Here is a 57,671-nt window from a genome sequence, read left to right as displayed (position 1 = left end):
CTGGCCGCCCATCCCGAGGTGGATGTCCTGATTACCGACGACGGACTGCAGCATTACGCGCTGGCGCGCGACATCGAGATCGTCCTGTTCGATGGCCGCGGCGTCGGCAACGGCTGGCTGCTGCCGGCCGGCCCGCTGCGCGAGCCGCCTTCGCGCCGCCGCGATTTCACGGTGATCAACGCCCCCGCGATCGCGCCGGCGCTGGCGGCAGCGGTCGGCGGCCAGCCCTTCCAGATGCAGCTTGCGGGCGAGTTCGCCGAGCCGCTGGCCCGGCCTGGCGAGCGCCTGCCATTGGCGCAGCTGGCCGGAAAGCGCATCGTCGCCGCCGCCGGGATCGGCAACCCGGGCCGCTTCTTCGCCATGCTGCGCGGCGCCGGGTTGACGGTTGGCGAGCTGCCGCTGCCCGACCACCATGACTTCCTCGACCGTCCCTTCGACACCGTGGACGCCGATGTCATCCTGATCACGGAGAAGGATGCAGTAAAATGTCGGCAACTTGATAACCTGAAGGACGACCCGCGCTTGTGGGTCGTACCCGTGACGGCGCGGATCGATCCTGCGCTGGCCGAACAAATCGTGGAGAAATGTCGTGGACGCTCGACTGCTTGATATCCTGGTCTGCCCGCTGTGCAAGGGCCCCCTTGAGTACGACAAGAAGGCGCAGGAACTGACCTGCCGCCCGGACCGCCTGGCTTACCCGATCCGCGACGGTATCCCGATCATGTGGGCCGACCAGGCGCGCAAGATCGAGCCGGTGTAAAAGCAGCGGCATGAGCTTTACCGTCATCATCCCGGCCCGGCTGGCCTCGACCCGCCTGCCGAACAAGCCGCTGGCCGACCTCGGCGGCAAGCCGATGATCGTGCGCGTCGCCGAACGCGCGCGCGAATCCGGCGCTGCCCGCATCATCGTCGCCACCGACCACCCCGACATCCTGGCGGCCTGCGCCGCGCACGGCATCGAAGCCTGCATGACGCGCGCCGACCACCCGTCCGGCACCGACCGCATCGCCGAAGTCGCCCAGGCTCTTGGCCTGGCTGCGGACGAGGTCGTGGTCAACCTGCAGGGCGACGAGCCGCTGATCGACCCGGCCCTGCTGGCGGCCTGCGCCGCCCGCATTCGCGACGGCGTGCCGATGGCCACCTGCGCCCATCCGATCCACGATGTGGCCGACGTGTTCAACCCGAATGTGGTGAAGGTCGTGCTCGACAAGGCGGGACGCGCGCTGTATTTCTCGCGCGCCACGATTCCCTGGGACCGCGATGCGTTCGCGGCTACGCAGGACGCGCTGCCCTTGGGCTACGCACCCCTGCGCCACATCGGCCTGTACGCCTATAGCAATGCCTTCCTCCAGGCCTATCCGGCGCTGGAGAGCGCGCCGCTCGAAACCATCGAGGCGCTGGAGCAATTGCGCGTGCTGTGGCACGGTTATCCGATCGCCGTACACGTTACCGACAGCGCGCCGCCAGGCGGTGTCGACACCCTTGACGACCTGGCGCGCGTGCGCCGCCACTACCCAAACTGACAAGGCCTCAAGGCTAAATCCGGGCCGTCTGCGCTATATCAAAAGTTGCTTGCAGGTGGCCTTTGGATTGGCGTTAAAGCTGACTTTTGTGGTAACTTTCGTGTCAAGGTAGCCAGATATGCATCAAGCCTGATCGTCAGCAAACATAATAATCATCAACATCCTCTAGGAATCTAGGAAACTCATGCGTCTCATTCTGCTAGGAGCACCGGGAGCCGGTAAGGGCACCCAGGCTAACTTCATCAAGGAAAAGTTCAACATCCCCCAGATCTCCACCGGCGACATGCTGCGTGCAGCGATCAAGGCAGGGACCGAACTGGGCCTGGCTGCCAAGAAGGTGATGGATGCGGGCCAGCTGGTCTCGGACGACATCATCATCGGCCTGGTGAAAGAGCGCCTGAAAGAAACCGACTGCGCCAACGGCTACCTGTTCGACGGCTTTCCACGCACCATCGCGCAGGCCGACGCCATGAAAGACAGCGGCGTGACCATCGACTACGTGCTGGAAATCGACGTGCCAGACGACCTGATCGTCGAGCGCATGTCGGGCCGCCGCACCCACCCGGGCTCGGGCCGCGTCTACCACACCAAGTTCAACCCGCCAAAAGTGGCCGACACCGACGACGTGACGGGCGAAGCGCTGGTGCAGCGCGACGACGACAAGGAAGAAACCGTCGTCAAGCGCCTGACCGTGTACCACAACCAGACCGAAGTGCTGCTCGGCTACTACAACAAGTGGGCCCAGTCCGGCCTGCCCGGCGCGCCGAAATACCGCAAGATCACCGGCGTCGGCCCGGTCGAGCAGGTACGCGACGCAGCGTTTGCGGCGCTGGCGGAATAAGCTTCCAGCTCCAAGTGAAACGGCCCTTCGGGGCCGTTTTTCGTTAACCGTAGGGTGGGCGGGTTCCCCGCCCGCGCGTTCAAGCGACCGATGAACAACCTCGTCGCATCAACTCACCGTGTATTTGAACGCGCGGGCGGCAAAGCCGCCCACCCTACAAAAGCGCTCCAACATCAACGATCACAAATACCTTTCAACGGCAGCCATCAACGACTCCCGATCCGAATCCCCTTCATACCGCTCGCCATCGATGAAAAAGCTCGGCGTCCCCTTGGCCCCCAGCGATTTCCCTTCGGCCGCCTGCGCCTCGATCCGTTCGCGATAGCGCCGCTGCGCCAGCTCCTCCTCGAGCCGTGCCCCATCCACCCCCAATTCGCGCGCCAGCAGCGGCAACTGCCCCGGCGTCGCCTGCGCCTGTTGCTCGAACAGCGCATCGTGCATCTCCCAGAACTTGCCCTGGGCCCCGGCAGCTTCAGCTGCCTCGGCAGCTGGCTCGGCGTTCGGGTGCATCCCGAGCGGCAGATGGCGGTAAACCAAGGCAATCCGGTCGCCATGCCGCTGCTGAAGTTCGGCAAGGGTGAAACGGGCCCGCGCGCAATACGGGCACTGGAAATCGCCGTATTCGATAATCACGACATCGGCATCGCGCTTTCCACGCACATGGTCGTCTTCCCGGATCTGCACCTGGCTCATCCGTGCTCCTCGTCTGGTCGATGCACCGATCTTCGCAAGTGCCCGGGGCCGCCTGCCGCGCGTTACCGGCTGGAACGATGTGAACATCCGTCGTGTGCGCCCCGGTCAGCCGGGCAGGCAGATAATGGATCGCCTGACCAATCGATATGCCCGAGGTGCGCCATGAGTCCCATCAAGTCCACCATTGCCGTGCTGTTCGCCCTGGGTTCCGCAAGCGCGCTGGCCCAGAACCAGGCGACGCTGACACCGACGCCGAGCAAGCCGGCCGACAGCGCCACCTACGGCCCGGTACTCAATCCGCAAGCGACACCTGCACCGGCCCCGACGCCGCCGGCTGCCCCGCAGCCATCCGGCGAAGCCCGCCCGCAGGCGCAGGAAGAGCGCGCCGGCCAGCCTCCGACCAGCAAGCACCTTGAGGTCGATCCATCGGCCCGTCCCGCACCGCAAGCTGTGCAGCCACAGCAGGGCCAGCAAAGCCAGGATGCGCAGAAACGCAAGCCGCCCAGCAAGAAGGGCAAGCAGGCCGTGCGCCGTTCGGTGGACCAGCGTATCGAGAGGACCCCGCGCATTGCCGCGCCCCTTCCGCCGCCATCGCCGCGCGCCGAGGTCCAGCCGGCGCCGCGCCCGGCCGGTCCATCGTCCACCCAGGTGGTCGGCTGCGTCGGCGGCAATTGCACCGACACGAGCGGCACGGGCTACAACGCCGCCGGCCCCGGCAATGCGGCGGTCAGCAGCAGTGGCCAGCTATGCACCCGCAGCGGCGCCACCATGCAATGCTTTTGACGGCGGCGTAGTCCGCAGCATGGTTTTTCTGGTGAAAAGTTCGCTACAATGCCGCTGTTTGACGTTTGCTTAACGTTTACGTAAACGTCACGAACAACGGTTACTAGAACTTCTATAAGGGAAAACCATGCAAATTCAGAACAATGTGTTCATCGTGACCGGTGGCGCGTCGGGGCTTGGAGCAGCCACGGCACGCATGCTGACCGAAGCGGGCGGCAAGGTCGTCATCGCCGACGTGCAGGTCGACGCCGGCACCGCGCTGGCAGCCGAGCTGGGCGGCCAGTTCGTCAAGTGCGACGTCACCTCCGAGGCGGACGGCCTGGCGGCCGTGGCGGCGGCAGGCAAGCTGGGCACACTGCGCGGCCTGGTCAACTGCGCCGGCGTGGCGCCGGCCATCAAGACCGTCGGCAAGGACGGCCCGCACCCGCTGGACGCCTTCCAGCGCGCGGTGAACATCAACCTGGTCGGTACCTTCAACATGTGCCGCCTGGCGGCCGACGCCATGGGCAAGCTTGATGGCGCCGAATACGGCGAGCGCGGCATCATCATCAATACCGCCTCGGTCGCGGCCTTCGACGGCCAGATCGGCCAGGCCGCCTATGGTTCCTCGAAAGCCGCCGTCGCCGGCATGACCCTGCCGATGGCGCGCGACCTGGCGCGCAGCGGCATCCGCGTCATGACCATCGCCCCGGGCATCTTCGAGACCCCGATGCTGATGGGCATGCCGGAAGAAGTGCGCGAGTCGCTGGGCAAGATGGTCCCGTTTCCACCGCGCCTCGGCATGCCGAAGGAATACGCGCACCTGGCCAAGGCCATCATCGAAAACGTCATGCTCAATGGCGAAACGATTCGACTCGACGGCGCGATCCGCATGCAGCCGAAATAAGCATTCCGGTAAGCGCTGGCCAGTTGTTGTAGGATAGCCAGATGTCGGGCGCGCGGCGCAAGCTGCGCGCCCGTTTTGCTTTCTGGAGACGTGAATTGAACAAGATGAAGATCCGCGAGGCCGTGCTGGCGCTCGCGCTGGCGTTTGTTGCCACCCAGCCCCTCCACGCGCAGGACACGCGCCAGGCCGCGCCCGAAGCTGCCACCGGCTATGCCGAGAAATCCGGCTGGCCAGCGAAGAACTACATGGTGGCCGCGGCCAACCCGCTGGCGGTGGAAGCCGGCTACCAGATATTGAAGCAGGGCGGCAGCGCCATCGACGCGGCGATTGCCACCCAGCTGGTGCTGACCCTGGTCGAGCCGCAATCGTCCGGCATCGGCGGCGGCGCCTTCCTGGTCCATTACGACGGCAAGCAGACCCAGGCCTTCGATGGCCGCGAGACCGCGCCATCGAAAGCCGACGAGCACCTGTTCCAGCGTCCGGACGGCAGCCCGGTGTCGCGCACCGAGGGAGTGGTCGGCGGCCGCTCGACCGGCGCGCCGGGCGTACTGCGCATGCTGGCGCTGGCGCACGGCCAGCACGGCAAGCTGCCCTGGAAGGCGCTGTTTGCTCCCGCCATCCGCCTGTCGGAGCAGGGCTTCAAGGTCAGCCCGCGCCTGCATGCGCTGTTGTCTGGCGACGTCCACCTGCGCAAGGATGCGGAAGCGGCGCGCTATTTCTACGGCAACGGCGGCCAGCCCTGGCCCGTCGGCCACGTGCTGAAGAATCCCGCGCTGGCCAAAACCCTGCGCGAGATCGCCGATGGCGGCGCGGAAGTCTTCTACACCGGCCGCATCGCGCGCGACATCGCGGCGAAGGTAGCCGGCCACCCGACCAATCCGGGCCTGCTCAGCGCCCTTGATATCGCCGCCTACCAGCCGAAGGTTCGCGTGCCGGTCTGCAGCGACTACCGCACGTACACGGTGTGCGGCATGCCGCCGCCTTCGTCCGGCGGCATCGCCGTGGCCCAGATGCTGGGCATGTTCGAGACCATCGACATGCGCGCGCTGGCGCCGAGGAACGGGGTCCCGGGACCGGACGCCCTGCACGTATTCAGCGAAGTCGGGCGCCTGGCCTACGCCGACCGCAACCGCTATGCGGCCGACACCGATTTCGTGCCGCTGCCGGGCCGTGGCATCCCGAGCCTGATTGACAAGGGCTACCTCGCGCAGCGCGCCAAACTCATTAGCCAGCGCTCGATGGGCGAGGCGCCGGCCGGCAAGCCGCCGGGCATGGAGCTCGCCTGGACCTGGGGCCGCGACAACGCCATCGAAACCCCGTCCACCTCGCACGTCGCGGTGGTGGACAGTTACGGCATGGGCCTGGCCATGACCACCACCGTCGAAGACGCTTTTGGGTCGCGCCAGATGGTCGACGGCTTCATCCTGAACAACCAGCTGACGGACTTCTCGTTCGCTTCGCGTGACGCCGACGGCCCGGTCGCCAACCGCGTCGAAGCCAATAAACGTCCGCGTAGCGCGATGTCGCCGACCGTGGTGTTCGATAAAAAGACCGGCAAGCTGGTGCTGACGGTCGGCTCGCCCGGCGGCCCGGCCATCATCAATTATGTCGCCAAGGTGCTGGTCGGGACGCTCGACTGGGGCCTGAACGTGCAGCAGGCGGTCAACCTGCCAAACTTCGGCAGCCGCAATGGCCCGACCGAACTGGAAGCAGGGCGCTTCCCGTCCACCACGATCGAGGCGCTGAACGCGCGCGGGCACAAGGTGCGCCTGGGCGAGCAGACCTCGGGGCTGCATGGCATCCAGCGCATCGAGGTGCATGGAGTGCCGCTATGGTATGGCGGGGCGGATCCGCGACGCGAGGGTGCGGCCAAAGGAGACTAGCTCAGGCCTTGAAGATCTTCAGCAGGGTGACGGCGGGCGAGGCGCTGCCGATCTTGCGGTTGCCCCGGGCGGCGTCGATCACTTCGACCAGTTCGTCGTACTTGTCGGCCTGGCGATCGTCCAGGTTGGTCATGTTCATGTTCCAGCGCGGGAAGGTCCGGAAGCTGGCCGGCTCGTTGTAGAGGATCCGCGAATTCTTGTGGCGCGGATCCAGTTCGATTTTCTTGTACAGCGCGGCAAGGGTCGGGGCCGGCCCCTCGAGCACCTGCAGGAACCAGCCACCGTTGTAGAACAGGCTGCCGGTCACGTCGATGGGCTCATTATTCGAACGGGCAGTGGCATGGATGGCGCGCAGGTCTTCTTCCGACATTTTTCGGCTTGCCTGGCTGACATAAACTAGTTGATTGATCGACATGGGGTATTCCTGAAAGTAGTTATGGGCAAGCGTGCCCGGGTGGAGTTCATGCTACGGTTGATAGTTATAGCAGGAGTTATTTTTCCTTGAAAGTAACTTCTTTCTGTTCGGAAATATTGGCGGGACAATTCTGCACAGTTGGCCGGAATCGCTTGTCGGTAGAAACGCAACTCCAGCGTATTTATTTCCCTAGAGAACCTCGATTTTTGCTAAGCTTGGCAGGTGGACAGTAAAGAAAAAACAGGCCTGGTCCTCACAGGCGGTGGAGCACGCGCCGCCTACCAGGCTGGCGTGATGCATGCGATCGCGCGCATCCTCGCCGACGCCGGCAGGCCAAGCCTGCGTTCCCCCTTCGACATCATCTGCGGCACTTCCGCCGGCGCCCTGAATGCAACCGCGCTGGCCTGCCGCGCCGACGACTTTTCCAGCGCCGTGCGCGGCCTGCTGGGCGTGTGGGAAGGGGTGGCCGCGCACCAGGTCTACCGCGCCGATTCGCTGTCCGTGCTGCGCTCGGGCGCGCGCTGGATGTCGCTCCTGTCCTTCGGCTGGTTGCTGCGCAAATGGCATGCCGCGCCGCCCCAGTCGCTGCTCGACAACACCCCGCTGGCTGGCCTGCTGCACCGCGTGCTCGACCTGCCGCGCCTCGATGCCGCGCTGGCCGACGGCGTGCTGCATGCGCTGGCGATCACCGCCTCGTCCTACAGCAGCGGGCACCACATCACCTTCTACCAGGCCGCGCGCGAGATCACGCCCTGGACCCGGCACCAGCGCCTCGCGCTGTCGACCCAGATCAGCGTCGAGCACCTGCTGGCCTCGAGCGCGATCCCCTTCATCTTCCCGGCCGTGCCGCTCTACCTGGGCGGACGCCGCGAATACTGCGGCGACGGCTCGATGCGCCAGCTGGCGCCGATCGCGCCGGCCATCCACCTCGGTGCCACGCGGGTGCTGGTGGTGGGGGGAGGGCGCATGTCCGAGGCGGCGTCCGGTACGGCGTCCGACCCGGCGCCGGAGTCCGGCTATCCGAGCCTGGCGCAGATCGCCGGCCATGCGCTGTCCTCGATCTTCCTCGACAGCCTGGCGGCCGACATCGAGCGCCTGCAGCGCGTCAACCAGACCCTCGAGCGCGTGCCGCCAGAGGCGCGCGCGGCGCTGCCGCTGCGGCGCATGGAGCTGCTGGTGATCGCGCCGTCCGAGCGGCTCGACGACATCGCCAGCCGCCATGTCCACAACCTGCCGGCGCCGGTGCGCACGCTGCTGGCCGGGATCGGCGCGCTCGAGTCGCGCGGCTCGGCGCTGGCGTCCTACCTGCTGTTCGAAGGCAGCTATACGCGCGAGCTGATACGGCTCGGCGAACACGATACCCTGGCCCGGCGCGACGACGTGCTGGCCTTCTTCCCCGAATGAGCGCGCTGCTAAGAATGTTGGCGGCAGCGCTGCTGCTGGTCCTGTGCGCGAACGTCTTTGCCGCCGCGCCGCGCCTGACGCTGCGCTTCGAGCACCTGTCGGTGGCCGAGGGCCTGACCCAGGAATCGGTGCTGGCCGTGGTCCAGGACCGCGACGGTTTCATGTGGTTCGGCACCCAGAATGGACTGTCGCGCTTCGACGGCTACCGCTTCATCAATTACCGCAACGTGCCGGGCAAGGCGGGCTCGCTGTCGAACAACTGGGTGCGGGTGTTGCATCTCGACCGCCACGGCCGCCTGTGGCTGGGCACCGACGGCGGCCTCAACCTGTACGACCCGATCACCCGGACCTTCACCGTGTTCGTCCCGAACGAAACCACAAGGCGCGGCAATGGCAACCGCCATATCACGGCGATTGTCGGAGATGGCCACGACGGCCTGTGGATCGGCACCAGCGACGGCCTGCAGCATTTCGACACCGTGCTGCGCCGGTTCAGCATCTGGCACCATGAAAAGGGCAACGAGCGCAGCCTGGGCGACGATAGCGTCAATGCGCTGGCGCTGGACGCCGGCGGGCGACTGTGGGTCGGCACCGGCGCGGGGCTGGACAGCCTGAGCCCAGGGCGCGACCGCTTCGAGCACCACGCGTCCGGACTGGGTCCGCGCCAGAACCCGGTGCGCGCACTGATGATCGACGGTGGGCAGCGCCTCTGGGTGGGCCGGCTGGGCGGGCTGGAACGGCGCGAACTGGCAGGCAAGGCTGCCGGTTCGGTGCGCCGGTTCGGCCAGGCCGACGGCCTTGGCCCTTGGTGGATCACGGCGCTGTACGTGGACGCCGGCAACGAGATCTGGGTCGGCACCCACGACAATGGCCTGCTGCGCTGGCGCGGCCGCGAGGACAGCTTCGAGAGCCACGCGCACGCCGCCGCCGACCGCCACAGCCTGGCCGACAATCAGGTCTCGGCGCTGTACCGCGACCGGCTTGGAACCTTCTGGGTCGGCACCTGGTATGCCGGCGTGTCGCGGGTGGACCTCGGCAGCGGCGGCTTCGCCCGTATCGTGCGGCGGGGCGATGGCTCCGACGCACTGGCCGACAACAAGGCGCAGGCCTTGCTGGCCGATGGCGACAAGCTGTGGATCGGCACCGGCACCGGGCTCAATCACTTCGACCCGGCCACCGGGCAGGCCACGGTCTACCGACACGACCCGGCCAACCCGAACAGCCCGATTGACATGCCGGCCACCGCGCTGGCGCGCGACCGCCAGGGCCTGCTGTGGATCGGCGGCCGCACCGGTATAACCTCCTTCGATCCCGTGTTGCGCAAGTTCGTGCGCCAGCTGTTGCCGGGCGACGCCGATGCCAACAGTGTGCGTGGCGTGGTGGCGGGACCGGACGGCTACATGTGGATCACCACCCGGGGCGGCCTGCACCGGCTCGACCCGCTCACGCGCAAGGTCGAGAGCTGGCGCCACGACCCCGCCAGGTCGAGCAGCCTGGCCGACGACACCGTACGCCCGGTGCTGCACGACCGGCGCGGCCGCATGTGGGTCGGGACCTTCGATGGCCTCGACCTGATGGATCGCGCCAGCGGGCGCTTCCGCCACTTCCGCCACGACCCCTTCGACGCGGCCAGCCTGAGCCACGACGAAGTCCATTACCTGTTCGAGGACAGCCGCGGCGACGTCTGGGTCGGCACCGCGGTCGGCCTGAACCGGATGGTGACGGCCGCCGACGGGTCCGTGAGTTTCGTACGCTACACCATGCGCGACGGCCTGGTCGACGATGCGGTGGCGGGGATCCAGGAAGATGGCGACGGCCGCTTGTGGATCAGCACCAATAACGGGATTTCGTGCTTCGACCCGGTGAACAGCCGCTGGCGCAGCTATGCGGCGGCCGACGGCATCACCGAGGGCGCCTTCATCGACGGCGCCGCCTTGCGCGGGGCCGACGGCACCTTGTACTTCGGCGGCTTCAACGGCATTACCGCATTCGACCCGCGCGCCATCCGCGACAACCGGGTGCCGCCGCGCCCCGTCATCACCGGGCTGCAGGTGTTCAACCGGCCGATCGAGCAGGAGCTGCCCGGCCTGCTCACCGGCCCGATCGAGCATGCCGAGACGGTGACCCTGCCGGCCGGCGCCTCGGTGTTTTCGCTCGAATTCTCGGCGCTGCATTTCGCCGCCCCGGCGCGCAACCGCTTTGCCTACCGCCTGGATGGCTTCGACAAGGACTGGGTCCAGGCCGATGCCGGCAAGCGCTTCGCCACCTATACCAACCTCGATCCGGGCACCTATGTGTTCCGGGTGCGCGCCGCCAACAAGGACGGCGTCTGGAGCGAGAAGGCGGCCGCGCTGGCGATCACGATCGAGCCGCCGCCCTGGGGTACGCCCTGGTTCCGCGCCATCGCCGCGCTGCTGCTGGTCACCTCGATCTATGCCGGGGTGCGCATGCGCCTGTCCGGCCTGCGCCGCCAGAAAGAGCAGCTGGCGCGCCAGGTCGGGGCGCGCACCGAACAGGTCGAGCAGCAGAACCGCGTGCTCGAGCGCCAGACCCAGGAACTGCGCGAACAGGAAATGCGCGTGCGCCAGCAGTCCAACGAGCTGGCCCGGGCCTACCGCGCGCTGCAGGAGAACGAGGAATTCCTGCGCCAGGCCAAGCAGCGCGCCGAGGATGCGACGCGCCAGAAGTCGGAATTCCTGGCCAACATGAGCCACGAGATGCGCACCCCGCTGGCCGGCGTGATCGGCATGCTCGGCTTCGCGCTGCGCGACAATGCGCTGCGCGACAACACGCGCGACCAGATCGTGCGCGGCCAGGCCAATGCCCAGGCCCTGCTGGCGATCATCAACGACCTGCTCGATTTCTCCAAGATCGAGGCGGGCAAGCTCAGTATCGAGAACATCGACTTCGACCTGCACGGCGCGATCCGCGGCGTCGCCAGCCTGTTCGAGGAGCAGGCGGCGGGCAAGAGCGTCGACTTCGAGGTAAGCCTGGCCCCGTCGCTGCCGCGCTATGTGCTGGGCGACCCGACGCGGGTGCGCCAGGTGCTGGTCAACCTGGTCGGCAATGCCTTCAAGTTCACCCGCTCCGGCAGCATTTCGGTGGAAGTGGACCTGCGCGCCGAAGACCAGGTGCGCGGCGACGGCTGGAACATGGTGCGCTTCACGGTGCGCGATACCGGCATCGGCATCCCGGCCGATGCGCTGCCGCGCCTGTTCCAGAAATTCGAGCAGGCCGACACCACCACCACGCGCCGCTACGGCGGCACCGGGCTGGGACTGGCGATCTGCCGCCAACTGGTGGCGCTCATGGGCGGCAACATTGGCGTCAACAGCACCGAAGGCAAGGGCAGCGCCTTCAGCGTGGTGCTGCCGCTGGCCGACGGCGTCGAGCCGCCCCATCTCGAGCACGAGGCGCTGGCGCCGCACACGCACCGCCTGCGCATCCTGTGCGCCGAGGACTACCCGACCAACCAGATCATCGCGCGCGTCATGATCGAGGAAATGGGCCACCAGGTCGATATCGCCGACAACGGCGCCGAGGCGGTGGCGGCCTGCGCGCGTACGCGCTACGACCTGGTGCTGATGGATGGCCGCATGCCCGAGATGGACGGCGCCACCGCCACCCGCCTGATCCGCGCCGGCGGCAGCGCGGACGCCCGCGTGCTCGACCAGCACCTGATGATCGTGGCGCTCACCGCCAACGCCAGCGACGAAGACCGTGCACGCTACCTGGCCTGCGGCATGGACGCCTTCCTGACCAAGCCGATCGACGAGGACGCGCTGCACCAGCAGGTCTCGCGCGCCATCCAGCGCCAGCTCCAGCGCGGCGTGCCGCTGGCGCCGATGCCGCCCATGGCCGCACACCCGGATGCGGACCCGGGGCCGATGGCCGCGCTGGACGCGATGTTCGGCGTGGCGCCCGCCGCCGACGCAGTACCGGCGGTGGCCAACCCGGGCCGCCGTTCCGACGACCTGAAGGCGCGCCTGCAGGCTGCCTTCGCGGGCGACCTGCCACGCCGCCGGCTCGAGCTCGATGCGGCGCTTGAAGCGGGCGACATGGAGGCGGCGGGCAGGGTGCTGCACGGCCTGCGCGGCAGCGCCGCCCACCTGGGCGACACGGTACTCGAAGCCCTGTGCGGCGACCTCGAGGTGGCGGCCGATGCCGGCGACCGCGCGCGCGTCATGGCCGGGATGGCGCGCCTGCGGATGCTGCTGGCCGCATTCCAGCCGTCAGCGGCGTGAGCCCGCTCCTGCTTATAATCGGCGCCATGACAGTTGCGAGGGTGATGACATGAGCATGGACGTACGCGTCCTGGTGGTGGACGACGACGTTGTGTCGCGCATGATGCTGATGCATCTGGTCGACAGCTGCGGACCATACGAGATCGCGGAAGCCGAGGACGGCGAGGACGCCTGGCGCCAGCTGGCGGGCGGCCTGCAGCCGGCCATCGTGTTCTGCGACCTGCGCATGCCGAATTTGTCTGGCATGTGCCTGCTGGCCCGGGTGCGCGCCGATGCAGCCGTGGCCAGCATCCCCTTCGTGCTGGTGTCGGCAGCGTCCGACTCGGAGACCATGGCCGAAGCCGGGCGCCTCGGGGCAAGCGGCTATATCGTCAAGCCGTTCGCACTGGAGCAGGTGCGCGCCCAGCTGGCACAGGTGGGGCAGCGGGATGAACCCCCGGATGAAGATCCCGATGCCGTGGCGCGCCGCCTCGGCATCGGGCCGGAACGCCTGCTGGTCTATCTCGCCGGCCTGCAGCGCCAGCTCGAAGAGGCGGCGCGCCAGCCGGCCGCGGCGCCGCTGCTGCGCCTGGCCGAAGGCTGCGCCACGCTCGGCCTCGCCGCCAGCGCCGCACGGCTGCGCGCCGCGGCAGGGCAGGCCGATGCCAAGGCCGCCGCCGGCGCGATCGGCCATGCCGTCGGCGCGGCGGGGCGCCAGCAGCGGCGCGCGCAAGCGTAACGACGATTCCGCTTGCTGGCCTATTGCTTTAGATTTAAAGTACCTGCGGACTGTTGCCTGAATATTCACAGGAAGCTCACATGACCGCATCCGTAGCACTCCAACCCTCCGGCTATGCCGACGGCTTCGCGCGCGCCAGCCTGCCGCCGCTTGGCGAATGGCCCGAGTTCCTGTTCGATTTGCCCGAGCTGCAGTATCCGCCGCGCCTGAACTGCGTCGCCGAACTGTTCGAGGTGGCCAGGCTGCGCGGCTGGGACCAGCGCACCGCATTGATTGGTGCGCGCGAGCGCCTGACGTATGCGCAGCTGCGCGAGCGGGTCGACCGCATCGCCCAGGTGCTGCGGCGCGACCTTGGCCTGGCCACCGGCAACCGGGTGCTGGTGCGGGGCGCGAACTGCCCGATGATGGCGGCCTGCATACTCGCGGTCATCAAGGCCGGCTGCATCGCGGTGCCCACCATGCCGCTGCTGCGCGCCCGTGAACTGGGCACCATCGCCGAACGGGCGCGGGTGGACGCCGTGCTGTGCGCGGCCTCGCTGCGGTTCGAGGTCGATGCGATGGAGCGCCCCGGGCTGCCGCTGCTGCTGTTCGACGACCCCGGCGCGGCCGATTCGCTGGAAGCGCGCATGGCCGGGCACGATGCCCCGTTCGCCGCGCCCGATACGGCGGCCGACGACGTCTGCCTGATCAGTTTTACTTCGGGCACCACCGGCGTGCCGAAGGGGACGATGCACTTCCACCGCGACCTGCTGGCGATCTGCGACTGCTTCCCGCGCCATACGCTGGGCTCAAGCATCGACGACATCTTCATCGGCACGCCGCCGCTGGCCTTTACCTTCGGCCTGGGCGGGCTGCTGCTGTTCCCGCTGCGGGTGGGCGCGAGCGCGGTGCTGATCGAAAAACTCAGCCCGGAAACCCTGCTCGCAGCGATCCAGGAACACCACGCCACGGTGTGTTTCACGGCGCCGACCTTCTACCGCCAGATGGCGCAGCTGGCGCCGCGTTTCGATTTGTCCACCCTGGGCCGCACCGTGTCGGCGGGCGAGGCGCTGCCGCTGGCCACGCGCGAAGCCTGGCAGGACGCGACCGGGCTGGCGATGATCGACGGGATCGGCGCGACCGAGATGCTGCACATCTTCATCTCCGCGGCCGGCAGCGAGGTGCGCCCCGGCGCCACCGGCAAGCCGGTGCCGGGCTACGTGGCCTGCATCCTCGACGAGGACGACCGGCCGGTCGGGCCGGGCACCATCGGGCGGCTGGCGGTGAAGGGGCCGACCGGCTGCCGTTATCTCAGCGACCCGCGCCAGCGCGACTACGTGATCGACGGCTGGAACCTCACCGGCGACGCCTACGAAATGGATGCGGACGGCTATTTCTACTACCGCTCGCGGCTGGACGACATGATCATCTCGGCCGGCTACAACATCGCCGGCGCCGAGGTCGAGGAAGCGCTGCTGCACCATCCGGCAGTGGCCGAATGCGGGGTGGTGGGGCGGCAGGACCCGGAGCGCGGCCAGGTGGTCGAGGCCCACGTGGTGCTCAAACCAGGTGTCGAAGCCTCGGGCGACACGGCCTTGGCGCTGCAGGAATTCGTCAAGGCGCAGATCGCGCCCTACAAGTATCCGCGCGTGGTGCGCTTCCGCGAACAGCTGCCGCGCACCGAAACCGGTAAACTGCAGCGGTTTAAATTACGTAACGATGCGGTGTGAGGAAACTATGGCGGATCTGGAAGAGCAGGACCACGGCAAGGGGCCGGAGCAGGTGCGGGGCAGCGCAGGCACGGAGCAGGAACGCGTCGCGGGGCTGGACCTGGCCAGCCGGCTCACGAGCGAGCACCACCAGTCGCTCAAGCTGTGGCTGCGCATGCTCTCGTGCACCGTGCGGATCGAGAACGAGATCCGCAGCCGGCTGCGCGCCACCTTCAACATCACGCTGCCGCGCTTCGACCTGATGGCCCAGCTCGAGCGCCATCCGGACGGCCTGCGCATGGGCGAGCTGTCCAAGCGCATGATGGTCACCGGCGGCAACGTCACCGGCATCACCGACCAGCTCGAACGCGAAAAGCTGGTGGTGCGGGTGCCCGATCCGGCCGACCGGCGCGCCTGGGCGGTGCGCCTGACCCCGGAGGGCCGCACCGCCTTCGCCGAAATGGCGGCCGTGCACGAGCGCTGGATCGACGAGATGCTGGGAGATATTCCGGCCGAGGACAAGGCCAGCCTGATTGCGCAGCTGGCGTCGATGAAGCGGCGGCTGAGGGTCGACGAAGGCAGTGCGGGCAGCCAGTAAGGCAGTGCCGGCACAGAGTTACATCGTAGCGTGGGCAAGTTCCTTGCCCACGCGGTGACGATATGAACAGGCGCGCGGGCTGCAGCACCGTGATTTGAACGCGCGGGCGGAAACGCGGGACCGGGGCGCCTGTAAAGTTTTTCGACAGTAAGATTGAAGGGGGGCGCCGGGTCCAGACTGCTGTTCTGCTTTGGCTGGAGCGCTGGTACAATAGCGGGCTGCAAGACCCGGTCTTGCGATGTGTCGCAGACGCGAACGTCGCCATAGTACAATGGATAGTACAAGGTCCTCCTAAGACTTAGATGCAGGTTCGATTCCTGCTGGCGACACCATCTCTTGCGCCCGTCCGGGCGATCGTTTTTGCAAGTCTGGTTGGCAATGCCCTGATTTCCCTCATCGCCCTTTTCGGCGCCCGGCGCCCTGGCAGCCGAACGGGCGTCGGCGAGCGCATGCGGCCGGAAACTGCCGGCACTGCGCGCCCAGTCGGTACAATGGGCGCTTCTTTCAATTTTTTTTGCCTGTGGCCAGTACCTGGCGGTGGGCAGGTACATGGATCATGGCTGTCATTTCTCTCTCCTCCGCGCAACTGGCTTTTGGCCACGTCGCGCTGCTTGACCACGCTGACTTTTCGCTCGAAACCGGCGAACGCGTCGGCCTGATCGGCCGCAACGGCACCGGCAAATCCTCGCTGCTGAAAGTGATTTCGGGCCGCTTCAAGCTCGACGACGGCCTGCTCGTCATGCAACAAGGCATCAAGATCGCCTATGTCGAGCAGGAGCCGACCTTCGACCCGGAAACCACCGTGTTCGACGCGGTGGCCGGCGGCATGGGCGACCAGCTGGCGATGCTCAACGAGTACGAAGCGCTCACCGGCCAGTTTGGCGGCGACAACGACGAGGCGCTGATGGAGCGCATGCACGACATCCAGGTCAAGCTCGATGCGACCGACGGCTGGAACCTGCAGCACAAGGTCGATACCACGCTCGACCGCCTCGGCCTGGCAAGCGCCGCGAAAATGGGCACGTTATCGGGCGGTATGCAAAAACGCGTCGCGCTGGCCGTGGCGCTGGTGTCGGCCCCGGACGTGCTGCTGCTCGATGAACCGACCAACCACCTCGACTTCATGTCGATCAAGTGGCTGGAAGGCCTGCTGCGCGAATACCGCGGCTCGGTCCTGTTCATCACCCACGACCGCAGCTTCCTGGACAATGTCGCCACCCGCATCCTCGAGCTCGACCGTGGCCGCCTGCTGTCGTTCCCGGGCAATTTCACGACCTACCAGGAGCGCAAGCGCGAACTGCTGGCCAACGAAGAAGTGGAGAACGCCAAGTTCGACAAATTCCTGGCCCAGGAAGAAGTCTGGATCCGCAAGGGCGTGCAAGCCCGCCGCACCCGCGACGAAGGCCGCGTGCGCCGCCTGGAAGCGCTGCGCCTGCAGCGCACCGCGCGCCGCGAGCAGCAGGGCAATATCAAGCTGGACGTCGGCATGGGCGAGCGCTCGGGCAAGATCGTGGCGGACATGGAAAACGTCTACAAGTCGTATGGCGAAAAAACCATCGTCACCAATTTCAGCGGCACCATCCTGCGCGGCGACAAGGTCGGCCTGATCGGGCCGAACGGCGCCGGCAAGACCACCCTGCTCAAGATCATCCTGGGCGACGAAACCGCCGACAGCGGCACGGTGCGCCTCGGCACCAAGCTGAACGTGGCCTATTTCGACCAGATGCGCGCCCAGCTCGATGAGAACGCGAGCCTGGCCGACACCATCGCCCCGGGCAGCGACTGGGTCGAGGTGAATGGCCAGAAGAAGCACGTGATGACCTACCTGAACGACTTCCTGTTCGCGCCGGAACGCGCCCGTTCGCCGGTGAAATCGCTCTCTGGCGGCGAGCGCAACCGCCTGCTGCTGGCGCGCCTGTTCGCCAAGCCGGCCAACTGCCTGGTGCTGGACGAGCCGACCAACGACCTCGATATCGAGACCCTCGAACTGCTGGAAGAACTGCTCGAGGAATACACCGGCACCGTGTTCCTTGTCAGCCACGACCGTACCTTCCTCGACAACGTGGTGACCCAGGTGGTCGTAGCGGAAGGTAACGGACTGTGGCGTGAATACGTGGGCGGTTACAGTGACTGGGAACGCGTGCGCGCCAGCGCACCAGCCATGGCGTCGCTCGCTGCTGCTGCGGCGGCTAACCAGCTTGCTTCCGCCAAGCAGGAAGCCAAAACTGGTGATATGTCATTTGCCGCACAGAATACAGCTGCTAAAAAGGTAAAGTTGAGCTATAAGGAAGAGCGTGAGCTGGAAGAACTTCCGAAACTGATTGCCTCTCTTGAAGACGAGCAATCGGCAATCACGGCCCAGCTGAACGCGCCTGATTTCTACAAGAAGAACCCGGCCGACGCACGCCGCATCAACGAGCGTTTTGCCGAGATCGAGGATTTGCTGCTCGACGCCCTGGATCGATGGGAGCGCATGGAAGCCCGCGCCAGGGGAGAGTAGCCTAACCAAGGGGGCAAGCAGGCCAGGCGCCTGCCAACACGGACATGACCGAGCACCACGATCAACGTACCGCTCCAGCTGCCCGTGGCCCCCATCCAGCCGCGCTTCCGGCTGTGCTCAGGGCCGACGCTTCGGCCGATGCTGCGGCAGGCAACCCCCTCCTGAGCCGCGCCGCCTGGGCGCGCATCCTGCCTTTCGGCGCCTTCATTTTCTTCATCATCCTGGGCGACATGCTCGAGCGCGCCGGCGTCCCGCGCGACGGGCTGCGCTGGCTGTACCCGGTCCAGGCGGGCAGCGTTGCGCTGCTGCTTGCCTTTTCCTGGCGCCATTATCACGAACTCCATGTGCCTTTACCGGGTCCGGCCGCGCTGCTGGCCGCCATCGGCGCCGGCGTGCTCGTTTTCGTCCTCTGGATCAATCTCGACGCATCCTGGATGACGATCGGCATGGGCGAGGGCTACAACCCCTCCACCGGCGGCGACATTGACTGGCTTCTCGTGGCAATCCGGATCGCCGGCGCCGCCCTGGTCGTGCCCCTCATGGAAGAATTATTCTGGCGCTCGTTCCTGATGCGCTGGGTCGAGGCATCCGAATTTGAAGCAGTCGAACCGGCACGCGTGGGCCTCAAGGGCCTGCTGGTATCGAGCCTGCTGTTCGGCTTCGAACACAGCCTGTGGCTGGCCGGCATCGTCGCCGGGCTGGCCTATGCCTTTCTTTATATGCGTTACCGCAACTTGTGGTCGGCGGTGCTCGCCCACGCTGTCACCAATGGCATGCTGGGCGTGTGGGTTGTCGCCACCGGTAACTGGACCTTCTGGTAACGCCCGCCCAGCGCAACGACTTCAGAAAAGACAAACAAGATGACGCCTCCACGCCTTCGCCCTGTCGCCGCCGCCCTCGTTCCCGCCCTGGCCGGCGCCCTGTTCCTCCTCCCGGCCGCCCAGGCCTTGGCCCAGCAGCAGGAAGAAGGGCTGCAGCTGTATGGCGGCATCGGCTGGGGCTATGACGACAACCTGCTGCGCGTCCCCGAAGACCGTCCGGCCTTCGGCGGCAAGCGCAGCGACCGCTGGCGCCAGCTCGATGCCGGCGCCGTCTACAACAAGCGCATCAGCCGCCAGCGCGTGGCGATCGTGGCCAAGGCCTCGAAGGTGAAGTTCGACCACTTCCAGCAGCTCGACTACGACGGCCGCGACCTGCAGGGGACCTGGTTCTGGGAAGTGGGCAACAAGTTCGATGGGCAGCTTGGCGCCAAGTACGAGCGCACGCTGGCGCCCTATACCGACTTCTTCAGCGACGAACGCAACGTGCGCGAGCAGCGCCGCCAGTGGTTCGATGCGGGCTACAAGATGCACCCAAGCTGGAAAGTGCGCACCGGCTTCACGCGCGACCGCTTCGAGTACGAGCTGCTGCGCCAGCGCTTCAACAACCGCACTGAGCGCGCAGCCGAAGCCGAGCTGCTGTACACGCCGCGCACCGGCAGCTCGATCGGCCTGGTGGCGCGCCGCCTGAAGGGCGAATACCCGTTCCGGCGCCCGTCCACGACCGCGGTGCTGAACGACGACTTTACCCAGGACGAACTGAAGGTGCGCATCAACTGGATCGGCACCGGCACCACCCGGCTGCAGGCGCTGGCCGGTTATGTGCGGCGCGAGCAACCCTCGTTCGGCGAAGGCAAGACCAGTGGCTTCAACGGCCGCCTGAACGCCTTCTATACCCCGCGCGGCAAGGTGACCTATGACGCCTCGCTGTGGCGCGAGTTCGCTCCGATCGAAAGCACGATCGTCAGCTATACGTTGAACCGCGGCGCCAGCGTCGGCGCCACCTGGGCGGCCACCGGCAAGATCAAGGTCGAGGCCAATGCCGCCTACGAAGAACGGGCTTACAACCCGCGCGACACCTTTACCGGCAGCGGTGACCTGACCGACTCGCTGCGCCGCGCCAGCCTGCGCGCGACCTGGCAGGTCAAGCGCAAGGTGGCGGTATCGGCCGGCTGGCAGCACCAGCAGCGCAGCGGCTCGCGGGTACTGGGCCTGGGCAGCTTCGACGCGAACACCGTGATGGTGAATGCGAATGTGCTGTTCTGACGCGCCGTGGGCGAAGTAAGACATGACGGTCAACGACATCCCGATCATCTCGTTTTTCCAGCGCGTGCTCGATCCCCTGATCATCATGGGGACCTTGTACCTGGCCACCCTGTACTACGGGGAGCCGTTCTCTGGGTATTCGCTGGTGCTGATGATCCTGGCCTTCTTCATCTCGTCCTCGGTCTACCAGCACGTCGACCCTTACCGCACCTGGCGCAGCGGCCGCATGCTGGCCTATGCGCGCGACACCATCTTCGGCTGGTGCCTGACGATCGCGGTGCTGTATTTCCTGGGCTCGGCCAGCGGCCTGAAGTATTTCTACGACGAGCGCGTGCTGCTGGCCTGGTTCGTTGCCACGCCGCTCGTCACCCTGGCCAGCCACCTGGCCGTGCGCCAGGCGACAGGCAGCCGCGACCATTCGCGAGAGGTGCGCTCGATCGTGGTGGTGGGCTGCAACGACGTCGGCATCAAGTTCGCCAAGGTGTGCGACCAGCACCCGAATCTGTTCATGGATGTGAAGGGATTTTTCGAGGACCGTACCGACGAGCGCCGGCCGGCCGCGCTGTCCTATCCGGTGCTGGGCGGCATGGCCGACGTTTGCGCCTACGTGCGCCAGCAACATATCAAAATGATCTTCGTCAGCCAGCCGATTTCGGCCCAGCCGCGCATCCGCAAGCTGATCGACGAACTGAAGGACACCACGGCCTCGGTCTATTTCCTGCCGGACGTCTATGTGTTCGACCTGATGCAGGCGCGCTTCGATACCGTGGGCGGGATGCCGGTGATCGCCATCAGCGAGACGCCGTTCATGGGTTTCAACAGCGTCATCAAGCGCGGCAGCGACATCGTGATCGGCAGCCTGATCCTGCTGCTGCTGGCGCCCCTCATGGTCGTCACCGCCGTCGCCGTCAAGCTCACCTCGCCGGGACCGGTCATCTTCCGCCAGCGCCGCTATGGCTTGTACGGCGAAGAAATCTATGTGTACAAGTTCCGCTCGATGAAGGTGACCGAGGACGGCGCCAACGTGGTGCAGGCGCAAAAGAACGACCAGCGCGTGACGCGGATCGGCGGCTTCCTGCGGCGCACCTCGCTGGACGAGCTGCCGCAGTTCATCAACGTGCTGCAGGGACGCATGAGCCTGGTCGGTCCGCGCCCGCACGCAGTCGCCCACAACGAGCAGTACCGCAAGCTGATCAAGGGCTACATGCTGCGCCACAAGGTACGCCCGGGTATTACCGGCTGGGCCCAGGTGAATGGCTTGCGCGGCGAAACCGCCACGCTCGACAAGATGGAAGCACGCATCCAGTACGACCTCGACTACCTGCGCAACTGGTCGCTCTGGCTCGATTTGTGGATCATTTTGAAGACGGTGAAGGTGGTGCTGACGCGCGAGAACGCGCACTAGATGCCCATGAACTTGTTGGGCCTGCGAGGCATCGAATCATGGGTGGGCTTCGATGCACTGAATAAGAGCAGTCACCGTCTCGTAGGGTGGGCAGGGTAGTTCAGTCCAGTGGACTGAACTACGCCCACGCGGTCAGCCAGCGGTAGCACGGACATAGTGGGATTTGCATACGTAACCTATCACCGCGTGGGCGGGGGACCCGCCCACCCTACGGTTCTCACTGCTCACCCAGCGGGGTCCCGGCTGGTTCTGGATTTGATGAGCATCAATTAATTGCATGCAACATGCTGGCATTTTTCGCTAACTCTGCAGTAAGTTCGGGAAAGAAACAAAACGCTTAATCCCGACTTAAAAGCGGTGCGCACGATTGGACAGGTGTTTGCAGGGGCTCCAGGCCTGCGTAGAATCGTTGATGAGTTTGCAACTTGCCGGGTTCGCCTTCCGTGATTCGCGGATGAGCAGAGCACAACAAGGGTCCCTCGGGGATAAAAAGATGAAAAAAGCACTGGTTACCGGCATTACCGGCCAGGACGGCTCCTACCTTGCCGAGCTCCTGCTCGAGAAGGGCTACGAGGTGCATGGCATCAAGCGCCGTGCTTCCCTGTTCAATACTGCCCGTATCGACCACATCTACCAGGACCCCCACGCCGACAACCCGCGCCTGATCCTGCACTACGGCGACCTGTCCGATACCTCGAACCTGACCCGCATCGTGCAGCAGGTGCAGCCCGACGAAATCTACAACCTCGGCGCCATGAGCCATGTCGCCGTGTCCTTTGAAACTCCCGAGTACACGGCCGACGTCGATGGCATCGGCACCCTGCGCCTGCTCGAAGCGATCCGCTTCCTGGGACTGGAAAAAAAAACCCGCTTCTACCAGGCCTCGACTTCCGAACTGTATGGCCTGGTGCAGGAAAGCCCGCAGTGCGAGACCACGCCGTTTTATCCGCGCAGCCCCTACGCGGTGGCCAAGCTCTACGCTTACTGGATCACCGTCAATTATCGCGAAGCCTATGGCATGTATGCCTGCAACGGCATCCTGTTCAACCACGAATCGCCACGCCGCGGCGAGACCTTCGTCACCCGCAAGATCACGCGCGCGCTGGCGAATATCGCCCAGGGCCTGGAACCGCAGCTGTTCCTCGGCAACCTCGATGCGCTGCGCGACTGGGGCCATGCGCGCGATTACGTCCAGATGCAATGGCTGATGCTGCAGCAGGACACCGCCGAAGATTTCGTCATCGCCACCGGCCGCCAGTATTCGGTGCGCGATTTCGTCGAGGTCGCCGCGCGCGAACTTGGCATCACGATCGCCTGGCAGGGGCAGGGTGTCGACGAGCGCGGGCTGGTGGCCGCCGTCCATGGCGACCGCGCCCCGGGCGTGGCGGTCGGCCAGCCGATCGTCGCGGTCGACCCGCAATATTTTCGTCCCACCGAGGTCGAAACCCTGCTGGGAGACCCGAGCCGTGCGCGCGAACGCCTGGGCTGGGAGCCGACGACCAGTTTCGAAGCGATGGTGCACGAGATGGTGGCGCACGACCTCGACACGGCGCGCCGCCACAAGCTGCTCGCATCGCATGGCTACAACGTTGCACTTTCACTGGAGTAAACGTGTTGAACAATCCGCAGCCCGCCGTACAGCAAGACGCACAACAACGCGCACCGCGCATCTACGTGGCCGGCCACCGTGGCCTGGTTGGTTCGGCGATCGTGCGTGTCCTGCGCGCCCAGGGCCAGGCCGACATCGTCACCCGCCGCCACCACGAACTGGAACTGACCGACCAGGCCCAGGTGCGCGAATTCTTCCGCCTTGAAGCCATCGACCAGGTCTATCTCGCCGCGGCGAAAGTGGGCGGCATCCATGCCAACAATACCTATCCGGCGGAGTTCATCTACGACAACATGATGGTGCAGGCCAACGTGGTTCACGAAGCCTGGCGCGCGGGCGTGCAAAAGCTGCTGTTCCTCGGTTCCTCGTGCATCTACCCGCGCCTGGCGGCGCAGCCGATCCGCGAGGAATACCTGATGAACGGCATCCTCGAGCCCACCAACGAACCGTATGCGATGGCCAAGATCGCCGGCATCAAGCTGTGCGAGAGCTACAACCGCCAGTACGGCACCGACTACCGCAGCGTGATGCCGACCAACCTGTACGGACCAGGCGACAACTACCACCCCGAGAACAGCCACGTGATCCCGGCGCTGCTGCGTCGCTTCCACGAGGCCACCGTCAACAATGCGCCCGAGGTGGTGATCTGGGGCAGCGGCAAGCCGATGCGCGAATTCCTCTACGTCGACGACATGGCGGCCGCCAGCGTCTACGTGATGAACCTGGCGCACGACGTGTATGCGGCGAACACCGACCCGATGCATTCGCACATCAACGTCGGCACCGGCGAGGACGTCACCATCGCCGAACTGGCGCGCCTGGTGGGCCAGACCGTCGGCTATCGCGGCCGCATCGTGTTCGACGCCAGCAAGCCGGACGGCACCCCGCGCAAGCTGCTCGACGTCTCCAAGCTGGCCGCACTCGGCTGGCGCGCTTCCACCGCGCTGCCGGACGGCCTGCGCCGCGCCTACGATGCGTTCCGCGCGATCCAGGAAGGGGCGGGGGCACAGGCGCCGGTGCAGGAACCGGAGCCCGCGTCCGCGGTTGCGGCTGCATGGATGCGGCCACCCCAGCCACTGCAACACCAGAGTGTTAATTGACGAACAGAGAGCGGAACGTGTGGAACCCAGAATGGTTCAGTCCCGGTTGCGGAGCGGGCCAGGAATACGGTTACTAGTTACTAATAACAACAGGCGGGCTGGCGCCCGACACCAACGTCGAGGAAACTATCTTGAAAACCTTCCATGTGGCAATGAAGCATCCATCCCTTTCCACCCCCAGGCGCCTGCTGTCCACGGCGGCGCTGGTGCTGGCCGCGGCAGGCCTGGCCGGCTGCGGCGACGACAAGGCGAAGGAAGCCAAGCCGGGCCAGGCACTGGCCAGCGTCAACGGCGAAGAGATCACGGTGCTGCAACTGAACGAAGAGATGCAGCGCGCCGGCGTGCCTGCTGCGCAGCATGGGGTGGCCAGCAAGCAGATCCTGCAGGCGCTGATCGACCGCGAGCTGCTCGAAGGCGAAGCCGCCAAGGAAAAGCTCGACCGCGACCCGAAGGTGATGCAGGCCATCGAACGCGCGCGTTCGCTGATCATCGCCCAGGCCTATATGCAGAAGCGCCTCGGTGAGCCGGTACGCCCGACCCCGGCCGAAGTGGAAGACTACTTCAACAAGAACCCGCAGTTCTTCGCCAATCGCAAGCAGTTCGCCATGAACGAGCTGATCGTCGCCGCCGCCGACCTGACCCCGGAAGTACGCGCCGCCGCCGACAGTGCCAAGTCGCTGGAAGAAGTCGCGGTCTTCCTCGATGCCCGCAACATCAAGTATGGCCGCGCCCAGGTCACCCGCAGCACCGCCGACCTGAATTCCCAGCTCTCCGGCAAGCTGCTGTCCATGCCGAAGGGCCAGCTCTTCGTCGTCAAGGAAGGCGACCGCGCGATGCTGATCTCGATCGCCGAAGTGCGCGATGCGCCGGTCACACTGGCGGTGGCCGCTCCGCAGATCGGCCAGTACCTGATGAACAAGAAGAACAAGGAACTGGCCGCCGCCGAAATCCAGCGCCTGCGCGGTACCGCCAAGATCGATTACCTGAACAAGGAATACGCCCCGAGCGCCACCACGCCGGGCGCGACGGTTCCAGCCACCGCCCCGGCCACCGGCGCTCCGGCCGCGCCTGTGGCGGCGCCGGACGCCGCGGCCGTTGCTGGCCAGGCCCCGGCCACACCAGGACTTGCACCGGCGCCCGATCCGGCAGGGGGTACCGACAAGGGCGCGCTCGAACGCGGCGTGGCCGGCCTCAAGTAATCGCAACTTTCCGACAACCAGGCATTGAAGGAGCAATCATGAAAAGATTCATCAAGTGGATGATGGCCACGGCGCTCGTACTGACCATGGGAATTGCCGGCGCCGCCGAAGTCCTGCTGGGGCCGGGCGACGTGGTCAAGCTGTCGGTCTATGGCAGCCCCGACCTGTCGCTCGAGACCCGCGTCAGCGAGACCGGCAACATCACCTTCCCGCTGCTGGGTCAGGTCGCCGTGGGCGGCCTGCCGGTGGCGGCCGCCGAGAAGAAGATCGGTGATTTGCTGGAGAAGGGCGGTTATCTCAAGAAAGCCCAGGTCAACATGCTGGTGACCACCCTGGCGAGCCAGCAGGTCTCGGTGCTGGGCTATGTGAACCGCCCCGGCCGCTACGCAGTGGACGGGCGCCGCAAGGTGCTCGACCTGCTCGCGATGGCCGGCGGCATGCATGGCGAGGGCGGCGACATCATCAACCTGGTGCGTACCCGCAATGGCAATACGACCCGCGAAACCATCGACGTGGTCGACATGGTGCGCAAAGGCGAGCTGAACAAGGACTACGAAGTGGTTGGCGGCGACATCATCTATGTCGAACGCGCCCCGCGTGCCTATGTCACCGGCGAAGTCGCCCGTCCGGGCCCCTTCCGTTTGGAGCGCGGCATGACCGTCCAGCAAGCCGTCTCGGCGGGTGGCGGCCTGAGCCTGCGTGGCAGCAATAACGGCATGAAGATCACCCGCAAGGATGCCAGCGGGAACCCGGTGACGATCAATGTCAAGGCCAGTGACCCTGTTCAAGTCGACGATGTCATCGTAGTTCGCGAGTCTTGGTTCTAAGTGGATGCCGATAAACCTACTGCGCGTTGCGCTGACGTCCTGCGATGCTCGCTGTACTTGAGTACAGCTGCGCTTCTCGAACGCCAGCGCGGCCGCTCGCTACGGTTTCTCGGCACCCACGATGAGCCGCGAACATGCAAGCGTTTTTTTGAATCGTTCCAACGAAGTTTTTTGTTCGATTGAAGATGTACCCGTTTTGTCCACCCCCGCTGTCAAGGCAACTGATGCAAAGGTAAGGCCATGAACGTTCATCAATTCCTGCTGATTCTTCTCGCCAGGAAAAAGATCATCCTGTCGACGCTGCTGGTGACGGTCCTGCTTGCGCTGGGCTGGAGCCTGGTGCAGCAGAAGACCTACAAGGCGACCGCATCCGTATTGCTGAACTACAAGGGGGTGGACCCGGTAAGCGGCTTGACCATGCCCGGCAACCTGATGCCGGGCTATATGGCGACCCAGATCGACATCATCAGCAGCAAGAACGTGGCGCTGCGGGTGGTCGATTCGCTGCGCCTGGCCTCGAGCCCGGCGGTGCAGGCCCAGTGGCGCGAAGCGAGTGAAGGCAAGGGTTCGGTGCGCGACTGGCTGGCCGAACTGCTGCTGAAAAAACTCGAGATCCTGCCGTCGCGCGAATCGAGCGTGGTCGAGATCAGCTTCAAGGGCGCCGACCCGGCCTTTGCCGCGGCCGTGGCGAATGCCTTTGCCGACGAATACCAGAAGATCAGCGTCCAGCTCAAGACCGAGCCGGCCAAGAAAGCCTCGTCCTATTTCAACGAACAGACCAAGCAGCTGCGAGACAACGTCGAGGCGGCGCAGGCGCGGCTGTCGAAATACCAGCAGGAGAAGGGCATCGTCAGCCTCGACAACAACCGGGTCGACGTCGAACTCTCGCGCCTGAACGACCTGTCGGCCCAGCTCGTTGCCGCCCAGACCCAGGCGATGGAAGCCAATTCGCGCGAACAGAATGCCAACGGGCTCGGCTCGGCCGACGTCGCCAACAACGCCCTGATCCAGAATCTGCGCGTGAGCCTGGCCAGCGGCGAAGCCAAGCTGGCCGAAGCCGCGTCGCGCTACGGCCGCAACCACCCGGTCTACCAGTCGGCCAGCGCCGAGGTCGGCAAGATGCGCTCGGAACTGAACGCCGCCGTGGGCAGCGTCACCCGCAGCGTCGGCTCCAATGCCCAGGTCTACCGCCAGCGCGAATCCCAGCTGCGCGCCGAACTGGCTGCGCAAAAGACCCGCGTGCTCGAGCTGAACCGCACCCGCGACGAACTCGGCGTGATGCTGAAAGACCTCGACAGTGCCCAGCGCGCTTTCGATTCGGCCAGCCAGCGCTTCTCGCAGACCCGTATCGAGGCCCAGTCCGAGCAGTCCGACATCTCGATCCTGAACCCGGCGGTGGCGCCGACCGAGCCGTCCGGCCCGCGCGTGCTGCTCAATACGCTGGTCTCGATTTTGCTGGGCACCATCCTCGGCGTCGGCCTGGCCCTGCTGCTCGAGCTGCTGAACCGTCCGGTGCGCTCCAGCAGCGACATGAAGGACATGCTGGGGATCCCGGTGCTGGGCACCATCGAATGGCGTCCGACGCGCCCGCGTGGCGGCATCCGCGCCCTGATGGCCCCGCGCCGCCTGCTGCGCCTGAACTGAGGACCCCAAGGAACCTGAGGACTGATGATGAATTCTTCCGCGCTATCCGCCCTGCCGCTGGACCCCGCCGCCGATTCGAGCATGGGCGCGCTGCTGCTCGACTCGGGCAAGCTCACTCCCGAAAACGCCGAGCGCGTGCTGCGCATGCAGAAAGACCTCGGGATCCGCTTCGGCGAAGCCGCGGTGCGCCTGGGGCTGGTGAGCGAGGAAGACATCCAGCAGGTGCTGGCGCGCCAGTTCGCCTATCCTTATTTGCAGAAAGGGCAGGCCAACCTGTCGCCCAAGCTGGTGGCGGCCTACGAGCCTTTCTCGCCCCAGGTCGAGGCGCTGCGCGCGATCCGCAGCCAGCTGATGCTGCGCTGGTTCGCACGTGGGCGCCGTGCGCTGGCGATTGCCGGCGTCACGCCCGAAGACGGCTCCAGCCTGTTCGCGGCCAACCTGGCCGTGGTGTTCTCGCAGCTCGGCGAGCAAACCCTGCTGGTGGATGCCAACCTGCGCAGCCCACGCCAGCAAGAAATGTTCGGCGTCAAGCCGCGCCAGGGCCTGTCCGACCTGCTCGCCGGCCGCGCCGACCTCGACGTCATCCAGCGGGTGCCGGCCTTTGTCGATTTGTCCCTGATGCCGGCCGGGACCCTGCCGCCGAACCCCCAGGAACTGCTGGCGCGCGAAGGGTTCCGCAACCTCAATACCCAGCTGGAATCGCGCTACGACGTGGTGCTGTACGACCTGCCGCCGTTCGCGGCCGGGGCCGATGCGCTGGCCGTGGCCGGACGCGCCGGCGGCGTGCTGCTGGTGGCCTGCAAGCACCGCACCCGCGTCGCCAGCATCAGCCGCATGGCCGAGCAGATGGCCGAATCCGGTGCCGAAGTAGTCGGCTCCGTGGTGGTGGAGTTCTGAGATGGACACCGCGGCCCCTCGCGATGCGGCGGCGCGGCAGGCCCCTGGCGTCGTTGCCAGCCTGCGCTCGGCCCTGCCCGAATGGTGGCCGGTCATCGCCGGCCTGGCAGCGCTGTTCATTCCCACCTTCTACCGGCTGTTCACCGGCGCATGGGTCGGCGAGGAACAGGGGCATGGCCCGATCATCTTTTTCCTGGCCATCTGGCTAATCTGGCGCAAGTGGCCGGAAGCGATGGCCGCGGCCAACCCGCCACGCCCGAGCTGGGCCGGCTGGCCGGTGCTGGCCGTGGGCCTGGTCATCCACCTGCTGGGCCGCTCGCAAAACATCCTCATGTTCGAGGTCGGCTCGATCCTGGCGGTGATGGCCGCCATCGTGCTGCTCAAGTTCGGTTCGAAAACGCTGCGCGTGCTCTGGTTCCCGTTCTTCTTCATGCTGTTCATGGTGCCGCTGCCGGGCGAACTGGTGGCCGCCGTCACCATGCCGATGAAGATGGCGGTGTCCTGGGCCACCGAAACCATCCTGTTCGGGCTCGGCTACCCGATCTCGCGCTCGGGCGTGGTGTTGCAGATCGGCCAGTACCAGCTGCTGGTGGCCGATGCCTGCGCCGGCCTGCAGACCCTGCTCACACTGGAAGCGCTCGGGCTGTTCTACCTGAACCTGATGCGCCACCCCTCGGCCTTCCGCAACATCGGCCTGGCCATCCTGATCGTCCCGATTTCGTTCGCGGCCAACGTGATCCGCGTGATCACGCTGACCCTGGTCACCTATTATTTCGGCGACGCGGCAGGGCAGGGCTTCCTGCACGGCTTCGCCGGCATGGTGCTGTTCGTCACCGCGCTGGTGCTGATCCTGGCGGTCGATTCCAGCCTGCAGTGGTGGATCAAGCGGCGCGAGGACGGTAAGCCCGGCGGCGGTGATGGTCCGGGCAGCACCAATCGCAGGCCCGTCATGAAGGAGGCCACATGAACCGCCGCTTCGCCATCAGCCTGGTGCTGGGCGCGGCCATGGCCGGCACCTCTGCCCTGACCGTGGCGCTGACGCCCAAGGTGCGCACGCTCCAGGCCCATGAACGCTTCAGCCTCGAACAGATGATCCCGGCCCGCTTCGGCGAGTGGACCATCGACCCCTCGGTCGTGCCCTTGGCCCCGGACCCGGACCAGCAGGGCATGCTGGAAAAGATCTACGACCAGACCCTGTCGCGCACCTATGTCAACCGCCAGGGACAGCGCGTGATGCTGTCGATTGCCTATGGCGGCGACCAGAGCAAGTCGCTGCAGCTGCACTTGCCCGAAGTCTGCTACGTGGCCCAGGGCTTCCAGATGGTCAAGCAGGGCGACGGCGCGCTGCCGACCCGCTACGGCGAGGTGCCGGTCAAGCGCCTGGTCGCGCGCCTGCACGAACGCAACGAACCGATCACCTACTGGATCACGATCGGCGAGCATGCCACCAAGGCCGGCCTGCAGCAGAAGCTGCGCAAGCTGGCCTATGGCCTGTCGGGCGAAGTCCCGGACGGCATGCTGGTGCGCGTCTCGACCATCCAGGCGGACGAAACCCGGGCCTATGGGGTGCAGGACCGCTTCGTGACCGAGATGCTGGCCGTGATGGCGCCGCGCGACCGCATCCGCCTGGTCGGCGCCGGGCCGGCGCAGGGCTGAGGGAGTCGGCGCGCCAATGAACGAGATCCTCCCGTATATCTATTACTCGCTGCCCTGGGCCTTCGTGGTCCTGCTCTCGGTGGCGTCGATCGCGGGAATCGGCATCGGCCTGGTGTGGCCGCGTTTTTTGGTCTATCCCTACCTGGCCGCCTATTTCTGCTTTAATTCCACCAGCTACGGCAGCCTGGCGGTGTTCTCCAGCAGCGCCATCTACAGCCGTGGATCGGGCCTGCTGCTCTTCGGCCTGGTGCTGTGGTACGTGCTGGGCGCCTGGGCCTGCGCGCGCGTCGCCGCCACCTTCCAGCGCTACCCCGCGCCGGAATGCAACCTGCGGCCCTGGTTCGTGGCCTGGTTCGTGCTGCTGGCGGTCCATGCCGGCGTGGGCATGGTGTCCGGCGTCACGCTGCGCGAGGCGCTGTCGCCGCAGGGCTTCTCGAACATCATCTGGATGGCGCCGCTGATTTCGCTGATCCTGCTGTCCTTCCGTACCCGCGAGCACGTCCAGGAACTGACCCATTTCATCCTGTTGGTGGGCCTCGGGCGCGCGCTGTTCGGGCTGGTGCGCTGGGCCGCCTTTGGGGGCGACCCGAACAACGTGTACGCGAACATGAACGCGATCAAGATTCGCCTCACCTTTTTCGACATCAACGACAGCCTGGTGTGCACCATCGCGTTCGCGATCGCCGCGGTGCACCTGTTCCAGGCGCACAAGACCGAGCGCCCCGCCTTCTGGCGCGGCATCGAGTGGATGACCCTGGTGTCGACCGCGCTGTGCATCGTGCTGTCCTACCGCCGCAGCGCCTGGATCGGCTTCGTGCTGGCCTTCCTGGTGATCATGATGCGCTTCCCGGTCAAGCGGCGCATGAAACTCATGACCGCCGGCCTGCCAGTGGTCGGGGCCGCACTGGCCTATGTCGGGATGCAGCGCATGACCCAGACCAAGGGCGCGTCCAGCGGCCTCTCGAGCCTGGTCTACGACATGCAGTCGCGCCGGTTCGGGCCCGAGAGCGAGCGGGTGATGGAACTCAAGTTCGCCATGGCAGACTTTTTGGCCCAGCCCATCACCGGCATCGGCTCCTGGGGGAGGTACACCGGCTACCAGTACATCTCGTGGCAGAACAACCCGGACGGCGGCCTGTTCCTGCACAGCGGCGTGCTGCACATCGCGCTCAAGAGCGGGCTGGTGGGCACCGCGCTGCTGGCCGGCACCATCATTGCCTTTGTCCTGTTTGCCCGCCGCGCCCTGAAGCAATTGCCGCCCGAATTGCTCGGGATCGGCACTGCCGGCGTGGCCGGTATTGCCTTCATGATTCCCGACCTCCTGATCGGCACCCCCTTCCCGCAGGTGCGCACCACCCAGATGCTGGCGTTCTGCCTGGCCTTGCCCTACCTGGCAATGGCCGTCAGCAAGACTGTCCCAAGTGCTCACCCGGCGCGCAAGCCTTTCGTGCCCCGGCCGCACCTGGTGCCAGCGTGATGAAGCCGAACCTGTCCCTCAACCTGGTCCGCAACGCCTGGTCGAACCTGCTGGGGGCCGCGATTCCCGCCCTGGTCATGCTGGCCACCGTGCCCCTGGTGGTGAAGGGACTGGGCGAGGCCAACTACGGCGTGTATTCGCTGGTGACGGCCATCGTCGGCTATTTCGCGGTGATCGACATCAACGTCACCGCCGGCTCGGTCAAGTACATCGCCGAACACAATGCGCGCGAAGACCAGGGCAAGGTCATCGAGACCATGTCCTTCGGCCTGATGGTGTATGCCGTCATCGGCCTGCTCGGCGCCCTCGGCCTGTTCCTCGGGGCAGAATGGTTCATCAGCGGCGTGTTCGCGGTGCCGCCCTCCCTGGTGCCGGAGGCAATCGCCACCTTGAAACTGGCCGCGCTTGGCTTCCTGCTCGGCCAGCTCCAGGTCTACCTGAACAGCGTGCCGCAATCGCTGATGCGCTACGACATTTCGGCGCGGGTCGAAATGGTGTTCGGCACCCTGGTGCCGCTGGCGACCGTCGCCGTGCTGCTGCTTGGCCATGGCCTGTTCGAAGTGGTGCTGCTGCGCGTGGCGGCCAGCAGCCTGCATTGCCTGGTGCTGTGGCGCGCGATCCGGCGCCTGGTGCCGGGTTTCCGCTGGCGCTGGCCGCAGGCCCGCATCCGCAATGAATTGCTGGGCTTTTCGGCGTATTCCTTCCTGTCTCGCTTCGCCACGCTGTCTTATGTGCATGCGGACAAGCTGATCATCGGCGCCCTGGTCGGCGTCACCGGCCTGGCGTATTTCACGGTGGCGGCGACCCTGGCCAACCGGGTTCTCGGGCTGAGCTTCCGCCTGTCCGGCGTGCTGTTTCCGGCCGCCAGCGCGCTGGCGGCGTCGGGAGAGCTTGCCAGGCTCGACCGCCTGTATGTCAAAGCCACGCGCTACGTGGCCTTCCTGAATGCCGCGATCCTGGTGCTGGTGGCGGTGTTCGCCCACCAGATCCTGCGCTATTGGATGAACGAAGACTTTGCCCGCCATGGCGCCCTGGTGCTGGCCGTGATGGCGCTGGCCCAGTTCGTGGATTCGCTCACCAGCCTGCCATCCCTGGTGAACGACGGCATGGGCCATCCGCGCATCTCGGGCCTGTTCGCGGTCAGCCGCGCACTGGCCGGCCTGGGCATCGTGTATGCGGGCGTGGCCGGCTGGGGCATCGATGGCGCCGCCTGGGGACATTTGATCGGTTCGGTCCTGTTCACCTCCGCCTTCCTTGCCTATGTGCACGGGCGGACGGTGCCGACCACGCTGGCCCGCCTGCTGGGGCAGGGCTACGCGCCCGGCCTGCTGGGAGTGGCGCTGGTGGCGGTGGCCGCCACCACGGCCGAGGGACTGTTCGACGGCGGCGCCTGGAACTTCGTGCTCATCCTGTGCGTCACCGCGCTGCTGCTGGGCGTGCACGGCGCGCTGTTCGTGGTCGAGCGCGACGACCGCCAACTGGCCTGGACGCGCCTGAAGGCCTGCTGGGCGCGCTGCCAGGCGGCGGGAGGCTGACATGAAGATCCTCATGGTGTCGGAAGATTTACCTGGCGAGCAGCTCGGCGGCCTGGCCAAGCATGTGGTGACGCTGTCGAACGCCCTGCTGGAGGCCGGGCACCAGGTCGACATCATGGGACGCTCGGACCGCGCCCATGCCGCTAGCGCGGCCGAGATCAGCTTCCAGGGCCGCTTCATTCCCGGTTTCGATTTCCGCCGCGTCGGCTGGAAGGAAACCCAGCTCGGCTTTTTCAACCCGGCCAAGCGGCCCTGGTTCGCCGCCAAGGTGGCGCGCGCTTTTACCGATCGCGCACGCGACTACGACGTCATCCACTACCACGGCCACCTGCCGATGATCGGGCTGTACGTCGACCCCGCGCTGAATTTCGTCCAGACCCGCCACGACCAGGGCAGCGAATGCGTGATCCACCTGCGCTTCAAGGAGGGCGCCGTGTGCACCGAGACCGACAGCCGCGCCTGCGCCGGCTGCGCCCACCCCATGCCGGGCGCGCTGCGCACCGCGCTGTCCGGCCACGCGGTGGCGCGCTACCGCGGCGAGACTGCGCGTGCCTTTGCCCGCCACAAGACGATCTTCGTATCCGATTTCCTGCGCCGGCAGTTCCTGCGCACCGTGCCCGGCGCCGACCTGTCGCGCGCGCGGGTGATCCACAATTTCATCAACTACCGCAAGCTCGCTGCGTATTCGGATGCTGCCGGTGCGCCGCGCGACGGCCAGGTGCTGGTGGCCGGGCGCATCGACACCGGCAAGGGCTTCGCCGAATTCCTCGCCGCCGCGCGCGGACGCCTGCCGCCGCATGCCCAGGTGCTGGTGGTGGGCGACGGCCCGCTGCGCGCCGGGCTCGAGGCACAGTATGCGAGCGCACAAATCCGTTTCCTCGGCTGGCAGCCCAATCCCGAAGTGGTGGCCCTGGCGGCCGCCAGCCATGCGTGCGTGGTGCCCTCGGTCTGGGAAGAACCCTGCGGCACCACCATTCTCGAAGCGCTGGCGCTGGGGCGTCCCTGCCTGGCGCTGGCACGCGGCGGCAATCCCGAGCTGTCCGTTTATGAGTCCTCTCCCGGACAGCTCCGCCTGGCCACGTCGATGGACGCCCTGGTGGTGCAGCTGGCCGAGGTGCTGGCGCAACCGGCCACGGCGCAGCCGCGGCCAGGGGCCGCGGGCGCCGGGATGGACGTTTTCCAGGCCCTACCCAAGATCGTGGAGTTCTATGCCCAATAAGCCAACTTTTTCCATCGTCACCTGCACCTGGAACAGCGCCGCCACGCTGGCCGACACCCTGGCCTCGGTGCAGTCGCAGACCTGCCAGGACTTCGAGCATATCTTCGTCGATGGCGGCTCGACCGACGCGACCCTTGACATGATCGCCGCCTATCCGGGCAACAAGCGGGTGCTGCGCGACGTTGGCGGCGGCATCAGCCGGGCCATGAACCAGGGCATCGAGGCGGCCAGCGGCGACATCATCGCCCACCTGCATTCGGACGACTATTACAACGGCCCCGGCGTGCTGGCCACGGTCAAGCGCGCCTTCGAGCAGGCTAGCCTGGCGGGCAAGCCGGTGGACTGGGTGTACGGGAACATCCAGATCCTGAAGGACGGCAAGATGGTGCCGCCCTATGCGATGCCGGCCTTTTCCTACCGTGCTTTCGTCTCCGGGCGCAGTTCGATCCCGCATCCGGCCGTCTTCGTGCGCAAGTCGGCCTTCGAGCGGGTGGGCGTGTTCGACGAAACGCTCAAGTACGCGATGGACATCGACCTGTGGCTGCGCCTGGGCGCCACCGCGCAACCGGCCATGATCGACCAGCCGCTGACGGTGTTCCGCGACCATGCCGGCAGCGTGTCATCAAGCAACCGCCTCAAGGCGCGCCAGGAAGAATTCAACGTGCGCCGGCGCCACATGGACAAGGCGCCGCTGGCCTTTGGTATTTACTGCCTGCGCTACCTGAAGCGCCTGCATGGCTTGCAGGCCGCCCAGGCGGTGCCGACTCAATAGCAATCCGACACCATTGCAGTTTTGTCTTTCCAGCCGGGTTATGACCGTTAAAAGCTTGCAAATATTATTCGGAAAAAGTTAAACTTTTGTCGTGGTATTTCTGTACGGCAAGGGAAAAATCTGAGTTTTCTTTGGGGAATTTGCCGGTGTTCAACTTACTTTGGGATAATATAAATCCCATCAAGTAAGCCGCTTCACCTAACAGGCAAGTGTTCCCAAGCTCACCGGCAAAGTGCCGGCGGGCGCAAGAATGTCAGATTTTTTTCTCGGAGTACCCACAATGCAATTTCATCGGAAGAGCCTCGTCTGGGCCGCTGCATTCGCCTCGCTGTTCGCGAGCGCTGCCGCTCGCGCCGACTGGGTCCAGTCGAACGACCCACTGGTCATCCAGGCCAAGCCGGAGATGAACCAGGTACAGGCCCAGAATCCGCCCGGTTTCACCTGGTCGCGCCACGCCACCGGTCCGGCCAGCTACGAACTCGAGATTACCCCTGTCGGCGGCACCCCAAGCAAGGTCGTGGTCGAACGTAACTGGCATTTGCCGACCAAGGCCATGGCCCTCGGCAATTACACCTGGCGCGTGCGCCCGGTCGGCACCAGCGACTGGTCGAACCCGCGCACCTTCTCGATCACCAGCAAGTCGACGGTGTTCGAAGTGCCGGATAACGCCACCGTGCGCAACCGCATCCTGTCCAAGGCGCGTCCGCGTTCGCTGCCGGCGTCGGTTACGCCATTCTCGACCTGGAGCAGCCTGAAGCGCCACGAGCTCGAACCCTATCTGAGCCGCCTGGGCAATGAAGTCAAGGCCCAGGTCACGGCAGTGCCGGCGCTGTCGGACTCGCGCTGGTCGATCGTGATCACCAGCCCGCTGACCGCCGCCATGGCCGCCCAGCAGACCGACGTGCGCCAGCGCATCAACGAAGCGACCCGCCAGCTCGAGGCGGCAGCGCTGATGTACCGCATCAGGGGCGAGTCGGTCTACCTGACCGAAGCGCTCAGGCGCGGCGACGAACTGGCCGCGCTCAACCCGAACGGCCCGACCAGCTATGTCAACCAGGACCAGGCCACGCGCCAGATCGCCTGGGGCCTGATCAAGGGCATCGACTCGCTCGGCACCGCCCTCGATGCGACCCGCAAGGCACGCTGGCTCGCCGCGGTCAAGACCCGCACCACCGTCATGTATGACAACCTGGCCGGCGACAATGGCCGCCTGGACCAGTTCCCCTTCGATTCGCACGGCAACACCAGCCTGGTGTTCCTGGTGCTGATCTCGACTCTGTCGCTGGGCGACATTCCAGAAGCCCAGAAGTGGTTCGATTTCTCGTTCCGCGCCTATGCGCTGAGCCCGAACCCATGGAGCGGCCCGGAAGGCGGCTATGCCAACGGCACCGCCTACGCCGAATATTCGGCCGCCTACCTGCTGGCGCTGTGGGATCCGCTGTCGCATGCGAGCGGCGTGAACTTCTTCGGCAAGCCATGGACGCTCGGCTTCCTCGACTTCGCGATGGAATTCATCCCGCCGGGTTCCAAGGTGCACGCCTTTGGCGACGCCTCCGAGACCAAGCCGGACGCCAGGGTGTTCCGCGCCTTTGCCTCGCGCATGTGGTCCCCGCGCGCCGCCTGGTTCGTGAAGAACACCAGCGGCACCGAAGACGCGATGTCGCTGCTGTCGGCCCAGTATCCGCTGCCGGTGAAGGACACCACCGTCTTCCAGGCGCCGTCGAACTCGGCCTACTATCCGAGCATCGGCTGGGTCGCGATGCACAGCGACCTCGCCGCGACCTCGCGCATCTCGACCTTCTTCAAGTCCAGCCCTTACGGCTCGTTCAACCACAGCCACGGCGACCAGAACGGCCTGCTGCTGTCGAGCGCCGGCCAGCCGCTGCTGGTCAAGGCCGGCTGGTATGACTGGTATGGCTCGCCCTACTGGAGCGACTGGTACCACCAGACCCGCTCGCAGAACGCGATCACCTTCGACGGCGGCAAGGGCCAGATGGTCAACGGCTACCGCGAGCAGCTGCAGCGCAATGGCAAGATCACCGCCTTCACTGCCCAGCCGACCTACGACTACACCGAAGGCGACGCCACCCCGGCCTACGGCGGGCAGCTGACCATGGCCAAGCGCCAGGTCTGGCACCTGCGCAATGCCGGCAACGCCATCCTGGTGCGCGACCGCCTGTCGAGCACCGTGGCGCGCACCTACGAGTGGAACATGCACACCCCTGCCATCATGGCGGTGGAGAACCCGCTGAACGTCAAGGTGACAGCGGGCGGCCAGATGCTGTGCGTGCGCTCGCTGAACACGGCGGCGACCTTCGCCAAGTGGATCGGCCCGGGCGCCAAGGCCAACGTGGTGGAAGACCACGGCGCCTTCTACCTGAAGGGCGAAGCCAATGCGACTTCCGAATACCTGGTGCTGCTGGACGTCGGCTGCAAGAAGCCGACCGTGACCGTCGGCGTCTCCGGTTCGGTGCGCACCGTGACGGTGGGCGGGCAGACTGTCACGCTGAACTAAACGGGCACTTTTCGGCGCCAGGTAACAATCCCCCGCGGCGCAGGCTGCGGGGGATTTTTTTCATGCCTACTGGTCCAGCGGGATGGCGATCCCGATGACACGGAACTGCGCCGGGAACATCCCGCGCAAGCTCGCCTTGCCAGTCGGCAGGGCGACGCTGTACAGGCTGCTCTTGCCGTCGGCGCCGGCCAGCGAGGCCAGCGCCTGTACCTCGACAGTCACGCCGTCGCGCACCCTGCTGTAGATGTCGAAACCAGTCTCGGCGCCGGTATCCACGCCCAGCTTGCCGGTCGCGGCGAGGGTGCCGTCGTTCGGAGGCGATTGCAGCGCTACCTGGTCCTGCATGGTGTCGAGCGCATACAAGGTGGTCGCCGTCGTGGCGGACAGGTCGTTGTTGGTATAGGCCGAGCCGGTCACCATGAGCGCGTTCGGCCCGATGGCATTGGCCGGCGTGGCGGGCGGGTAGTCGAGCGGGTCGTCGGCGATCGTGACGCCGCCCATATTGATGTTGTGGCGCAGGTTCTGGCCGGTGTCGCTGACAATGCGCAGGCGGTCGGCGGCAGGATTGAAATCGACGCCGAACGAGTTTCCTTCCAGTGCCACCGTCAAGGTGCTGACGCGCGTCGCGACGGCATTGGCCGCATTGATCCGGTACACGCCGCCGCTGCGGCTGACGCCATACAGGGCGCCATCCTGGACCCGGTAGTCGATCCCCACCAGCATGTCACCACGCATCAGGCCGCTGATGGTGCCGATCGCGCGGGCATTGTCCGGACGCTTTTCGCGGAAGCAGACGAGTTGCATGTCGGTGGTCAATCCGACCACTGCCAGCGGTCCGCCGTCGCGCTTGTTGTCCAGGCAGGCGGGACGGGCTCGCTCCTTCGGGGCCTTGTCGGCGGACATGGCCGGGGCTGCCGACATCGCGGCAAGGGTGGCAGCAACTGCCACGATAGCTAATTTTTTCACTATGACTCTCCTCGTAAGGCCCTTCCATCGACTGCGAAGCGGCGTTTGTTTCGTGGAACCTCATGTGTGCTGCCGACGACGCGAACCCGTCTGCTCGCAGCACCCTGTCCGGATCGCCTTTGCGCCGGTATGAGGACTACGCGGCGCAGGCCGCGCTGGATGCAGGAAGTTCAAAATATTTTTTCGACAAGGGTTTTATGGCCGGGATGTGCTTCACCGCACAGTACAGCCGCGTGGTCGAAACGTGCATGCCAACCGCTGCGCTAGAATCGGCTGGCCCGTCCATCGGAATGAGCCGCATGCGCAAACCGCTGTCAATTGCCTACATCATCCGCGACCCCTTGCCGCCGGCCCGGGCCGACGTGCTGACCTTGTTCGGCGAGGAAATGCCACGCTATGGCGTGCATAGCGAGATCGTCGGCCAGGCAGGCGGCGATGGCAAGAACCGTGACGGCGCGGCGCCATGGGCGGCCGGCGGCATGCACGCGGTCGGCAGCCTGCGCTCGCGCTTTGCCAGCGTGCTGTCCCCCCTCTGGGACCTGGGCGGCCTGCTGCAGGCCCGGCGCCGGGTGCGCCCGGATTGCATCCAGGTGCGCGACAAGATCGCCTCCGGCCTGCTGGGCCGCATCGCTGCCGCGCTGCTACGCGTCCCCTTTGTATACTGGATGTCCTTCCCGATCGTCGAAGGCTTCGAGGTGCGGCGCGACGAGATCGGCAAACGGGGCAGGGGACTGGCCTGGTTCGCCCACGTGCTGCGCGCCCGCGCGTCGCGCTTCGTGATCTACCGGCTGGTGCTGCCGGGGGCGCGCCACATCTTCGTGCAGAGCGAGGCCATGGCCGCCTGGCTGGCGGCGCAGGGCTTCGACCGGGCGCGCATGACCGCCGTGCCCATGGGCGTCGACGCCGCGCTGTTTGACCGCGCCACGGTCGCGCCCAGCGACGACCAGCGCCTGACCGGGCGCCGCGTGATCGTCTACCTGGGGCGCATCGCCCAGGCGCGCCGTTCCGACTTTTTGCTCGACGTGGTGGCGGAACTGAAGCGCGATATCCCCGGGGTCCTGCTGGTGATCGCCGGCGACGCGGCATCCAGCGACGAAATGGCCTGGATGCGCGCCGAGATCGCGCGCCGCAATATCGACGACCACGTCCTGCTGACCGGCTGGCTGTCCCAGCGTGCTGCGCTCGGCTATGCTGTGCGGGCAGAGGTGGGCTTGTCGCCGATCCCGCGCGGCAACCTGTTCGACGTCTCCTCGCCCACCAAGCTGGTCGAATACCTGGCGCTGGGCATCCCCAGCGTGGCCAACGACATTCCCGACCAGCAGCTGGTCATCGAGCAGAGCGGGGCCGGGCTGTGCGTGCCGATGGAAGCGGTCCCCTTCGCGCTGGCCGTGCGGCGGCTGCTGGATGAACCGGCCCTGTCCGAAAAGTTGGCGCAATGCGGCCCTGTATATGTCAGAAGCCATCGGACCTATGCTATTCTCGGCCGGATAGTTGCAGAAACGTACACAAAAATCCTGCCTGAGCGGAATTGATCCACTCACTAGAGTGTTATTCGCTTGGCATTGAATCGTGCGCTTCTCGGAGATAACACTATTGTACTATTCAAAACAATTAATATTTTGCCAACTCAGTTTTGCAAACTGGTGAAGGAAGGGCGGATGGCATGAACCGGGCGTCGGCGCCAGCAGCGGCAGCGGGTACGGGCAGGGCGCCACGCGTACTGATGCTTGGTACCGAGCCCGGCGGGCGCGGCGGCGTCGCCACCGTGGTCTCGCTGCTACGGCAGGATGGCCTGTTCGAGCGCGAAGGCGTGCTCTACGTGCCGACCCATGCCGAAGGTTCGAGTGCGGCCAAGCTCGGTGCGGCCGTCAAGGGCCTGGTGCGCACGCTGGCCTGCCTGGCGCGTGGCCGTGCGCGCCGGCCGCAAGTGATGCATGTCCATGCCGCCTCGAAGGGTAGTTTCGTGCGCAAATCGGTGCTGCTGGCGCTGGGACGCGCCGCCGGCTGCAAGACGGTGTTCCACCTGCATGGCGCCTGTTTCGACAGCTTCATCGCGGGCTCCGGGCCGCTGATGCAGCGCTGGATCCGCCATACGCTGGAAAAAAGTTCGGTGGTGATTGCGCTGTCCACCCGCTGGGCCGGCTTCCTGCGCGAGTTTGCACCTGGCGCCCGGGTCGAGGTGATCCCGAATTCGGTGCCGGTGCCGGCAGTAACGGCAGGGCAGGCCGAGCCGGGGCGCATCCTCTTCCTCGGCCAGGTCGAGCCGCGCAAGGGGATTTACGAGCTGGTCGAGGCGGTGGCGCTGCTGCGCGAGCGTTTCCCCCAGATCGAACTGGCAATCGGCGGCCAGGGCGAATTGCAGGAAGTCAGGCGCCGGGCCCTGGAGCTGGATGTGGCCGACCGGGTGACCGAACTGGGCTGGGTGGACGCCGCACGCAAAGCGCAGGAACTGGCGCGCGCGGCGATCTTCTGCCTGCCCTCGCATGCCGAAGGCTTGCCGATGGCCATGCTCGAAGCCATGGCGGCCGGCAAGGCGATCGTAGTCACCGGCGTGGGCGGCATCCCGGATGCGGTGCGCGACGGCGGGAACGGCCTGCTGGTGCCGCCGGGTGACGTGGCTGCGCTGGCGGCGGCACTGGCGCGCCTGCTGGGCGACGAAGGGGAAAGGCAGCGCCTGGGAGAGCAGGCGCGCGCCACCATACAACAAGAATTCGAGTCCGGCGTCGTGATCGGACGGATATCCGCAGTGTACGAACAACTTCGCGAGGAAATCGCGAGCCGGGGGGGATGATGAACGCAACAGTGAGGATAGGGTGGCTGGTCAACCGGCTGCGCTGCATGTCGGTGGCCGAAGTTGGCTACCGGATGCGCCAGGCAGCCGCCACCAGAATGGGACGGCGCATGGCCGGCCGCACGGCGCCTGCGCCGCTGCCGCGCGCGCTGACCCTGGCCGTGCACGGCGCCCCCACGCTCGACCCGAAAGAGATCGAGGCACTGCTGCTCGACGCCGACCGCATCTGCGCCGGCCACGTGGTGCTGTTCGCCGAACGCAGCTTCGACGTCGGCGTGCCGACCGCCTGGAACCGCGATCCCGAAACGGGCGTGACCGGCCCCTCGATCTATGCCGGCGACATCGCCATCACCAAGCGCGAACAGGTCGGGGACATCAAGCACGTGTGGGAGCTGAACCGCCACCTGCACCTGGTGCGCCTGGCGCAGGCCTGGGTCGTGAGCCGCGACGTGCGCTGGCTGCATGCGATCGAGCAGCAGCTGCGCAGCTGGCTCGACCAGTGCCCGCCGCTGACCGGCCCCAACTGGACCAGCTCGCTGGAACTGGGCATCCGCCTGGTCAACTGGAGCCTGCTGTGGCAGCTCGTGGGCGGCGAATCCAGCACCTTGTTCGCCGGCGAATCGGGCCAGAAGCTGCGCGCCGACTGGTTAGATAGCATCCACGCCCATTGCCGCAGCATCGCGCGCCACCTGTCGCGCCACTCGTCGGCCAATAACCACCTGATCGGCGAACTGACCGGCCTGTACGTCGGCGCGAGCACCTGGCCGTGCTGGAAGGAATCGAGCGAATGGTGCGCCCAGGCGCGGCGCGAGCTCGAACACGAGGCCGTGCTGCAATTCTCGCGCGACGGCGTCAACCGCGAGCAGGCCTTTGCCTACCACATCTTCTCGAGCGAATTCCTGTTCGTGGCCGGGCTGGTCGGCCAGGCCACCGGCCATCCCTTCCCGCGCCCATATTGGGCCTCGCTGCAGCGCGCGCTGCGTTTCCTGCGCTCGGTGCGCGACGTCAGCGGCAACGTGCCGGCGGTGGGCGATGCCGACGACGGCTGCGTGTTCCGGCTCGACGCCTCGGGCATGGACCGCGCCGGCCAGTTGCTGGCCCTCGGCGATACCGTGTTCGGCGCCCACGCTGACAATCATCCCGGCGTGCGCTGGCTGCTGCATGCTCTGCCAGGCACCCGTCCGGATTGCGATCCGCACGAGGTTGATACCGGCTGGGCCTTCCCGGATGGCGGCTACCTGCTGTTTGGCAACCATTTCGGCGAGCCGGGCGAGATCAAGGGCATGCTCGACTGCGGCCCGGTCGGCTACCTCGGCATCGCCGCCCATGGCCATGCCGATGCGCTGTCGATGACGCTGTCGGTGGCCGGCGAGGAATGCCTGGTCGATCCCGGCACCTTCTCGTACTGGCAGGACCAGAAGTGGCGCGACTATTTCCGCGGTACCTCGGCCCACAACACCGTGCGCATCGACGGGCAGGACCAGTCCGTCAGCGGCGGTCGCTTCATGTGGGTGCGCAAGGCCCAGGCGCGCATCGAGCGCATGCCGAATTCGCCGCACGAATTCGAGTTCCGCGGCTCGCACGACGGGTATAGCCGACTGTCCGACCCGGTGCGCCACCTGCGCGGCGTGCGTTTCGACGGCGCCAGCAATACCTTGAGCGTGCGCGACGAGGTGTCCGCCCGCAAGGGGCACAAGGTGGAACTGTTCTGGCATTTCGCGCCGGAACTCGACGTGCGCCTGACCAGCCAGGGCCTGTCGGTGCGCGGCAAACGCTTCGTGCTGCAGATGCAGGCCAGCGGCGCCGACCTGCAGCTCGAACTGGTGCGCGGCGCCGAAAATCCGCCGCTCGGCTGGTATTCGCGCACCTATGAGTCGAAGCGGCCATGCGAAGTGCTCAGGATCACTACTGTATCGTCCGCCGTCCCGGTCGAATGCAGGTTTACAATAACGTTCTTGCATTAATAAAAAACTACTAAAAAATTATTTAAGGGAAATGTCCAAATGTTGATTTACCTGGTTGCCGGTGCCCGTCCCAATTTCATGAAGATCGCGCCGATCGTGCGCGCGCTGCAGGCGCAATCGGCGCTGAGCTTCAAGATCATCCACACCGGCCAGCACTACGACCGCGAGATGAACGACGTCTTCTTCGAAGAACTCGGCATTCCCCAGCCGGACGTGTTCATGGCCGCCGGCGGCGGCAGCCATGCGCAGCAGACCGCGAAGATCATGGTCGGTTTCGAAGAGCTGTGCCAGGCCGAGCGCCCGGCCGCGGTGCTGGTGGTGGGCGACGTCAATTCCACGCTGGCCTGCTCGATCGTGGCCAAGAAGCTGGTAATCCCGGTCGCCCACGTCGAGGCCGGCCTGCGCAGCGGCGACATGGCCATGCCCGAGGAAATCAACCGTCTCGTCACCGACGCGATCTCGGACTGGTTCTTCGTCACCGAGCCGGCAGCGCTCGAGCACCTGCGCCGCGAAGGCAAGCCTGAATCGGCCGTGCACTATGTCGGCCACGTGATGGTCGACAACGTCCTGTTCCAGGCCGACAAGCTCACCCGCGCCGACACCTCCGCATTCGAGACCGGCGCCTTCAAGGCCGAACGCCAGGCTGCCGGCCAGCGCTACGGCGTGGTGACCCTGCACCGCCCGAGCAATGTCGACGAGCCGGAAACCTTTGCCCGCATCGCTGGCGCCCTCAGGGAAATCTCGAACGAGCTGCCGCTGATCTTCCCGGTGCACCCGCGTACCCGCGCCAACATCGAGAAATTCGGCATCGACCTGGGCCCGAACGTCACGCTGGCCGGCCCGCAGGCCTACATGGCCTTCCTCAACCTGTGGAAGGACGCGGCCGTGGTGCTCACCGACAGCGGCGGCCTGCAGGAAGAAACCACCGCGCTGGGCGTGCCCTGCGTGACGATCCGCGAAAACACCGAACGCCCGGTCACGGTCGACGAAGGATCGAACGTGCTGGCCGGTACCGACCCGGTCGCCATCGTGCGCGAGGCGCGCAAGGTGCTGAAAGGCGAGGGCAAGCAGGGCCGCCGCCCGCACCTGTGGGACGGCAAGGCGGCCGAACGCATCGTCGCCATCCTGGCCACCGAACTGGCGAAGGGCGGGGCGAAGTAAGCATGTAAGCCGCACGGCATTGCGAGGGAGCGCCAATGAATGACCGCATCACGCTGATGGGCTGCCAGGTCGACAACCTGACAATGGAAGAGACGCTGGGAAAAGTCGAAGGCTTCATCGCCTCCGGCTTGCCCCATCAGCACGTGGTGGTCAACGTGGACAAGCTGGTCAAGGCCAGCCGCGATCCCGGGCTGCGGCAGATCATCAACGACTGCGCGCTTGTCAACGTGGACGGCATGCCGGTGGTGTGGGCCTCGCGCCTGCTCGGCAAGCCTCTCAAGGAACGGGTCGCCGGGGTCGACCTGTTCGAAGCGCTGATGCAGCGCGCAGGCGAGAAAGGCTGGCGCGTGTTCCTGCTGGGCGCGCGCGAGGAAGTCGTTTCCAGGGTCGCCGAGACCTATGCCCGCAAGTATCCGGGCCTGATGCTGGCCGGCCACCGCAACGGCTACTGGAAGGGCGAAGAAGAAGCGGCGGTGGCCGAGCAGATCCGCCTGAGTGAGGCCGACCTGCTGTTCGTAGCGATCAGCTCGCCGAAGAAAGAGCAGTTCCTCGGCCAGTACCAGGCGCAGATGCGGATTCCGTTTGCGATGGGCGTCGGCGGCACCTTTGATGTCGCCATCGGCAGGGTCAAGCGCGCGCCCAGGTGGATGCAGCGCTCCGGGCTCGAATGGTTCTACCGGTTCCTGCAGGAGCCGCGCCGCATGTTCCGGCGCTACTTTATTGAAGACATGGCTTTCGTCGGGCTGTTCGTCAAGGAAGCGCTCAAAGGAAAACAGGCTGGACAGGGATAAGGGCGGACGCAGAAGCCGCCCTTACGAAAATCGTAGGGTGGGCGGCTTTGCCGCCCACCCTACGGAACGCAGCGGCCCCTGAGCGGCTTAGGCAACTGTGATTTGCTGCAGCATCATTAAATACCTCATTAATACACCATACATATCACAGAGAGCGAAACGACATGAAGATTCTGGTTACTGGCGGCATGGGCTATATCGGTTCGCATACCGTCGTCGAACTGCAGAACGCGGGCCATGAGGTGGTCGTGGTCGACAACCTGTGCAACGCCGTCGCATCGGTGCAGGACCGCGTGCAGAAAATCAGCGGCAAGTCCTTTATTTTCGAACAAGCCGACATCCGCGACCGCGCCGCCCTCGAGCGCGTCTTCGGCGCCCACCAGGTGGAGGCGGTCATCCACTTCGCCGGCCTGAAGGCGGTCGGCGAATCGGTGGCCCAGCCGTTGCGCTATTACGACAACAACGTCAACGGCAGCGTCATCCTGTTCGAGACAATGGCCAAGTTCGGCGTCAAGTCGCTGGTGTTCTCGTCCTCGGCCACGGTGTACGGCGACCCGGCTTCGGTGCCGATCCGTGAAGATTTCCCGCTGTCGGCCACCAATCCCTACGGCCGCAGCAAGCTGATGATCGAAGACATCCTGCGCGACCTGGCCAAGGCCGAGCCGGACTGGCGCATCGCGCTGCTGCGCTATTTCAACCCTGTCGGCGCCCATGAAAGCGGCCTGATCGGCGAAGAGCCGAATGGCATCCCGAACAACCTGGTGCCCTACATCGCCCAGGTCGCCAACGGCCAGCGCGAAAAGCTCTCCGTCTTCGGCGGCGACTACCCGACCCCCGACGGCACCGGCCTGCGCGACTACATCCACGTGGTCGACCTGGCGATCGGCCACGTCAAAACCCTGGACCGCCTGGCCAAGGGGCAGGGCATCCTGACCTATAACCTCGGCACTGGCCGCGGCAACAGCGTGCTCGAAATGGTGCGCGCATTCGAGGCGGCCTGCGGGCGCCCGATCGCCTACCAGATCGTCGACCGCCGCCCGGGCGACGTGGCCAAGTGCTATGCCGACCCGGCGCATGCGCGCGAAGAACTGGGCTGGACTGCCGAACGTGATGTCGCCCAAATGTGCGCCGATGTCTGGCGCTATCAAACCACAGCCAAATAATCCAAAGGACAGTCCCATGAAAGCCATGATTCTCGCAGCAGGCAAGGGCACCCGTGTACGCCCGCTGACCTATGACCTGCCAAAACCCATGATCCCGCTGCTGGGCAAGCCCGTGATGGCCTACCTCGTGGAACACCTCAAGAAGCACGGCGTGACCGAAATCATGGTCAACGTCAGCTGGCTGCACGAAAAAATCGAAGAATATTTCGGCGAAGGCGAGCAGTTCGGGGTCCAGATCGGCTACTCCTTCGAAGGCTATATCAAGGACGACGGCGAAGTCGTGCCCGAGCCGATCGGCTCGGCCGGCGGCATGAAGAAGATCCAGGAATTCGGCGGCTTCTTCGACGACACCACCATCGTGCTGTGCGGCGATGCGCTGATCGACCTCGACCTGAAGGCAGCCCTGCTCGAGCACCGCCGCAAGGGCGCGATGGCCACCGTCATCACCAAGGAAGTGCCGTGGGACAAAGTCTCATCCTATGGCGTGGTGGTCACCGACGCCAGCGGCCGCATCACCGAGTTCCAGGAAAAGCCGGGCGAAGAAGAAGCGAAATCCAACTTCATTTCCACCGGCATCTATATCTTCGAGCCGGAAGTCATTGACCTGATCCCGTCGGGCGTGTCCTTCGACATCGGTTCCGAGCTGTTCCCGCTGCTTGCCGAGCGCGGCCTGCCGTTCTACGCCCAGGGCCGCCCGTTCAACTGGCTCGACATCGGCACCATGAGCGACTACTGGGAAGTGCTGCAGGCCGTGCTGACCGGCGAGGTCAATCACATGGTCGTGCCGGGCATCCAGATCGAACCGGGCGTCTGGACTGGCCTGAATACCAGTATCGATTGGGAAGGTACGACCATCGAAGGACCGGTCTACATCGGCTCGAACGTCAAGATCGAGGCCGGCTCGCGGATCGTCGGCCCGACCTGGATCGGCCACGGCAGCCACATCTGCGAAGGCGCGGAAGTGGTGCGCAGCGTGTTGTTCGAATACACACGGGTGTTGCATGATGTAACATTGCATGAAATGATCGTTTTCAAGGACTACAGTGTCGACCGCAAGGGCGAGATGAAGCATGCTTCCGAGTATTCCTCGCGCGAGTGGCTCAATGCACGCGACCGCCGGCGCTCGGGACGCACTGAAATCGATGGCCAGAACGAGAACGAAACCGAGAAATTGAAAGAGAAAGTCAGCGCATGAAAATTTATCCAGTCATCCTCTCCGGGGGCGCCGGCACGCGCCTGTGGCCACTGTCGCGGGCCGTGCTGCCCAAGCAGCTGCTGCCGCTGGTTGCCGACAAGACCATGCTGCAGGAAACAGCGCAGCGGGTGGCCGGCTGGCCGGGGTTGATGGCGCCGCTCGTCGTATGCGGCAATGACCACCGCTTCATGGTGGCCGAGCAGATGCGCGAGATCGGCATCACCCCGCTCGGCATCCTGCTCGAGCCGGTCGGCCGCAACACCGCCCCGGCCGTCGCGGCGGCGGCGAACTACCTCAAGGCGATCGACCCGGAGGCGCTGATGCTGGTGCTGCCGGCCGACCACGTCATCGAGAACGGCGCCGCCTTCCGCGACGCGGTCGAACGCGCCGTCACGCTGGTGGGGCAGGGCGCACTGGCCACCTTCGGCATCGTGCCGACCGGACCGGAGACCGGCTACGGCTACATCCGCCGCGGCGAACAGGTCGCCCACTGCGGCGACTGCTACAAGGTGGCGCGCTTCGTCGAGAAGCCCGATGCCGCCACCGCCCAGTCCTTCCTCGACGACGGCGGCTATTACTGGAACAGCGGCATGTTCATGTTCGGCGCCCAGCGCTTCCTGGACGAACTGCAAACCCACGCCCCGGCCATCGCCGAGGCGGCCGAGAAGGCCGTGCGCACCGGCTACCGCGACCTCGACTTCTGCCGCCTTGAAGAAGAAGCGTTCTCCAGCAGCCCGTCTGACTCGATCGATTACGCCGTGATGGAAAAGACGCGCGACGCCGCGGTGGTGCCGGCCGACATCGGCTGGAACGACGTCGGTTCGTGGTCGGCGCTGTGGGAAGTGCAGCCGAAGGACGAAAACGGCAACGCCCGCCGCGGCGACGTCTACCTGGACGGCGTGAAGAATTCGCTGGTGCGCGCCGAAAGCCGCATCGTGGCCGTGGTCGGGGTCGAGGACCTCATCGTGGTCGAGACCCAGGATGCGGTGCTGGTCACCCACAAGAGCCAGGTCCAGCGCGTCAAGCAGGTGGTAGACCACCTCAAGTCCAAGTCGCGCACCGAACACCTGCACCACACCAAGGTGTACCGCCCGTGGGGCCACTACGAAGGCATCGATGCCGGCGACCGCTTCCAGGTCAAGCGCATCACCGTCAAGCCGGGCGAGAAGCTGTCGCTGCAGATGCACCACCACCGCGCCGAGCACTGGGTCGTGGTGTCGGGTACGGCGCGCGTGACCTGCGGCGAGAAGGTCAGCCTGCTGTCGGAAAACGAATCGACCTACATCCCGATCGGCATGAACCACCGCCTGGAAAACCCGGGCAAGCTGCCGCTGCACATTATCGAAGTGCAGTCCGGAAGCTACCTGGGAGAGGACGACATCGTCCGCTTCGAGGACATCTACAAGCGCGCCTGATTTTTTTTCGCGCCGTAGCAGGCAAGGCCGCCATGGGAGAACTTCCATGGCGGCCTTGTGCATTCCAGGCCCGGTCTTGCCCAGGACAACCGTGCATACCCACAGCGGGTAGCGGGCATACAATGGCCTGACGAGAACCGAGCGGGGGATCATCATGAAATCGATCATTGCGGCGGGAACCCTGGCCTTCGTCCTGGCGGCACCGGCGGCACAGGCACAGGGCAGCGCGCCCTTGCTGGACCTGACGCTGTATGGCCAGCTCGAGCGCTGGCTGGGCGCCGGCCGGCTCGACCTGCAAAATCTCTATACCCGGCGCCCGGGCGACGATTCGCTCGATTTCCACGCCGCCGTGGACGGGCGCGGCACCACCTTCACCCTGATGCAGGTGAGTAATGCCGGTGGCGACAGCTGGCTGGTCGGCGGCTACAACCCCCAGAGCTGGTCGTCCGTCGACGGCTGGCACGTCACCGAGCGCTCGTGGCAGCGCACCGCCTTCATCTTCAACTACACCGACCCGCGGGTATGGCGCCAGGTGGCAAGCGACGACGTCCTGCCGAGCCGGGGCGCGCGCCAGACCTACAACGTGCCCGACCACGGCCCTACCTTTGGGGCTGGCCCAGATCTGCTGGTCAATGACCGGCTGGATACGGCCTTGTCCTGGCAGGTCTCGTATGGCCTGCTCGAAGGCGAGACCGAGGGGCGCAGCATCATCGACCTCAGCAGCGGGGGCCGGCTGTTCCGCGTCGATGCACTCGAAATGTATTCGGTCTCGGTGGTCCCGGAGCCGGCCAACGCGGCGATGCTGGCCGCCGGCCTGGGCGTGCTGGGCTGGGCCGGAATGCGGCGCCGCAGGCGCCTGCGCGCAGGCTGAGCCGGCGGCAGTAAAACCGGGGCAGGGCGCCGGGCCCATCCGTGAACGGGCCGGTCCATCCCTTGTGGCATGATGGCGGCTGAGCCAGGCCCTGCCTCCCGTTCATCCTGCGACTCCTCCATGCGACCAAGCTTCCGTGCGTCCTGCCTGTCACTTGTCTCCACTCTCGCGTGCGCCCTTGGCGCGCTCCATGCCCCCGATGCCGCCGCTGCGCTGAAACCAGCCCAGCTGGCCATCGTCATCAACGACGACGATCCCGACAGCGTGGCCATCGGCGAGTACTACCGCAAGCGGCGCGACATCCCGGCCGCCAACGTAGTGCATGTGCGGATTCCGGGTAAGCCGCGCAGCATCGGCGCCGCGCAATTTCGCTTGCTGAAGGAAGAGATCGACAGCAAACTCGGGCCTGGCATCCAGGCCGTGCTGATGGTGTGGACCGCACCGTATGCAGTGGAATGCAATTCGATCACGGCCGCCTATACGCTCGGTTTCGACGGCAGCCAGTGTGCCAAGACCTGCGCCGCCGGCCAGCCCAGTCCCTATTTCAACAGCAAGTCGGCGCGGCCCTACAGCGAGCACGGTTTGCGCCCGTCGATGCTGCTGCCCACCAGCTTGCAGGCTGCCGGCTCCCAAGCGGCTCCGTCGCGCCAGGGCGCAAAAGACCTGGTCGACCGCGGTATCGCGGCGGGTTTTCGCACCGTGCCGGCCACCGCCTATTACCTGGTAACGACGGACAAGGCGCGCAACAGCCGCGCCGGCTTTTTCCCGCCGCCGGGACGCGTGGCCGCGCGCCGCCTCGCCATCAAGCAGTTGCAGGCCGACGCGCTCGAAGGCGTGCAGGATGTGCTGGTCTACCAGACCGGCATGGCCCAGGTCGCCAAGCTGGAAACGATCGGGTTCGTGCCCGGGGCGTTGGCCGACCACCTGACCTCGCTCGGCGGCGACCTGCTCGGCAGCAGCCAGATGAGCAGCCTGCGCTGGCTCGAAGCCGGCGCCACCGCCAGCTACGGTACCGTGAGCGAGCCCTGCAACCACTGGCAGAAATTCCCCAATCCCTCCGTCCTGCTGCGCCGCTACCTCGGCGGCGACAGCGCCATTGAAGCCTACTGGAAGAGCGTCGCCTGGCCCGCCCAAGGCCTGTTCATCGGCGAACCGCTGGCCGCACCTTACCGCGGCCGCTAACCCTTACCGCCAGCCGCTCCTGGCTGGCCGCCATCATGTAACTGTCGCGCTTTCCCGACAGTTCTGGCGTGCGCAGGGCTTTCCGGCCGGCTGTTCAGATATCGTTTCTTTTCTTGTCATCAAGTTGTCAATTAATTTATTTACTATGCATTTTGCTAATGGTAAATTGCGTTCTGCTAACAAATGTTCTGTGACAATTATCCGCTCCACCTCACCAGGATCCCCATGAACAAGTTTCTTGCTTCAATACACACTCCAGGACGACGCACGGTGCTGGCTGCACTGCTTGCCAGCCTGTCGGCCTCAGCTTACGCCGAGCCGGCCAACGTCGTCATCAGCCAGGTGTACGGCGGAGGTGGCAATGCCGGTGCTACTTTCCGCCACGATTTCATCGAGATCTTCAATCGGAGCGGCTCGGCCGTGGCGATCGGCGGCTGGAGTGTGCAGTACGCATCGAGCGGCGGCAGTACCTGGCAGGTGACGGCGATCCCGGACGGGGTGGAACTGCAGCCGGGCCAGTATTACATGATCCGTGAGGTAGCGGGCACGGGCGGCACCACCGATGTGCCCTTCGATATCCAGGCCGGCATCGCGATGTCGGGTACCGCCGGCAAGGTCGCACTGGTCAGCGCCAAGACGGCACTGAGCGGCACCAACCCGACCGGCGCTACCGTGGTCGACCTGGTCGGCTTTGGCACCGCCGCCAACGGCTTCGAGGGCACCGCCCCGACCGCCACCCTCTCGAACACCACCTCGGCCTCGCGCAAGACCGGCGGCTGCGTCGATACCGATTCGAATTCCGGCGACTTCACGGTCGGCGCCGTCAGCCCGCGCAAGAGCGACAGCACGTTCAATGTCTGCGGCGGAGGCGTCCCGATCGCCGAGCCGATCGTCGCGACCTGCCCGGCATCGATCCTGCGCCCTTACGGCGACAGCGCCTCGGGCGCCCTGAGCGCGATCGACAAGGACAGCCGCGTCACCGGCGCGGTCATCACCTCGGCCACCATCGCCGGCATCCGCCTCGAGAACTTCTCGGCATCCGGCGCGATCAACTCGGCCGCGTCGGTCACGCTGGTGGCCGATGCATCGGTGGCCCCGGGCAACCACCCGGTGACCATCAATTTCACCAACGACGCCAACCAGTTCAAGAGCTGCACGGTCACCGTGCGCAGCAGCGGCAACCTGGCGATTCCCGTGATCCAGGGCGCCGGCGCGGCCAGCACCTACGCCGATACGATCCAGACCACGGAAGGCGTGATCACCGCCAAGGTCGGCAGCGGCTATTTCATCCAGGATGCGGCCGGCGACAACGACCCGACCACCTCGGACGGCATCTTCGTGTTCGGTTCCACCGCAGGCAAGGTGGGCGACCTCGTGCGCGTCACCGGCCAGGTCACCGAATACCAGCCATCGGGCACGACCAGCACCTATACCGAACTGACCAATACAACGTCGTCGCTGATCGGCGCCGGCCCTGCGATCAGCGCCACCAATATCGCGCTGCCTGCCGCCAGCCTCGAGCCTTTCGAAGGCATGCTGGTGCGCTTCACCAACGCGCTCACCGTCAACCAGAACGCCTATGTCGGCGCGCGCGGCGAGCTCACCCTGTCGAGCGGCCGCCGCGAAATCCCGACCAACCGCTACCGTCCGGGCACCCCGGAAGCGCTCGCGCTGGCGGCTTCGAATGCCAACAACCAGATCGTGCTCGATGACGGCCTGTTCGTGACGCCGGCCACCATCCCCTACATTGGCGTGGATGGCACGGTGCGCACCGGCGACACCGTCACCGGCCTGGAAGGCGTGCTCGATTTCGGCGCCCTCGGCGGCGGCGGGGCCGGCTTCAAGCTGCAGCCGACCATGGCCCCGGTGTTCTCGCGCACCAACCCGCGCACCGGCGCACCCGTGCTGCCGGCCGGCGTCAAGGTGGCCAGCGCCAACGTGCTGAACTTCTTCACCACCTTCGTCGACGGCAGCAACGTCGAGGGCGCCACGGGCCAGGGCTGTACCATCGGCTCGACCACCCGCGCAAGCAATTGCCGCGGTGCGAACAATATGATCGAGTTCGTGCGCCAGCGCGACAAGATCGTCAAGTCGCTGGCCGCGCTGAACGCCGACGTGGTCGGCCTGATGGAAATCCAGAACAACGGCGACACCGCCGTGTCCTCATTGGTAGCCAGCCTGAACGTGTCGCTCGGTGGGCCGGTCTATGCAGTGGTGCCGAAACCGCCTGCGACCGGCACCGATGCAATCCGCGTCGCGATGATCTACAAGCCGGCGGCCGTCACGCTGGCCGGCGCGTCGATGTCGGATGGCGACGGGGTTAACAACCGTCCGCCGATGGCGCAGACCTTCAAGGCCACCAACGGCGCGAAGTTCTCGGTCATCGTCAACCACCTGAAGGCCAAGGCAGGCTGCCCGGGCGGTTCCGGCGTGGACACCGACCGCGGTGACGGCCAGGGTTGCTGGAACGCTACCCGCCGCGAGCAGGCCGAGCGCCTCGCGACCTTCTTCATCCCGCAGGTGAAGGCCAGCGCGGGCGACGACGACGTGCTGGTGATCGGCGACATGAACGCCTATGGCTTCGAAGACCCGATCGCCTATCTCACCGGCACCGGCCTGGTCAATGAGCTCGAGCGCTTCGTGCGCCCGCACGGCATGGCCTACTCGTATGTCTTCGGCGGCCAGAGCGGCTACCTGGACCACGCGCTAACCACGCCGTCGCTGAGTGCGCAGGTGGCCGGCGCGGCCGAATGGCACAACAATGCGGACGAGCCTGAAGTGATCGACTACAACCTCGAGGATAAGCCGCAGGACCTGTACGCCGACAATGCCTACCGTGCGTCCGACCATGACCCGGTGATCGTCAGCCTGGCCCTGGCCCCGGTGGTCGCCGATGTCACTGCCTCCGTGAAGGTGCTGCAGAGCGGCCTGACCATGAACCGTGCCACCCTGAAGTACACCGGCAAGGTCACGTTCACCAACACCAGTGCCGCACCGCTGGCCGGTCCGCTGCATTTCGTGCTGCAAGGCCTCACCGCCGGCGTCAGCCTGGACGCAGCGTCGGGCACGCATGAGGGCGCGCCTTACCTGACGCTTCCTGCAGGACTCGCCCCGGGCGCCAGCGTCACGCTGACAACGGTCTTCAGCAACCCGTCGAAGAGCGCCATCGGCTACACGCCGAAACTGCTCTCGGGCACCCTTTAAGCCGCACTTACTAGGATCAAGGACAACGACATGAGCAACCTGAAGAACCTGTTTATCCGCGCGCTGCTGGCGCTATGCATCGTTTCGGCAGCACCGGCGGCACTCGCCGGCCCGATCTACCGTGTTTCCCTGAACACCGCCACCTGGCAGGGCGAGTCGGGTTATCTCGACCTGAGCTATGGCGGCCTGATCGGCAGCGCGACGGGAACGGCGGTAGCAAGCAATTTCACGGGCGATTTCGACGACAGCGCCGAGGTGTATTTCGACAACTTCGCCAGCGGCACCCGCGCCACCGGTTTCACCCTGATTTCCAGTGAAAACCTCGCCTTCGTGAGCCAGGCCGTGAACTTCGGCGGCGTCTTCACCTTCGACCTGCGTTTCGACTCGCTGGGCGAAGGCCTGGCCTCCGACTTCGGCGTCGGCCTGTCGGACCTGGACTTCAATGCGCTCGAAGGCTTCTCCGGCTTCACCTTCACCTTGCTGCCAGGCGATGATACCGCCTTGCCGGTTGATCCTGCGCCGGGCATCGGCGGCGTTGTTGCGGTGCCGGAACCGTCGGACTGGCTGCTGATGTCGACCGGACTGGCTTTGCTGGGCTTTACGCTGCGCCGTTCGGCCCGCTGAGCAGGTCCCTGCGGCCGGGCGCCGCAGGGACAAAAAAAACACACCATGCCGCAAGGCTGGTGTGTTTTTTTATTGATGGCAGGCGCCTGTGCGGCGCCGGAAAAATCAGGACTGGCCGCTGCCGTCGACGGCGGCTGCGCGGCGCATGGCGTCGATACGGTAGGCTTCTGCGTTGCCGTCGATAATGCGCAGGCTGGCGCAGCCTTCGGCGGCGCAGTCCGGCACCGGGCTGTTCGGGACGGCGGCAGCGATGGCCATGCCAGCGCTGTTACCTGCGGCTGCAGGTGCTGCGGAGGTGCTGCTCACCGTCGAAGCCAGCTGCATCGGGCCTTGTTGAACCGAGACCTGGGTGTCCTGCTGGCCGGCGCCGCAGGCGGTAAGAAGGGCGCTCAGGGCGATGATGGAAACAGTGCGGAAGCTGGAGAAATTCATGATCGTTTGGAGCAAGCTCGTCGGTAACAGATTCTATTGTAGTGAGTAAATTTTTCCGATGCTCAATTTATTTCGATAAAGAACTTGCAATGTTAATATTTGGAAAGATTTTTACGCGATCTTTCTAGGCGTTAAGGGAAGTTGATGCGTATATCCATGAAGCAATAAAAACTACCCATGAGGAAATGATGCTCTACGTCAACATTTGAGTGTTGCACGTGGGCAACGAGAGGAGCGAAGTTTTCTATTTGGAAAAGAACTCTTGACAACTCCGTGATTCGCTTGACCACACCCGGGTGCCGGGCGAAGATGGCGCCATGCACAAACTCCTCCTTCTCCTCATGCTCGGCTGCACTGCCTGCACTTCGCAGGCGCAGGATCCGGGCCGTAAAACCGCCGTGCCGTCGCCATCGACCGCAGCGGCGCCTTCCACCCCGCTGGCCGAGGGCCAGGACAGCCTGGCGCGCCTGCGCGCGGCGATCGGCAGCGCAGCCTGTACGGAAAGCGGGCAGTGCCGCAGCCTGCCGGTCGGTGCGCGTGCCTGCGGCGGTCCCGAGGCTTACCTGGCCTTTTCGACCGCTGGCGGCAAGGAAGCGGCACTGCGTGTCCTGGCCGAACAGCACCAGAAAGAGCGCCAGGCGGCCAATGCCAGGTCCGGCATGATGTCCACCTGCCAGTTCATGCCCGACCCGGGCGCGGTCTGCACCGCCGGCACCTGCCAGCTCGGCACTGCGAACCCGGCGAGCTGACAGCGCACTGCACTAAGTGCCGCAGGCCAGGATCCCGGCCTGCACTGACAAACAAGTCATTTTTTTCAGCATAAAAAAACGCTGCGTGCCCTGAGGCACGCAGCGTTTTTGTCTTGCGACGCTTGCGTCTTCGTACTTAGTCAGCCAGCGCAGCCGTCCTCGTGGTTTCCGCTGCTGCTTTGGTGACCGCACCCGGCACAGGCACCGGATTGGTCGCGTCGACTTCCAGCAGCGTGGTCGACAGTGGCGTGGTACCCATCAGGTATTGCACCGCTCCCATGTAGCGCTGGCCAGGAGTCAGGCCCGACCAGCTGGCGGCTGCCGAGGCGGTGCCACCGACGAACACGCTGCCTGGGAGACCGACCTTCAGGTTGCCGCCGACATCAGCGCTGCCGACGATCCACGATGCCAGGGTGTAGTTGGCGCTGCCGCCGTTAGGCGCATAGCCGGCGACGCAGACCCGGTATGTACCGGCGGCCGGCGCCATCAGGGTGATCACTTCGTTCGAGGTGGCGGTGCCGCTGTAGCCCACCTGCACACCTGCTGCATTGAACATGATCAGGTCGAGGTCATCCGACATGCCGGCCTTGAAGCCGCTGGTGTCGATGTCGCGCAGCGAGAACTTGGCGACCATGGTGTTGGCAGGGACGGTGAAGGAGGTTGCCGTGACACCGCTGGAACCGCCGTTCTTGCACTCCAATACGCCGCCATCGGCCGCCAGGGTGGTGCCTACGGTTTGCTCGTTCAGGGTAGCCGCCTTCAGGCCGCCCTTGTTCGCGCCCAGCTTGCCGCTGAAACCGGTGCCGACGGTGAACACGACATTGCCGGTGACTTGCTCGCTTTGCAGCAGCGCCGGCGCCACGAAGGCCGACGGGCGTGCGGTCAGCGGGCTGCGCACCACGTGGGTGCCGTCGCGCCATTCCAGCGCACCGAAGCTGTAGGCATCCATCGGTGCGTCGGTGCGGGTCAGGGTGACACTGAAGTTGCCCTTGGCGCCAGGCGCCAGGCTCAGCGTGGCCGGCGACACTGCGACCGAGAAGCCCGGCAG

General features: G+C 65.8%; 47 protein-coding genes and 1 tRNA gene (2 of these 48 running past the window's edge). 43 read left to right on the top strand and 5 right to left on the bottom strand.

All coding sequences use genetic code 11. The features are described from left to right. From lpxK to adk, 4 genes are all read left to right on the top strand, one after another. Positions 1 to 609 carry the 3' portion of a tetraacyldisaccharide 4'-kinase gene (gene lpxK, locus HGB41_RS12580; RefSeq protein WP_171084774.1) on the top strand. Its footprint begins 423 nt before the window's first position, so 609 of the gene's 1,032 nt are visible here — the last part of the coding sequence; its start codon lies off the left edge, out of view; its stop codon occupies positions 607 to 609. Continuing rightward, complete coding sequence (locus HGB41_RS12575) at positions 590 to 760, top strand: Trm112 family protein (RefSeq protein ID WP_081926130.1); 171 nt, start codon at positions 590 to 592, stop codon at positions 758 to 760. The genes lpxK and HGB41_RS12575 overlap by 20 nt, the downstream gene beginning before the upstream one ends. Positions 761 to 770: 10 nt before the next feature. Next, positions 771 to 1,523: a 3-deoxy-manno-octulosonate cytidylyltransferase gene (gene kdsB, locus HGB41_RS12570; RefSeq protein ID WP_171084772.1), complete on the top strand. Its 753-nt coding sequence runs from the start codon at positions 771 to 773 to the stop codon at positions 1,521 to 1,523. A gap of 184 nt (positions 1,524 to 1,707) precedes the next feature. After that, positions 1,708 to 2,364 carry an adenylate kinase gene (adk, locus tag HGB41_RS12565; RefSeq protein WP_171084770.1) on the top strand — a complete coding sequence of 219 codons (657 nt, stop codon included), beginning with the start codon at positions 1,708 to 1,710 and terminating at the stop codon, positions 2,362 to 2,364. A gap of 180 nt (positions 2,365 to 2,544) precedes the next feature. Here the strand turns inward: adk and HGB41_RS12560 are convergent, their stop codons facing one another. Continuing rightward, on the bottom strand, positions 2,545 to 3,057 hold the full coding sequence (locus tag HGB41_RS12560; RefSeq protein WP_171084768.1) for a DsbA family protein: 513 nt from the start codon (positions 3,055 to 3,057) through the stop codon (positions 2,545 to 2,547). 162 nt (positions 3,058 to 3,219) lie between these two features. Here HGB41_RS12560 and HGB41_RS12555 point away from each other — a divergent pair, with 162 nt between their 5' ends. The 3 genes from HGB41_RS12555 (at position 3,220) to ggt (ending at position 6,609) form a co-directional block, all read left to right on the top strand. Then, positions 3,220 to 3,840: a hypothetical protein gene (locus tag HGB41_RS12555; RefSeq protein ID WP_171084766.1), complete on the top strand. Its 621-nt coding sequence runs from the start codon at positions 3,220 to 3,222 to the stop codon at positions 3,838 to 3,840. A 127-nt stretch (positions 3,841 to 3,967) separates the two neighbouring features. Then, positions 3,968 to 4,726: a 3-hydroxyacyl-CoA dehydrogenase gene (locus HGB41_RS12550; protein ID WP_171084763.1), complete on the top strand. Its 759-nt coding sequence runs from the start codon at positions 3,968 to 3,970 to the stop codon at positions 4,724 to 4,726. Between the two features lie 104 nt (positions 4,727 to 4,830). After that, positions 4,831 to 6,609, top strand: a complete 1,779-nt coding sequence (ggt, locus tag HGB41_RS12545) for a gamma-glutamyltransferase (RefSeq protein WP_171084899.1) — start codon at positions 4,831 to 4,833, stop codon at positions 6,607 to 6,609. Between the two features lies 1 nt (position 6,610). Here ggt and HGB41_RS12540 read toward each other — a convergent pair whose 3' ends face one another. After that, positions 6,611 to 7,024, bottom strand: a complete 414-nt coding sequence (locus HGB41_RS12540) for a BLUF domain-containing protein (protein ID WP_171084761.1) — start codon at positions 7,022 to 7,024, stop codon at positions 6,611 to 6,613. Positions 7,025 to 7,246: 222 nt separating this feature from the next. Between HGB41_RS12540 and HGB41_RS12535 the strand changes: the two genes are divergently transcribed. The 23 genes from HGB41_RS12535 (at position 7,247) to HGB41_RS12425 (ending at position 38,115) form a co-directional block, all read left to right on the top strand. Beyond that, the gene (locus HGB41_RS12535; RefSeq protein ID WP_171084759.1) at positions 7,247 to 8,428 is read left to right on the top strand and encodes a patatin-like phospholipase family protein; all 1,182 of its coding nucleotides are present in this window, start codon (positions 7,247 to 7,249) and stop codon (positions 8,426 to 8,428) included. 14 nt (positions 8,429 to 8,442) lie between these two features. Beyond that, positions 8,443 to 12,672 carry a hybrid sensor histidine kinase/response regulator gene (locus HGB41_RS12530; protein WP_171084757.1) on the top strand — a complete coding sequence of 1,410 codons (4,230 nt, stop codon included), beginning with the start codon at positions 8,443 to 8,445 and terminating at the stop codon, positions 12,670 to 12,672. 49 nt (positions 12,673 to 12,721) lie between these two features. Beyond that, complete coding sequence (locus tag HGB41_RS12525) at positions 12,722 to 13,390, top strand: response regulator (protein WP_229422991.1); 669 nt, start codon at positions 12,722 to 12,724, stop codon at positions 13,388 to 13,390. Positions 13,391 to 13,470: 80 nt separating this feature from the next. Continuing rightward, positions 13,471 to 15,099 carry an AMP-binding protein gene (locus tag HGB41_RS12520; protein WP_171084755.1) on the top strand — a complete coding sequence of 543 codons (1,629 nt, stop codon included), beginning with the start codon at positions 13,471 to 13,473 and terminating at the stop codon, positions 15,097 to 15,099. Between the two features lie 7 nt (positions 15,100 to 15,106). Beyond that, positions 15,107 to 15,676, top strand: a complete 570-nt coding sequence (locus HGB41_RS12515; protein ID WP_171084753.1) for a MarR family winged helix-turn-helix transcriptional regulator — start codon at positions 15,107 to 15,109, stop codon at positions 15,674 to 15,676. Between the two features lie 257 nt (positions 15,677 to 15,933). After that, positions 15,934 to 16,008: transfer RNA gene (locus tag HGB41_RS12510), tRNA-Arg, on the top strand. 224 nt (positions 16,009 to 16,232) lie between these two features. After that, a complete protein-coding gene (locus tag HGB41_RS12505; protein WP_171084751.1) occupies positions 16,233 to 18,176 on the top strand; it encodes an ATP-binding cassette domain-containing protein in 1,944 nt (647 codons plus the stop codon). A gap of 44 nt (positions 18,177 to 18,220) precedes the next feature. Beyond that, complete coding sequence (locus HGB41_RS12500; RefSeq protein ID WP_171084741.1) at positions 18,221 to 18,997, top strand: CAAX prenyl protease-related protein; 777 nt, start codon at positions 18,221 to 18,223, stop codon at positions 18,995 to 18,997. A 39-nt stretch (positions 18,998 to 19,036) separates the two neighbouring features. Next, on the top strand, positions 19,037 to 20,260 hold the full coding sequence (gene epsL, locus HGB41_RS12495) for an XrtB/PEP-CTERM-associated polysaccharide biosynthesis outer membrane protein EpsL (protein ID WP_171084740.1): 1,224 nt from the start codon (positions 19,037 to 19,039) through the stop codon (positions 20,258 to 20,260). Between the two features lie 22 nt (positions 20,261 to 20,282). Next, positions 20,283 to 21,665 (top strand): undecaprenyl-phosphate glucose phosphotransferase, encoded by a 1,383-nt coding sequence (locus tag HGB41_RS12490; RefSeq protein WP_171084739.1) that lies wholly within the window; start codon positions 20,283 to 20,285, stop codon positions 21,663 to 21,665. 493 nt (positions 21,666 to 22,158) lie between these two features. Then, on the top strand, positions 22,159 to 23,274 hold the full coding sequence (gene gmd / locus HGB41_RS12485) for a GDP-mannose 4,6-dehydratase (RefSeq protein WP_171084737.1): 1,116 nt from the start codon (positions 22,159 to 22,161) through the stop codon (positions 23,272 to 23,274). Between the two features lie 2 nt (positions 23,275 to 23,276). Then, positions 23,277 to 24,374: a GDP-L-fucose synthase gene (gene fcl / locus HGB41_RS12480; RefSeq protein WP_371868510.1), complete on the top strand. Its 1,098-nt coding sequence runs from the start codon at positions 23,277 to 23,279 to the stop codon at positions 24,372 to 24,374. 131 nt (positions 24,375 to 24,505) lie between these two features. Further along, entirely contained in the window at positions 24,506 to 25,573 is a 1,068-nt protein-coding gene (locus HGB41_RS12475) for an EpsD family peptidyl-prolyl cis-trans isomerase (RefSeq protein ID WP_229422990.1), read from the top strand. Positions 25,574 to 25,611: 38 nt separating this feature from the next. Beyond that, positions 25,612 to 26,400, top strand: a complete 789-nt coding sequence (epsE, locus tag HGB41_RS12470; protein WP_171084735.1) for a polysaccharide export protein EpsE — start codon at positions 25,612 to 25,614, stop codon at positions 26,398 to 26,400. Positions 26,401 to 26,640: 240 nt separating this feature from the next. Continuing rightward, on the top strand, positions 26,641 to 28,044 hold the full coding sequence (gene epsF / locus HGB41_RS12465; RefSeq protein ID WP_171084728.1) for a chain length determinant protein EpsF: 1,404 nt from the start codon (positions 26,641 to 26,643) through the stop codon (positions 28,042 to 28,044). Between the two features lie 27 nt (positions 28,045 to 28,071). Continuing rightward, entirely contained in the window at positions 28,072 to 28,941 is an 870-nt protein-coding gene (gene epsG, locus HGB41_RS12460) for a chain length determinant protein tyrosine kinase EpsG (protein ID WP_171084896.1), read from the top strand. Position 28,942: 1 nt separating this feature from the next. Then, positions 28,943 to 29,908 (top strand): exosortase B, encoded by a 966-nt coding sequence (gene xrtB / locus HGB41_RS12455; RefSeq protein WP_171084726.1) that lies wholly within the window; start codon positions 28,943 to 28,945, stop codon positions 29,906 to 29,908. Beyond that, complete coding sequence (epsI, locus tag HGB41_RS12450; protein WP_171084724.1) at positions 29,905 to 30,597, top strand: exosortase-associated protein EpsI, B-type; 693 nt, start codon at positions 29,905 to 29,907, stop codon at positions 30,595 to 30,597. Before xrtB ends, epsI begins: the two co-directional genes overlap by 4 nt. A gap of 16 nt (positions 30,598 to 30,613) precedes the next feature. Next, entirely contained in the window at positions 30,614 to 32,074 is a 1,461-nt protein-coding gene (locus HGB41_RS12445; RefSeq protein WP_171084722.1) for an O-antigen ligase family protein, read from the top strand. Continuing rightward, positions 32,074 to 33,609 (top strand): oligosaccharide flippase family protein, encoded by a 1,536-nt coding sequence (locus tag HGB41_RS12440; protein WP_229423009.1) that lies wholly within the window; start codon positions 32,074 to 32,076, stop codon positions 33,607 to 33,609. The genes HGB41_RS12445 and HGB41_RS12440 overlap by 1 nt, the downstream gene beginning before the upstream one ends. A 1-nt stretch (position 33,610) precedes the next feature. After that, positions 33,611 to 34,828, top strand: coding sequence for a glycosyltransferase family 4 protein (locus HGB41_RS12435; protein ID WP_171084721.1), 1,218 nt, complete (start codon positions 33,611 to 33,613; stop codon positions 34,826 to 34,828). Further along, entirely contained in the window at positions 34,818 to 35,600 is a 783-nt protein-coding gene (locus HGB41_RS12430; RefSeq protein ID WP_171084719.1) for a glycosyltransferase family 2 protein, read from the top strand. The genes HGB41_RS12435 and HGB41_RS12430 overlap by 11 nt, the downstream gene beginning before the upstream one ends. A 280-nt stretch (positions 35,601 to 35,880) precedes the next feature. Beyond that, positions 35,881 to 38,115 carry a heparinase II/III domain-containing protein gene (locus tag HGB41_RS12425; RefSeq protein WP_171084717.1) on the top strand — a complete coding sequence of 745 codons (2,235 nt, stop codon included), beginning with the start codon at positions 35,881 to 35,883 and terminating at the stop codon, positions 38,113 to 38,115. 66 nt (positions 38,116 to 38,181) lie between these two features. Here HGB41_RS12425 and HGB41_RS12420 read toward each other — a convergent pair whose 3' ends face one another. Then, positions 38,182 to 39,081: a DUF4394 domain-containing protein gene (locus HGB41_RS12420; RefSeq protein WP_212760913.1), complete on the bottom strand. Its 900-nt coding sequence runs from the start codon at positions 39,079 to 39,081 to the stop codon at positions 38,182 to 38,184. Between the two features lie 299 nt (positions 39,082 to 39,380). Here HGB41_RS12420 and HGB41_RS12415 point away from each other — a divergent pair, with 299 nt between their 5' ends. The 12 genes from HGB41_RS12415 to HGB41_RS12360 all read left to right on the top strand — a co-directional run bounded on the left by HGB41_RS12415 (position 39,381) and on the right by HGB41_RS12360 (position 55,442). Further along, positions 39,381 to 40,613: a glycosyltransferase gene (locus tag HGB41_RS12415; protein WP_171084708.1), complete on the top strand. Its 1,233-nt coding sequence runs from the start codon at positions 39,381 to 39,383 to the stop codon at positions 40,611 to 40,613. Positions 40,614 to 40,804: 191 nt separating this feature from the next. Next, complete coding sequence (locus tag HGB41_RS12410) at positions 40,805 to 41,872, top strand: glycosyltransferase family 4 protein (RefSeq protein WP_171084706.1); 1,068 nt, start codon at positions 40,805 to 40,807, stop codon at positions 41,870 to 41,872. Then, on the top strand, positions 41,869 to 43,836 hold the full coding sequence (locus tag HGB41_RS12405) for a heparinase II/III family protein (protein WP_229422989.1): 1,968 nt from the start codon (positions 41,869 to 41,871) through the stop codon (positions 43,834 to 43,836). The genes HGB41_RS12410 and HGB41_RS12405 overlap by 4 nt, the downstream gene beginning before the upstream one ends. Before the next feature lie 39 nt (positions 43,837 to 43,875). After that, positions 43,876 to 44,997: a non-hydrolyzing UDP-N-acetylglucosamine 2-epimerase gene (gene wecB, locus HGB41_RS12400; protein WP_171084704.1), complete on the top strand. Its 1,122-nt coding sequence runs from the start codon at positions 43,876 to 43,878 to the stop codon at positions 44,995 to 44,997. Positions 44,998 to 45,032: 35 nt separating this feature from the next. Next, entirely contained in the window at positions 45,033 to 45,788 is a 756-nt protein-coding gene (locus HGB41_RS12395; protein ID WP_171084702.1) for a WecB/TagA/CpsF family glycosyltransferase, read from the top strand. Between the two features lie 164 nt (positions 45,789 to 45,952). After that, a complete protein-coding gene (gene galE / locus HGB41_RS12390) occupies positions 45,953 to 46,951 on the top strand; it encodes a UDP-glucose 4-epimerase GalE (protein ID WP_171084700.1) in 999 nt (332 codons plus the stop codon). Between the two features lie 16 nt (positions 46,952 to 46,967). Next, the gene (locus HGB41_RS12385; RefSeq protein WP_171084698.1) at positions 46,968 to 48,146 is read left to right on the top strand and encodes a nucleotidyltransferase family protein; all 1,179 of its coding nucleotides are present in this window, start codon (positions 46,968 to 46,970) and stop codon (positions 48,144 to 48,146) included. Continuing rightward, positions 48,143 to 49,561 (top strand): mannose-1-phosphate guanylyltransferase/mannose-6-phosphate isomerase, encoded by a 1,419-nt coding sequence (locus HGB41_RS12380; protein WP_171084696.1) that lies wholly within the window; start codon positions 48,143 to 48,145, stop codon positions 49,559 to 49,561. Before HGB41_RS12385 ends, HGB41_RS12380 begins: the two co-directional genes overlap by 4 nt. Before the next feature lie 154 nt (positions 49,562 to 49,715). Then, positions 49,716 to 50,432 carry a PEP_CTERM-anchored TLD domain-containing protein gene (locus tag HGB41_RS12375; RefSeq protein ID WP_171084694.1) on the top strand — a complete coding sequence of 239 codons (717 nt, stop codon included), beginning with the start codon at positions 49,716 to 49,718 and terminating at the stop codon, positions 50,430 to 50,432. A 120-nt stretch (positions 50,433 to 50,552) separates the two neighbouring features. Further along, entirely contained in the window at positions 50,553 to 51,614 is a 1,062-nt protein-coding gene (locus HGB41_RS12370; protein ID WP_171084687.1) for a TIGR03790 family protein, read from the top strand. 225 nt (positions 51,615 to 51,839) lie between these two features. Then, the gene (locus tag HGB41_RS12365; RefSeq protein WP_171084685.1) at positions 51,840 to 54,818 is read left to right on the top strand and encodes an ExeM/NucH family extracellular endonuclease; all 2,979 of its coding nucleotides are present in this window, start codon (positions 51,840 to 51,842) and stop codon (positions 54,816 to 54,818) included. A 30-nt stretch (positions 54,819 to 54,848) separates the two neighbouring features. Then, a complete protein-coding gene (locus HGB41_RS12360) occupies positions 54,849 to 55,442 on the top strand; it encodes an NF038129 family PEP-CTERM protein (RefSeq protein ID WP_171084677.1) in 594 nt (197 codons plus the stop codon). Positions 55,443 to 55,547: 105 nt separating this feature from the next. On the opposite strand, the gene HGB41_RS12355 is transcribed toward HGB41_RS12360, so the two are convergent. Further along, entirely contained in the window at positions 55,548 to 55,874 is a 327-nt protein-coding gene (locus tag HGB41_RS12355; protein ID WP_171084670.1) for a hypothetical protein, read from the bottom strand. A 317-nt stretch (positions 55,875 to 56,191) separates the two neighbouring features. Here HGB41_RS12355 and HGB41_RS12350 point away from each other — a divergent pair, with 317 nt between their 5' ends. Then, the gene (locus HGB41_RS12350) at positions 56,192 to 56,623 is read left to right on the top strand and encodes a hypothetical protein (protein ID WP_212760912.1); all 432 of its coding nucleotides are present in this window, start codon (positions 56,192 to 56,194) and stop codon (positions 56,621 to 56,623) included. A gap of 136 nt (positions 56,624 to 56,759) precedes the next feature. On the opposite strand, the gene HGB41_RS12345 is transcribed toward HGB41_RS12350, so the two are convergent. Beyond that, positions 56,760 to 57,671: the final stretch of a S8 family peptidase gene (locus tag HGB41_RS12345; RefSeq protein ID WP_171084666.1), read on the bottom strand. Its footprint extends 2,292 nt past the window's final position; the window shows 912 of its 3,204 coding nt (coding positions 2,293–3,204); its start codon lies beyond the right edge, outside the window; it ends in the stop codon at positions 56,760 to 56,762.

This window comes from Telluria aromaticivorans (assembly GCF_013003915.1).
GTDB classification, from domain to species: domain Bacteria; phylum Pseudomonadota; class Gammaproteobacteria; order Burkholderiales; family Burkholderiaceae_D; genus Telluria; species Telluria aromaticivorans.
This window is presented reverse-complemented; position numbering and strand designations above follow the sequence as displayed.

Bases quoted from the DNA above. Each gene is read 5' to 3' on its own strand.
- kdsB (WP_171084772.1), top strand. From the start codon at position 771: ATGAGCTTTACCGTCATCATCCCGGCCCGGCTGGCCTCGACCCGCCTG.
- adk (WP_171084770.1), top strand. From the start codon at position 1,708: ATGCGTCTCATTCTGCTAGGAGCACCGGGAGCCGGTAAGGGCACCCAG.
- HGB41_RS12560 (WP_171084768.1), bottom strand. From the start codon at position 3,057: ATGAGCCAGGTGCAGATCCGGGAAGACGACCATGTGCGTGGAAAGCGC.
- HGB41_RS12555 (WP_171084766.1), top strand. From the start codon at position 3,220: ATGAGTCCCATCAAGTCCACCATTGCCGTGCTGTTCGCCCTGGGTTCC.
- HGB41_RS12550 (WP_171084763.1), top strand. From the start codon at position 3,968: ATGCAAATTCAGAACAATGTGTTCATCGTGACCGGTGGCGCGTCGGGG.
- ggt (WP_171084899.1), top strand. From the start codon at position 4,831: ATGAAGATCCGCGAGGCCGTGCTGGCGCTCGCGCTGGCGTTTGTTGCC.
- HGB41_RS12540 (WP_171084761.1), bottom strand. From the start codon at position 7,024: ATGTCGATCAATCAACTAGTTTATGTCAGCCAGGCAAGCCGAAAAATG.
- HGB41_RS12530 (WP_171084757.1), top strand. From the start codon at position 8,443: ATGTTGGCGGCAGCGCTGCTGCTGGTCCTGTGCGCGAACGTCTTTGCC.
- HGB41_RS12525 (WP_229422991.1), top strand. From the start codon at position 12,722: ATGAGCATGGACGTACGCGTCCTGGTGGTGGACGACGACGTTGTGTCG.
- HGB41_RS12520 (WP_171084755.1), top strand. From the start codon at position 13,471: ATGACCGCATCCGTAGCACTCCAACCCTCCGGCTATGCCGACGGCTTC.
- HGB41_RS12515 (WP_171084753.1), top strand. From the start codon at position 15,107: ATGGCGGATCTGGAAGAGCAGGACCACGGCAAGGGGCCGGAGCAGGTG.
- HGB41_RS12505 (WP_171084751.1), top strand. From the start codon at position 16,233: ATGGCTGTCATTTCTCTCTCCTCCGCGCAACTGGCTTTTGGCCACGTC.
- HGB41_RS12500 (WP_171084741.1), top strand. From the start codon at position 18,221: ATGACCGAGCACCACGATCAACGTACCGCTCCAGCTGCCCGTGGCCCC.
- epsL (WP_171084740.1), top strand. From the start codon at position 19,037: ATGACGCCTCCACGCCTTCGCCCTGTCGCCGCCGCCCTCGTTCCCGCC.
- HGB41_RS12490 (WP_171084739.1), top strand. From the start codon at position 20,283: ATGACGGTCAACGACATCCCGATCATCTCGTTTTTCCAGCGCGTGCTC.
- gmd (WP_171084737.1), top strand. From the start codon at position 22,159: ATGAAAAAAGCACTGGTTACCGGCATTACCGGCCAGGACGGCTCCTAC.
- epsE (WP_171084735.1), top strand. From the start codon at position 25,612: ATGAAAAGATTCATCAAGTGGATGATGGCCACGGCGCTCGTACTGACC.
- epsF (WP_171084728.1), top strand. From the start codon at position 26,641: ATGAACGTTCATCAATTCCTGCTGATTCTTCTCGCCAGGAAAAAGATC.
- epsG (WP_171084896.1), top strand. From the start codon at position 28,072: ATGAATTCTTCCGCGCTATCCGCCCTGCCGCTGGACCCCGCCGCCGAT.
- xrtB (WP_171084726.1), top strand. From the start codon at position 28,943: ATGGACACCGCGGCCCCTCGCGATGCGGCGGCGCGGCAGGCCCCTGGC.
- epsI (WP_171084724.1), top strand. From the start codon at position 29,905: ATGAACCGCCGCTTCGCCATCAGCCTGGTGCTGGGCGCGGCCATGGCC.
- HGB41_RS12445 (WP_171084722.1), top strand. From the start codon at position 30,614: ATGAACGAGATCCTCCCGTATATCTATTACTCGCTGCCCTGGGCCTTC.
- HGB41_RS12440 (WP_229423009.1), top strand. From the start codon at position 32,074: ATGAAGCCGAACCTGTCCCTCAACCTGGTCCGCAACGCCTGGTCGAAC.
- HGB41_RS12435 (WP_171084721.1), top strand. From the start codon at position 33,611: ATGAAGATCCTCATGGTGTCGGAAGATTTACCTGGCGAGCAGCTCGGC.
- HGB41_RS12430 (WP_171084719.1), top strand. From the start codon at position 34,818: ATGCCCAATAAGCCAACTTTTTCCATCGTCACCTGCACCTGGAACAGC.
- HGB41_RS12425 (WP_171084717.1), top strand. From the start codon at position 35,881: ATGCAATTTCATCGGAAGAGCCTCGTCTGGGCCGCTGCATTCGCCTCG.
- HGB41_RS12415 (WP_171084708.1), top strand. From the start codon at position 39,381: ATGCGCAAACCGCTGTCAATTGCCTACATCATCCGCGACCCCTTGCCG.
- HGB41_RS12410 (WP_171084706.1), top strand. From the start codon at position 40,805: ATGCTTGGTACCGAGCCCGGCGGGCGCGGCGGCGTCGCCACCGTGGTC.
- HGB41_RS12405 (WP_229422989.1), top strand. From the start codon at position 41,869: ATGATGAACGCAACAGTGAGGATAGGGTGGCTGGTCAACCGGCTGCGC.
- wecB (WP_171084704.1), top strand. From the start codon at position 43,876: ATGTTGATTTACCTGGTTGCCGGTGCCCGTCCCAATTTCATGAAGATC.
- HGB41_RS12395 (WP_171084702.1), top strand. From the start codon at position 45,033: ATGAATGACCGCATCACGCTGATGGGCTGCCAGGTCGACAACCTGACA.
- galE (WP_171084700.1), top strand. From the start codon at position 45,953: ATGAAGATTCTGGTTACTGGCGGCATGGGCTATATCGGTTCGCATACC.
- HGB41_RS12385 (WP_171084698.1), top strand. From the start codon at position 46,968: ATGAAAGCCATGATTCTCGCAGCAGGCAAGGGCACCCGTGTACGCCCG.
- HGB41_RS12380 (WP_171084696.1), top strand. From the start codon at position 48,143: ATGAAAATTTATCCAGTCATCCTCTCCGGGGGCGCCGGCACGCGCCTG.
- HGB41_RS12375 (WP_171084694.1), top strand. From the start codon at position 49,716: ATGAAATCGATCATTGCGGCGGGAACCCTGGCCTTCGTCCTGGCGGCA.
- HGB41_RS12370 (WP_171084687.1), top strand. From the start codon at position 50,553: ATGCGACCAAGCTTCCGTGCGTCCTGCCTGTCACTTGTCTCCACTCTC.
- HGB41_RS12365 (WP_171084685.1), top strand. From the start codon at position 51,840: ATGAACAAGTTTCTTGCTTCAATACACACTCCAGGACGACGCACGGTG.
- HGB41_RS12360 (WP_171084677.1), top strand. From the start codon at position 54,849: ATGAGCAACCTGAAGAACCTGTTTATCCGCGCGCTGCTGGCGCTATGC.
- HGB41_RS12355 (WP_171084670.1), bottom strand. From the start codon at position 55,874: ATGAATTTCTCCAGCTTCCGCACTGTTTCCATCATCGCCCTGAGCGCC.
- HGB41_RS12350 (WP_212760912.1), top strand. From the start codon at position 56,192: ATGCACAAACTCCTCCTTCTCCTCATGCTCGGCTGCACTGCCTGCACT.